The following is a 41,040-nucleotide window of genomic DNA, read 5'->3' on the forward strand; positions in this document are numbered from 1 at the left end:
CAAGGTACAGCAGAAGCCGATGTTATCAGATTAAAAGGTTTAGCGGAAGCAGAAGCGAAACAAAAAATTGCAGAGGCATTTGAGTTATATGGCCAAGCGGCAATTATGGATATGGTTCTTAAGATGCTTCCAAGTTATGCGAAGGAAGTTGCTAGTCCACTTAGCAACATTGATAAAATTACAGTTGTCGATACAGGCGGCGGTGGTAAAAATAGCGGCGCCGGAAAAGTTGCAGGTTATGCGACTGATTTAATGGCAACGATGCAAGAAACATTAAAAGCTTCTTCTGGCATTGATTTAAAAGAGTTATTAGAAGGATTTGCTGGAAAAGGAGCGGTTCAACAATTATCAAACGATAAACCTATTGTATCTGTAGTAGAAGATGAGAAAAAAGAAGTAGAAAAAGATAAAGAATAGTATAGTGGGTGGAACCTCTAGTAAGTGAGATACTAGAGGTTCTTCTGTGAATGATAATATTTCGAATAATGTACATTTTTATATATTGTTTTAATTATTTAATTTATATAGAATGAAAAAGGTATGTATTAATTCTTTAATAGAAAAAGAGATAAAGAGTTGATACGTTTTAATCGTATAATTTATATAAAGAAATTAAATGTAAGGTAATTACATTTAAAACGGTATGGAGGGGTAGAAATATGTTTCAAAGGAAATTAAGGAGAAGTAGTTTAAAAGCAAAGTTACTTGTATCATTTGTTATCATTTTAGTTCTTCCAAGTATTGTAATTGGTTGGACGTCTTATCAGCAAGCGAAGACAAACTTTAATGAAACAATTTTACAATCAGCGGAAGATAACGTAAAGATTTTAAATAATGTTATTAACAAAGAGATAGACAGTAAAAAGGTAGACGCAGTATATTTTACAAAGTTATTTAACGGAGTAAGTTACGGGACTGATCAGCTCCAAAATGTGCAAAATAAATTAGAAGAATATAATAAATTACATCCGGAAATAGAAGCAATTTATACGGGATCTAGTACGGGACAATTTATTCAATCACCGTCTATTCAAATGCCAGATGGATACAATCCTACCGAAAGAGATTGGTATAAAGAAGCAGCGAAAAAAAGCGGAGAAGTGGTTATCACAGCCCCATATAAGTCAAGTACAACAGGGAATATTGTTATTACAATAGCAAAACAAAATGAGGATAAGAGCGGTGTTCTCGGTATTGATTTAATTATTAATGACATTGTAAATACTTCAAAAATGGTCAATATCGGCAAAAAAGGATATGTAGCAATCTTCGACCAATCTAAACATGTAATAGCGCATCCGACGATGAAGCCAGGTGACAAAATAGAAGAAAAACTTGAGAAGGAATTTTACAAACAGGAAACAGGTGATTTTAAATTCAAACTTGATGGTGATGATCGCAATATTACCTTTATAACAAATAAGCAGACTGGATGGAAAATAGCAGGAATTATGCCTTCAAAAGAAATTATTGAAGCAGCTAATCCTATTTTCTATAAAACGCTAACTGTTATTGGTATTTCATTAATAATTGGTGGGATTTTAATTTACTTCATAATTGCCTCTATTATTAGTCCGTTAAAACAACTTGTTATATCATCGAAAAAGATTAGTGAAGGCGATTTAACAGAATCCATTACAGTTCATACTAAAGATGAAATTGGACAGCTAGGAGAAAGCTTTAATGAGATGGCAGCATCATTACAGAATGTCATTTCCAATATAAACACTTCAGCAAGTCATGTAGCGGCATCTTCAGAAGAATTAACAGCTAGTATGAAGCAGACAAGTGAAGCAACGGAACAAATTACACAAGCAATAGAGCAAGTGTCGAGCGGGGCTGAAATACAAACGAAAGAAGTTGAAGAAGGCGCAACATTATTAGAGGAAGTTACAGAAGGAATTCAGCGTGTTGCAGATAGTTCTTCATTAGTATCCACAGCATCTATGTATACGAAGAAAAAGGCTGAAGATGGTGGAAAGTTAGTTGAAAAAACTGTGAATCAAATGCAATTAATCCATGAGTCTGTTTCACAATCAGATAAAGTTATTGTTTTGTTAGATGATAAATCAAAACAAATTGGAGCAATTCTTGAGGTGATTCAACATATTGCAGAGCAGACAAATTTGTTAGCGTTAAATGCGGCAATTGAGGCTGCGAGAGCTGGTGAGCAAGGAAGAGGATTTGCAATTGTAGCAGATGAAGTACGAAAATTAGCTGAGCAATCAGGACAGTCTTCTACGGAAATTGGAAAACTAGTGAAAGAGATCCAATTTGATATAAAAGAAACGGTAAGTTCTATGAAGCAAGTTGGGACAGAAGTACAATCAGGACTTGTAGTTGCAAATGAAACGAAGCAAAGCTTTGCTGAAATATTGAAATCTACGGATGATACAGTTGTACAAATTGATAACATGGTAGATGTAGCGAAGCAAATGACGGTAGATGCAAGACAAGTAAGTGCATCTATTAATGAAATTGCAGCTACGATTGAAGAAAATGCAGCAAGCGTTCAAAATATTGCTGGTTCATCTGAGGAACAATTAGCTTCAGTAGATGAAATAAATGCAGCAGCAGTCCATTTATCACAAATGGCAGAAGAGTTACAAGAGATGATTGGTAAGTTTAAAGTGTAATAACGAATGTTAAGAAACGAGGTAATAATTTTACTTCGTTTCTTTTTTTATGAATAGAAAAAGAAATATAGAGTAACCATGTTATGATTAAGTATAATTAAAGAGACTGTATATTCTTTAAATTCTATCTTTAATCATGTTAGGGGAATGGTTTTGAAATTAAAAAAATTAAAACTACAACCGAGAATTACATTAACTATTAGTACACTAATTTTAGTTGTACTTCTGTTAACGAGTTATTTATTTTATTACATATTATCTGAAACGGTAGAAGAACAAATTGGGAAACGGGCTTTGCATGTTGCGAAAACAGTTGCTGCTATACCAGAAATAAAGGAAGCTTTTCAAAAAGAAAATCCAGCTTCTATCATTCAGCCGATTGCAGAAAAAATTCGAATTGATACAGATGCTGATTTTATTGTAGTTGGAAATAAAGAGGGGATTCGATATGCACACCCTAAGCGAGATAAAATAGGAGAAGCAATGGTTGGTGGAGATAACGAAGGGGTTCTATTAGAAGGGAAATCTTATGTTTCGAGAGCAACTGGATCATTAGGCCCTTCATTACGCGGAAAAGTTCCAATCCGTAATCAGGAAAATGAAATTATTGGCGTGGTGTCTGTTGGATTTTCAATGGACGATATTCATGGTGCAGTAGAAGTGTATGGAAAGCGTGTATTTTGGATTACAATAGCAGGTCTTTTAATTGGGATAATTGGTTCTATATATTTAGCAGGCAGTATAAAAAGAATGATGTTTGGTATGGAGCCAGAAGAAATTTCATCTTTATATGAAGAGCATAGTACAGTGATTCAATCTGTACGTGAAGGGATTATTGTTATTGATCAAAATGGGATGATTAGATTAGTCAATCAAGCAGCTTATGACATTCTTTCATTAGATGAACAACGAAATATTATTGGAGAATTTATTTTAGATGTAATTCCTAATTCAACGATACTAGATGTACTTCAAACTGGGGAAGAACAGTTTGATCGTCAATTAAATATAAAAGGGCAGGCTGTTATTGCGAATCGTCTACCTATTAAAGTAAAGAATAAAGTAACTGGTGTTGTATCGAGCTTACGTTTGAAATCTGAAATGGATCAGTTAACAGCAGAATTATCTCAGACGAAGCAATATACAGAGGCATTACGAGCGCAAACGCATGAATATAATAACTTATTGTATACGCTCTCAGGACTTATCCAGTTAGAATCATATGAAGATGCTTTAGAGCTTATTCATAAGGAAACGGCGGTCTATCAAGATTTTGTTCAATTTATTATGAAGCGAATTCAAAATCCATGGTTAGGTGGGATTTTAATTGGATTCTATAATAGAGCAAGAGAGTTGAAGATTGATTTTATGCTAGACAGAGAGAGTAGCTTAGACAAATTAAGCCCGCATATTGAGAGTAATTATGTCGTTTCTATTTTAGGAAATTTAATTACGAATGCATTTGAAGCGATTGAAAGAAATGAAGAACATAATAAGAAAGTAAGAATGTTTGTAACTGATATCGGAGAAGAAATAGTAATTGAAGTGGAAGACTCAGGACAAGGGATTCATGATGAGGTCATTACTAGCATATTCTATAAAGGCTTCTCGACGAAAGAAGGCGAGAAGCGAGGGTATGGATTAGCAAAAGTGAAAGAGTTAGTAGAAGATTTAAATGGAAGTATCGCAATCGAAAAAGGGGATTTAGGCGGTGCATTGTTTATTATTGCATTACCAAAAGAGAGAGGCGAGTTGTAATGGGTGAGGAGATTGAAGTATTGATTGTAGAAGATGATATTCGAATTGCAGATATTCATCGGCGTTTTACTGGAAAGATTGAGGGATTTAAAGTAATTGGAACAGCGACGACTGGGGAACAAGCGAAAGAATGGTTAGATCTTGTGAAGCCACAGCTTGTTTTATTAGACGTGTACTTACCTGATATGCAAGGAACCGAACTTGTCACATATATTAGGCATAATTTACATGATACAGATATTATTATGATTACAGCTGCATCGGAAACAGATGTAGTGAGGCACGCCCTGCGAGGCGGAGTAACAGATTATATCGTAAAACCACTTATGTTTGATCGATTTAAGACAAGTTTGGAAAATTATAAAAAAAAGCTTGTACAGTTAAAGAAAAATAATCAGTTATCTATAGAACAAATTGAACATTTATGGTCTCAAAGGGGTGTAAAGGGAAATGAAATAGAATATGCGCCGAAAGGTATAGACCCCTTAACTTTAGCAAAAATAAAAAAGCATATGTTAACAGTAAAGGAAGAAGGTATTACTGCGGAAGTGCTAAGCTCAATGGTCGGAGTAAGTAGGTCAACAGCAAGGCGCTATTTAGAGTATTTAATATCTGGGAAAAAAGTTCATGCAGAGCTTATATATGGAAGTGTGGGGAGACCAGAGAGAAGATATTTTCTTGTTTCTTCATAATAAAAAACAGTAGCGGATATATGTCCGCTACTGTTTTTTATTTTATATCGGAATAATCCCAATTACAATTCCAGTAATCAACATGACCATTGTCGTTCCAACTGCCCACAATAAAGTGAAGCGTTGATGTTCACCAAAATCAACTTTAGCCATTCCGACTAATAAATAAGTGGATGCAACAAGAGGGCTTAATAAGTGAACAGGTTGCCCGAGTAAGGAAGCGCGTCCCATTTCAGCTGCACTAATTCCGTAAGTGGCAGCAGCTTTCGTTAAAATAGGTAGTACACCGAAATAAAATGCATCATTGGACATGAAAAATGTGAATGGCATACTAAGAAGAGCTGTAATAATTGGTAGTTGTGGTCCAAGAGCGTCTGGTATAAGAGTTACTACACTTTTAGCCATTGCATCTACCATTTTTGTTCCTGATAAAATCCCAGTGAAAATCCCAGCGGCAAATACGAGAGAAACAACCGCTAATACGTTTCCTGCGTGAGAAGCAATACGCTCTTTCTGTTGCTCTAAGTTCGGATAGTTAATCATAACAGCAATAGCGAAAGCGATTGTAAATAAAACAGGTAACGGCATAACTTCTAGTATGAGACAGACAAGTAAGGTAGCAGTTAATAAAAAGTTAATCCATAGAAGTTTAGGGCGCTTATGAACAGCAGCTTCTACTGTTGCAGCTTGCTCATCCATCGTTTGCATTTGTTTTAAATATTGTACATCCATAATTCCTAAACGCTTTCTTTCTTTTTTTCCAAGATAGTAAGCAACGAAAACTACCCAAAGTGCACCAACAATCATTCCTGGTATAAGTGGTGTAAAGAGCTCTGATGCGTCTAGTCCAAGTGCACTCATAACACGAGCTGTCGGTCCACCCCACGGTGTAAGATTTGTCACGCCTGCACCTAACATAACAACCCCAGCTAATATAAGTGGATTCATTCCAAGGCGTTTATATAGTGGGTACATTGCGGAAACAGTAATCATATACGTTGTCGTTCCATCCCCATCTAATGAAACGATAATTGTAAGAATTGCTGTGCCAACAACAATTTTTAAAGGATCTCCTTTCACAAATTTCAAAATCCTACTAATGACAGGATCGAATAAACCGCTATCAATCATAATTCCAAAATATAAAATGGCAAACATAAGCATAATACCAGTAGGTGCTAGTTTTTGAATTCCTTCTAACATCATAGGTCCCATGTTTGCATAAAAGCCTCCAATTAATGCGAACGTAATTGGAATTAATATTAATGCTACTAGTGCTGACATACGTTTCGTCATAATTAAAAACATAAAGACAAATACCATCGCAAATCCAAGTAGTGCTAACATGTAATCTCCCCCTCAAAATGATTACGCTTTCAAAATAAAATAAAAATTCAGAAAAAGGTTTTTTTGTTTATCATAAAAGTATCTATTTGAATGGTAAATAATTTGAAAAATAACATCATTAGAAGCATAATTTTTATTTTGGTCATTTTGTTCACGGTAGTTAATTTGAATTTTTTAAAAATAAGCTGCTCTCCATAAGAATGGTAGAATAAGATGAAAATATTGAAGTGTGAAATAGGGAGTAGATTTTATATGAAAACAAGAATGGAAGAGATTTGTAGTTCTTATGAAGGAAAAGTAGAAGAGATTTTTGTTAATGAATCTTCTTACGTATATGAGTGGGAAAAATTAATGATGATCCGAAAAAATAACGGTGAACTTGAAAAGGTTGCAGTCGGCATCAGTGGAAATATAAGATTAGTAAATGTAGTTGTTGGGCAGCAAATTCATACAGGTACATTATTAGTTAGGTTGGAAGATGATTTATTAATTACAGGTTGTGAATGATGAGAGGTGTGTAGAGAGGACTACACATCTTTTTTGTTCCATATATTACAAAAGACACATCGTTTTTTCACAAATCGCACACAAGTTTTTGATATGCTCCTTGTAGAAGATACGGTTAGGGAGGAAATATAATGAGAACAAAGTATGTGATGCTTGCTATATGCTTATTCTTTGTCTTTACAATTGTAGGATGTGGTAAGAAACAAGCAGAGGCTGTGGCAATTGATGAGAAACATGATAAGTGTGATATTTGCCAAATTGGGGTAATGGATAATCAATTTGCAACAGAAATCATTTTAGAAAATGGAAAAGCATTAAAGTTTGATGATATCGGTTGTATGTATAAATGGATGGAGATTAATCCAGGTGAAAAGACGAAAGAAAAATTTGTTCGAGATTATGATTCGAAAGATTGGGTTTCGTTAGAAGACGCTACTTATGTATATGATAAAACAATTACAACACCAATGGCTTATAATGTCATTTCATTTAAAAACAAAAAAGATGCAGAGAGCTTTGTATCTAACTATAAGGGGAAAATTCTTTCGTATAAAGAGCTAGCAGAGCATAAATGGGAAATGAATAAAGAAATGATGGGGAACCCGAAAAAGGGAAATCACGGTGCACATCATTAATACTAGAAAAAGACAACTATATAGTTGTCTTTTTCTAGTATTATTCAGGTGCAAATATAGAAAAGGTGTAAAATTTTTAGAAGAACGGTTACAATGGAATATAGTAACCTAAAGCAATCATTTATCCCGCTTTAATGGGCAGTAAGACCCCACCTCAAAATGCAGCGAAAGCAAAGAAGTTAGGTGGGGGTCGGGCTGCCCATAAAAGCCCGATTGGTTCAACTAATAATCAGTGGGGGATGAAGAAAACCCCCACTGATTAAAGTTTCACTTTATGTACTTTTTAGAAATGTATACAAATGCGGTAAAATCGTGCTAAACTAATTGCTTCGCTAATATAAGTTTAGATAATCCGATTAAAGAAGGAATATAAAGGGCTTATGGATAAATGTACTCAAGAAGAGTTATTGTATGTGATGGAGGAATGGTTAAGAAAACATTATCTTTCATAGGAGCTGTAGTTGTGAGAAAACAAAAAATTTTATTATGTATGTTATTAGGACTTTTAATGACGGTAGTGGCTTGCGATAAGCAAGAAGAGCCAGAATCGAAACCGGTTCATGTGAAAAACGAAAAGAAAAAAGAGAAGCATAAAGAACAGGAAGAATCTAAAGAAGAAAAAAGTATAAATTTAATGGACAAACAGTTGCTACTTTCTGCAACTCTTGGAGACACAGAAACAGCTATGAAGTTGATCCAAGATGGAGCGAATATAAATGTAGAAGGTGACAACGGAGAAACACCTGTCCTTGCAGCAACGTACCAAAATCATGTAGAGACAGTGAAAGCATTAATTGGTGCAGGGGCTAATATTGAAATTAAAGATGAGAAACAAAGCAATCCACTTCTTTATGCAAGTAGAGAAGGCTATACGGATATTGTAAAAGTATTAATTAATGCAGGAGTTAATACGAAAGAAACGACTAAGTCAGGTGGAACAGCACTTATTTCTGCATCTGAGCGTGGCCATGTAGAGGTCGTAAAAGAATTGTTAGAGCATACAGATATTGATGTGAATTATAAAAATGCTCGTGGTGGAACAGCTTTAGTAGAAGCAATCGTATTAGGAAATGGTAGTGAAAACCATAAGAAAGTAATTCAAATGCTTATTGACCACGGGGCAGATGTAAATATGGCCAATAAGGAAAATATTACGCCACTGCAATATGCTGAAAAAAGAGGTTTTAAAGATATTGCAAATATGTTGAGGGCAGCTGGAGCGAATGAAGTAGTACAGCCACAACAACCAGTAGAATAAAAAACGAAAAATAATCCCATTTAGATAGACAGAATGAAGAAATCAGTTAGCATGATGGATTCAGTAATGTGTATGTAAATGGGATTTTTATTTTGAGCATGAAAAATAGATTGTAAATGGTATATGAAGTAACTAAGGAGGATATAAATGAGGCTCTCAGAACTTGATTTAATAGCAATTCAAGTAGAGGTTTTATTTGTTCATAATCAAGTAGGGAAAATGAAATATGTAAATGAACAAGGAAATCCGAAAGCACCACGCTTTTTTCTTGGCAGAACTCGTGAAGGGAGTATAACGAGATATCATTGTGATTTGGATGATGAAACGGTAGGTAACATTGAGAAATTAATTCGAGAACCTTCAAATCATATAGAGATAGCACAGATTATCCATGTATTAAATGAAGAAAGAACAGTAAAAAATATTTGGATGGGCCCTGCTTTTATGTTCTCTAATAATTTACATAAGCCAACTAGAACAATACAGATAACAGAGAAGAATAAAGAGCTTTTGCGAGGAAATTTTCCTAATCTAATAGAACAGATGGAGTGGAGGCAACCTTACTTTGCAATTGTAAAAAATGAAAAGGTAGTTTCTATATGTTGCAGTGCTAGGAGTACACCTGTAGCTGCTGAGGCGAGTGTGGAAACTTTAGCGGAGTTTCAAGGGAATGGATATGGTACTGATGTTGTTACAGCCTGGGCGATATCAATACAAGAAGAAAACCGCATTCCACTTTATAGTACTTCTTGGGATAACTTTGCTTCACAAGCAGTTGCAAAAAAACTAAAACTAATTAATTATGGAATGAATTTGCATATCACTTAAATTTTAAAAATAGTTGTTTGCGGTTGGGATTCATCCATATATTTAGATTATTGTTAAAAATATGGTGAATATTAACATTCGATTAACACCTAATTAACAATTTATCAAAACTGACTTAATAAATACGTAATATAGTAAAGGTAACAAAATAACTAGGGTAGAGAACATTTGAGAACACCCGCTTACATATAACGTGCCACTTTCTTAGGTCTGCTCTATTCCCTAGAGTTCAAATAAGGAGAAAGGTGTTCTATGTAAGTAGGTGTTTTTAGTTTGGATAAAAACAGAAAAGTTAGGTGGAATATATGTTTAAAGAACCTTATATTGCGATGATAAAGGATTGGAAAGGATACAACACATACAAAAAATTACCGAAAACAGTTTTTCTTATGACGGGTTCAATGCTGGAATTACCAGAGCGTGTATATGAATTACAGAAACATGGACATGATGTCTTTCTTCATTGTGATTTTATACAAGGTTTAAATACGAATACAGAGGAAGCACTTTTGTATATTCAAGACGTTATCGGAGCACAAGGCATTATTTCAACAAAAGGATCGACAATTCGAAATGCCAATAAAATTGGATTAAAAACGATCCAACGTATTTTTATTGTCGATACTTTATCTCTTACAAAATCAATTGAAAATTGTAAAACGACTAAACCGAATGCAGTAGAGATTATGCCTGGTATTATGCCTTCCATTATTAAGCAGTTAGCAGAGGAAATAGAATTTCCTATCATTGCAGGCGGATTGATTCAAACGCGAGAAGATGCAGAAGTTGCCATTCGTGCAGGAGCGAGTGCGATTTCGACGAGTCACTATGAAGTATGGATACAAGAAGAAAAAAGGAGTGCAATCTTGTGATTGAATTGAAAAATGTTTCAAAGGTATATAAAAATGCAGAAGAGACAGCGGTTAAGGGTGTATCGGTTCACATTAAGAAGGGCGAGTTTTTTGTTTTAGTTGGGCCTTCAGGATGTGGGAAAAGTACATTATTACGAATGATCGCTGGCCTAGAAGAAATTTCTTCGGGGGATTTAATTATTAATGAACGTGTTGCAAATGATTTAGAGCCGAAAGATCGTAATCTATCAATGGTATTTCAAAATTACGCACTATACCCACACTTATCTGTAGAAGAAAATATTTTATTTGGACTTAAGGTAAGGAAAGTACAAAAAGAAGAGCGGCAAAAGAGATTAATGGAAGCTATTGAAATGGTAGGGCTGAAAGAGTATGTGAAAATGAAACCAGGTCAATTATCAGGTGGACAAAGACAGCGTGTTGCGCTTGCTAGAGCAATCGTGAGCCAAGCACCGATTTGTTTAATGGATGAACCACTTTCGAATTTAGACGCGAAATTACGTGCGCAAATGAGAATTGAAATTAGAGAAATTCAGCAGCGTTTAGGAATTACAATGATTTACGTTACTCATGATCAAATAGAGGCGATGACTATGGGGGACCGTATCATGGTTTTAAATAAAGGAAGTATACAGCAAGTTGGAACACCGCTTGACATCTATAACGAACCAGCAAATGAATTTGTTGCAAGTTTTATAGGGTCTCCTTCGATGAATATAAATGATGGAGAAGTAGACAAAGGAAAAGGTGTATTACATATAGGGCAATTGCAAATTCCGTTATCTATTGGACAGTTAAAGCAATTACCAGAAGGAATAATTCGCATAGGCATGCGTCCTGAGCATATTGCCCTGTCTGAGGAAGGACAAGAAGTTACGCTACAATCTGTAGAAGTATTAGGCAACGAATCTATATTAAACTTCGCAATAAATGGAACAACTTGGAGTGCAAAAGTCATTGGACAGCTACTCCTGAACAAAGGTGACAAAGTAAAATTATTATTCTCACAAGATAAGTTATGCTTCTTTCATCAAAATACGAATGAACGATTAAAAGTGGTAGCTGAAGAAGAGTTGAAAGTGGTGGCGAAATAATGATTGAAGTAGGCAAGTTACCAGCCCAAGCAAAGGTGGTAAAAAAGAAGAATTTATGGAGCAGAACGAAAGATTTAAGAATAGGATTATTATTTTTAGCGCCATCTATTTTATTGTTCTCGATTTTTCTTTTTTATCCATTATTTAGGACGATTTACTATAGCTTTTATTTAACAGATATACACGGAGAAGCTAATCTTTTCGTTGGATTAGAAAATTATCAATACTTATTTTCTGATCCTGCTTTCTACAAAAGCATAAAGTCAACTTTATTATTTGTTGTATATACAGTGCCTACGAGTATTATACTCGCTTTATTTCTTGCATTGATTGCAAATGGAAAAGTAAGAGGTATTGGGGTATTCCGTGTGTTATTTTCTTCCACTATGGGAATATCAGTAGCTGCTAGTGCGGTGATTTGGCTATTTTTATTTCATCCAAGTGTCGGATTATTTAATAATATATTAGCCTCTATGAATCTACCTGCAATCGCATGGTTAACGAGTCCAGATTGGGCATTGTTCTCTGTATCAGTTACAACGGTTTGGGTGAATACAGGATTTGCATTTTTAGTTATATTAGGTGGTTTACAAAACATTGATACGTCTTTATATGAAAGTGCATCTATAGATGGTGCTAGCTATTTATATAAGCTTCGTCGTGTTACATTACCGATGCTATCACCAACTTTATTCTTTATCGTGACAGTAACGTTAATTAGTGCGTTCCAAAGCTTCGGACAAATTGATATTTTAACGCATGGTGGACCAAATGATGCAACGAATTTAATTGTATATTCGATTTATAAAGAGGCATTTGTGAATCATCAATTTGGAACAGCAAGTGCACAAGCGATGGTATTATTTATTTTCATTTTCATTGCTACATTACTTCAATTCAAGTTTGCTGAGAGAAAGGTGCATTATAAATGATCGTTAAACAGTGGAAACAAAATTTCCTATTATACATGCTGCTCATTATTAGTGCAGTAATGGTGTTTTTTCCTGTACTCTATGCATTTTTAATAAGCTTTATGACACCAGACGATATTCAAATGAGAAGGTTATTTCCGACTCAATTTACTTTTGATAATTTTATTAATATTTTTCAAAAAGTACCGCTTTTTACATACTTATATAACAGTTTAGTTGTATCGACAGTTGTTATGATTGGACAACTTATCGTATCAAGCTTAGCAGCGTATGCTTTCGTCTTTCTTCAGTTTAAAGGAAGAAATCTTATTTTCTTCCTGTTTATTTCAACGATGCTTATTCCGTGGGAAGCGACGATGGTACCTAACTTTTTAACGATTCAAAACTTTGGTTGGATCAATAGCTTCGCTGGAATGACAGTGCCGTTTTTTGCAACAGCTTTCGGTATTTTCTTACTACGTCAACACTTTATGACGCTTCCGAATGAACTGAAAGAAGCTGCTTTTATTGAAGGGATTGGAAATGTAAAGTTTTTATTTAGCGTTGTAATTCCGTATTGTAAAACGAGTTTTATTACGCTTGGAGTATATAGTTTTTTAACAACATGGAATATGTACTTATGGCCACTTTTAGTGACCACTGATGAAAAGGTAAGAACAGTCCAAATTGGTGTGAAGCAGCTTCAGTCTCAAGAAGTTGCAACTGATTGGGGAAGCGTAATGGCCGGTGTTACGGTTATCGTAATTCCGACATTGATTCTACTATTTTTAGGGCAAAAGCAATTACAACAAGGATTAACAAAAGGTGCAATTAAATAACTAAGAGAAGGTGAGATTAAAATGAGTCTAGTTAAAAAAGGTGCTGCTCTATTAATGATAGCAACAATGGCATTATCTAGTGCAGCTTGTTCAAATAGTAAAACAGAAGGAAAACCTGAAGCACAGGCAAAAGTAGCACCAGTTGAAAAAAATGGTGCTAAAACTGTAATTCGTTTTTGGCATGCGATGGGTGGAAAAACACAAGGCGTGCTAGATGGGCTTGTTGCAGACTATAATAAGTCGCAAAATAAATACGAGATAAAGGCGGAGTTCCAAGGGACATATGAAGAGTCTTTAACGAAATTTAGAACGATGTCTGCTACGAAAGAAGCGCCAGCTCTTGTTCAGTCGAGTGAAATTACAACGAAATATATGATTGATAGTAAAAAGATTACGCCAATTGATAGTTGGATAAAAAAAGATAAGTACGATACTTCAAAGTTGGAAAAAGCAATTACAAATTATTATTCAGTTGATGGAAAAATGTATTCTATGCCATTTAATTCATCTACACCAGTATTAATTTATAATAAAGATGCTTTCGCAAAGGCGGGCTTAGATCCAGAGAAAGCTCCAAAAACATATGCGGAATTACAAGAAGCAGCGAAAAAGTTAACGATTAAAGAAGGCGGAAATGTAAAACAATATGGATTCTCCATGCTTAACTACGGTTGGTTCTTTGAAGAATTGTTAGCGACACAAGGCGCTTTATATGTAGATAATGAAAATGGTCGTAAAGAAGCTGCAAAGAAAGCTGTATTTAACGGTAAAGAAGGACAGAAAGTATTTGGGATGCTAGATGAGTTAAATAAAGCTGGTGCACTAGGAAAGTATGGAGCAAGTTGGGATGATATTCGTGCGGCGTTCCAGTCTGGACAAGTTGCTATGTATTTAGATTCTTCAGCAGGTGTTCGTGATTTAATTGATGCATCTAAGTTTAATGTAGGCGTTTCATATATTCCATACCCAGAAGATTCAAAACAAAATGGTGTTATTATTGGTGGAGCATCATTATGGATGACGAATATGGTTTCAGAAGAAACACAACAAGGTGCTTGGGACTTTATGAAATATTTAACGAAGCCAGACGTACAAGCAAAATGGCATACTGCAACAGGCTACTTCTCTATTAATCCAGATGCATATAATGAACCATTAGTAAAAGAGCAATATGAAAAATATCCACAGTTAAAAGTAACAGTAGATCAATTGCAAGCGACGAAACAATCTCCAGCAACACAAGGTGCTTTAATTAGTGTATTCCCAGAATCACGAGATGCAGTTGTAAAAGCATTAGAAGCAATGTATGACGGAAAGAATAGTAAAGAAGCGTTAGATGAAGCTGCAAAAGCTACAGATAGAGCAATTAGTATTTCAGCTCGTACGAGTCAAAAATAAGAGAAAGCCGTATCCGAAAAAGGATACGGCTTTTTTTAGGAGATAAGGGATCAAAAAAATGAAGAAGTCTTATCTCTTTTATATGAGTAAAGGGTCTAGAATGAATCTTGTCCTTTTCATTATTTGTTTAACTCCATTGCAACTTGTTTGCCATTTACGAAAACCTCTGCCACGGCTACCATAACTTCCATCACTTTTTTCATATCTCATCTCTCCTTGTTTTTTGTTTCATTTCTTACTTTTAGTATAAGGAAATATAGCAATCGCAACTATCGAATTGGATGACAAGAGACTTACATTGTTGTAAGGATAATCGTTGTATCTGTAATAAATACGGTTTTAAATTACAATTCTGAAGTTTCTGTCGTTTTGAACTATAATTAGAAAGAGGGGTGATAATAGGAAAAGAATTCTTGTTATTAGTGATATTCATGGAGAAATAGAAAAGTTCGAACAGTTACTGGAAGAAGCTCAATACGATGCAAAACAGGATCAATTAATTTTACTGGGAGATTATGTGGATCGTGGTCCAAATGCGCGTGCAGTAATTGAAAAAGTAAAAGAGTTAAAAGAAGATGGAGCCTTCGTTCTAAAGGGCAATCATGAAGATATGATGATTAAGGCGTTAACGACTGATGAGGAACGTTCATGGAACCATTGGGTAAAAAGGAATGGTGGAGACAAGACGTTATACAGCTATGGATTTGTAGAAGAAGATATTGTGGTTAATGAGGAGAATTTCCAAAAAAAGATTTTACAATCTCGTGTATTAGATGAACATGTAAAGTTTATTCAGGAATTAGATCATTACATTGAAACAGAAAAGTATATATTTGTACATGCTGGTGTTGAGCCATTGAAACGAGTTTCTGAATGTGAACCATATACGTTAATGTGGATTCGTAATGAGTTTCATAGTGGGTATAGTGGTGAAAAGGTTGTTGTATTTGGTCATACGGAAACAAAAACGCTTCACGGTAGTGAGAATTGTGGCGTATATTTTGGGAGCAATCGTATTATAGGAATTGATGGCGGTGCTGTATATGGCGGCCAGCTAAATTGTTTAGAATTGCCGAGCAAAAGGGTATATGTAGTAAAAAATTGAAAGAGATAAGGGAAATCTTATTTCTTTCAATTTTTTATTAAGGTAAATTTAAGGAAGAGTCTTTATAATTAATCTTTAAAATTCTGTATCAAGAAAAAGTGTAGAAAGAACGAATTAAAAATGAAGTTACAAAATATGATTATATTCTTTTGTTAGGAAAAGCAGGAATGTGATTATAAATAGAATCGAACGATATGGTGGAAGGTGAGAATATGCGCTTACTTGTAGTAGAAGATAATGCTTCTTTATTAGAATCTATTGTCCAAATATTACACGACGAATTTGAAGTAGATACAGCATTGAATGGAGAAGATGGATTATTTCTAGCATTACAAAATATATATGACGCTATTTTACTTGATGTGATGATGCCAGAAATGGACGGTTTTGAAGTAATTCAAAAAATACGTGATGAAAAGATTGAAACACCAGTCCTGTTTTTAACAGCGAGAGATTCTTTAGAAGATCGCGTAAAAGGGTTGGATTTTGGCGGGGATGACTATATCGTTAAGCCGTTTCAGGCCCCAGAATTAAAGGCGAGAATTCGTGCTTTATTGCGACGAAGCGGTAGTTTAACAACAAAGCAGACTATTCGCTATAAAGGGATTGAACTGTTTGGAAAAGATAAAGATGTTCAAGTAGATGGACAAAGTATGAAGTTAACATTAAAACAATATGAGCTTCTAGAGTACCTCGTTCAAAATAGCGGAAAGATTTTAATGCGTGAACAAATTTTTGATCGTGTTTGGGGATTTGATTCAGATACGACAGTGGCAATTGTAGAAGTGTATGTACATCATTTACGTAAAAAATTAGAGCCATTCGGTTATCAGAAAGATATTCAAACCGTTCGAGGTATTGGATATATATTAAAAGAACAATGAAAAAGGGAAGTATGTTTCAGAAGACGCGTATTCGATTGACTATATTGAATTCATTAGTATTTATCATTTTGATAGGCGTATTAGGTAGTATCATTTATTCTTACACATATAAGCGTATTTATAGTGGAGTAAATGAATCGATAGAAAAAGCCGTTCAACATAGAAAGAATGCAGATGATAAAAAACTACCTAAAAAAATTAGGGGATATCCTCCAATTGGGGATCCAAGGATAATGGAGTTAACTTGGATGGGAAACACGGTGGAGATAGATATTGAAAACGGCAAACGTCGTTTTATCTTTGAAGACAATTTGGAAAAGTTTTCTCCAAAGAAATTAGGAACTTTGCAAGATATAGAAGTACAAGGGCAATATTTTAGAATATTTGCATTTCAGAAAGATGCAAAAATAGTTCAAATTGCAAGGGATATAACAGCTGAAAAAGAAATGTTACATACTTTATTTTTAATTCTTGTGATAGGTTGTAGCGTAGGAAGTTTATGTGCAATAGGAATTGGCTTTTTCTTAGCTGGCAGGGCACTTGTACCCATTCAAAATTCATGGGAAAAACAGCAGCAATTCGTTTCTGATGCATCACATGAACTAAGGACACCCCTTGCAGTTATTCAATCAAAAACAGATGTTTTATTCCAGTCACCATCCGCTACGATAGAAGAAAAAGCGATGGATATTTCTACAATTTCAAAAGAATGTAGGCGGTTATCGAAACTTGTTAGTAATTTATTATTGCTAGCACGTTCTGATTCTAATCAAATTGAGATGGATAAGAAAACATTTGAACTCGATAAATTGTTAGAAGAAATAGTAGCTCCATATAAGGAGATTGCTTCTTATCAAGAAAAAGAAATGATATTAAAAGTAGAACGTGGCGTATCTTTTATGGGTGATAGAGAGCGGATTCATCAAATGATGGTCATATTGTTAGATAATGCGATGAAGTATACGAATGAAGGTGGTCATATTCAAATCGATTGTACGCAAATGAACAGTTCAATTCGTATACGAGTGAAAGATGATGGGATAGGAGTGAAAGATGAGGATATCCCAAAACTATTTAATCGTTTTTATCAAGGGGATAAAGCGAGAAGTGCGTCAGAAGGAGCGGGATTAGGCCTTTCAATCGCGAACTGGATTGTAGAAAAGCATTATGGGAAAATATTAGTAGAGAGCAGATGGGGAGAGGGTACTTGTTTTGAAGTGATTCTTCCGAAAAACCAAAGGATATAAGTGAGAAGACGATCTTGTTTTTACAAGGTCGTCTTTTTTTAAGGGAAAGTTAAGAAACTATTTTTAACATGTATTATATACGTAAAGTTCGCCCTATAAAGAAGCGATTATAAAAAGGTATTTGAGTAGATTACATCGATCATAATATAGTATTAAAATTTTATGGGAATGATGGAAAAGAAAGTGTAAGAGGGAGGAATTAATTTTGAAAAAGAAAATGATGATGGTATTCACTATTGGAGTAATGAGTTTAAGTATATTAGGGGGTGCCTCTCCTTCTGAAACATCAAAAGGAAAGACAGATTACAAGCAGCGCAGTAAAGAACAATTAAACAATGGAAAGATACATGCTGTGCATACAGAAGAAAAGGCGGAGAATTTAGGGATTGAAACGGCAGGGAAAGAACAAATTACGCTAGAAAAAGAAATTCATGAGACGGAAGTAGGAAGAGAAGCAGAACAGTTAGGAATTTCAATTGAAGGAAAAGATGTTGGAACTCTTTCAGAAGAAATCTATGAAACAAAAGTGAAGCAAGAAGCGTTAAAGCTAGGCATATCAATAGAAAATACATCAATTGTAAATTTGATTACTCAAATTAATACGATTAAAATTAGCGATGAAGCGGATAAATTAGGTATTTCAACAAATGGAAAAAAATAGAGGAAATTGCGGAAGAAATCTATGGAACGAAAGTAAGAGAGGAAGCAGGGAAGTTAGGGATTTCAAAAAAAGGAAAAGAGATAGAAGAGTTAGCACAAGAAGTGTACGAACAAAAAGTGCAAGAAGAGGCAAAAAAATATCATATTGATTTGTATGGGAAAGATATATATCAAGTATTAAGTGAAATTAATGAACAAAAGGTGTTACAAATGGCAGATGAGCTTAATATGGATAAAACGAATATGAACACTCAAGAACTAGCAGAAAAAATAAAAAAAGATCATCCTGAAAAAGGAAAAGAACTAAATTTTGTACCCGTAATTCGCACGGATGCTGACGCGTTTTATTCTTATTTAACGAACTAAAAAGGGCGTGAGAGTGATACGGAAATGGAAGTGGTATATATGTATGGCCTTACTGGGTATAGCAGCATGGAGCGTATACACAAATGGAATTACAAAGTATGTGGAGAAGTTAACATTCTTCAATATACAAAGTGGAAAAGAAGCGAAGTTTAGTAATAATGGTGAAAAGGTCATCTTATCAAATGTACCTTTCATTCAGCAATTACCAGAGTTAGATAGAGGTTGTGAAGTGACGAGCTTAGCGATGATGTTACAATACGCAGGTATTACAGTGGATAAGATGAAATTAGCAAACGAAATAAAGAAAGTTGATTTTATGAACGATGGTGTACGTGGGAATCCGAATGAAGGATTTGTAGGAAATATTTATACCTTTTCTGAATCAGGATATGGTGTATATCATGGACCACTTTTTCAATTAGCGAAAAAGTATTTACCTAATAAAGCTGTGGACTTAACAGGGAAGAGTATAGAAGAACTTTATAAGAGTGTAAAATCAGGACAACCGGTAGTCATGATTACGAATGTAACATTTGAGCCATTAGATGAAGAGGAGTTTACTACATGGGAAACAAATAGTGGAGATGTTTCTATTACGTATAATGAACATTGTGTAGTACTTATTGGATATGATAAGGAGTTTGTATATATTCGAGATCCTCTAAGTGATAGTTTAGATGTAAAAGTACCGAGAGAAAGTTTTGAAAAGGCATGGGTGCAAATGGGTAGTCAGGCGATTAGCTATGTGAAAAGCTCTAAATGAATTAGTAAGGAATTATAAGAGGAGTTTTGGTGGTTTTTTTGTTAAGAAATAAGAGGATTTTAGCCTATTATATAAGCTAAAGTTCTCTTGTTTTTTTATGATTAAATATTTAGAAGTAGTGAATATGTAAAAATGCATAATTGACGAAAGTATTACAAGTTATCATTATATATTGTTTTGTTTATATTGATTGTATAAAATTACACAAGTATCCACATTCCATAAAGGAGGCTTATTATGCAAAAAATATTTAACTGGGTTAAATGTATGAGCATCAAGAAAAAATTAATCATTTCATTTTTTCTTATTTTAACTATACCAGGACTTATTATCGGTGGTGTTTCATATCAAACCGCCAAAACAAATTTTGAACAACAAATCAATGGAAGAAATTAGTTCAGCTTCGCAAAATTTAGCTGAGATGGCCGAAGAACTACAAGCGATGACTAGTAAATTTAAAGTATAATAACAGCAGATAAGTAAGGTGAAAATAATATCATCTTACTTATTTTTCTATTCAGCAATTAGGGGAGTCATTAACGGGATGAAAAAAAGAAAAAGACTATGGAATTTATGGAAAACGATTACATTGTTAGTTTGTACAGTTGTAATTTTTTCTTTACTTGTGACAGATATATTAATTAGTCATAATGTAGAACGGACAACGGAGGATAGCCAGGCAGAGAAAGCAAAAACAATTGCACACATTGTGGCGAATGATTCAATTGTAATCGACGGTTTAATTGGGAAGACGGATACTGCTGCAATTCAAACGTATACAAATAGAATATTAAAAAACACAGGTGTTCAATTTATTGTAGTTATGGACATGAATGGAATAAGAAAATCACATCCAAATCCTCAAAAAATAGGTCATCATTTTATTGGGGGAGATGAAGGGCCTGCATTGAAAGGAAAGGAACATGTATCGCTGGCAGAAGGAACTTTAGGTATTTCAATGCGAGTATTTGTACCTGTATTTTCTGAAACAGGTGAACAACTTGGAGCGGTGGCCGTTGGTATTTCAGCAGATAATGTAAAAGAGAGAGTTAAGGAAAGTAGACATATCATTTATATTGGTGTCGGAGTTGGAGTACTAGTCGGAATTATAGGAGCAATATTGCTAGCTAGACATATAAAGAAAAGTTTATTCGGTCTTGAACCTCATAGGATAGCGAAAATTCTTGAAGAAAGAAATACGATGCTACAATCTGTAAAGGAAGGTATTATTGCTGTAGATAAAGAGGCCAATGTAACTTTGATAAATAATGAGGCAAAACGATTGTTTAAGAAAAGTGGATTAGAAGAGGATTTTATCGGTAAAGATGTTGAGTTATATATGCCTAATTCACGTATAAAAGAAGTATTAAAAACGGGAGAAGTACAATTAAACGAAGAACAAAATATTTATGGAATTACAATTGTGACGAATCGTGTTCCTTTATATGTAAAAGGAGAAATAGTTGGCGCAATTGCAACATTTCGTGATAAAACAGAGATTAGAAAATTAGCAGAAGAATTAACTGGTATTAGATTATATGCGGAAGCATTACGGGCACAATCGCATGAATTTATGAATAAAATGCATGTCGTATTAGGGCTTACACATATGAAGCAGTATGAAGAATTACAGAAATATATAAGCGGTATGGTATCAGAGCATCAATATGAAATTGGTGGGATTATGAAAAGAATAAAAAGTCCAGTATTTGCTGGTTTTTTACTCGGGAAACTTAGCTATGCTAGAGAGAAAAATATAAAATTAATTATAAGTGAAGATTCTTACATGCCAGAAATAGAGGATGAAAGTATTACTCATGAATTGATTACGATTGTCGGAAATTTAATTGATAATGCATTAGAGGCAGTGACGAATTGTGAAAAGAAGCAAGTTGAAGTTGAGATACAATATGGGGATACACTAACCATTACAGTACAAGATACGGGAAAAGGTATACAAGAAGAAGAAATAGGGGCATTATTTACGAAAGGTTATTCCACAAAGGGGGATAACCGTGGTTATGGTTTGTATCTTGTAAAAGAAAGTATACAGCGAATAAATGGGAAAATTCATGTGTATTCATTAGTAGGAAAGGGAACAACGATAACAATTGAAATACCTAAAGGTAGGGATGAGAGGCAAATATGATTAAAGTTTTAATTGTAGAAGATGACCCGATGGTAGCAATGTTAAATACGCATTATTTAGAGCAAGCAGGAGGGTTTGAACTTGTTCAAGCAGTGAATTCGGTAAAATCGGCGATAGAAGTATTAGAGGCATCACGAGTAGATTTAGTATTACTTGATATTTTTATGCCTGAAGAGACTGGATTTGAGCTTTTAATGTATATTCGGAACCAAGAAAAAGAAATCGATATTATGATGATTTCAGCTGTACATGATATGGGGAGTATTAAAAAAGCATTACAATATGGCGTAGTAGATTATTTAATTAAACCATTTACATTTGAACGATTTAAAGAAGCATTAACTATATATCGAGAAAAACTTACTTTCATGAAAGAACAACAAAAAATTAGTCAATCGGAATTAGATTCGTTAATTTTGCAAAAAGAAAAAAGAGAACCTACTGTCATGAAAGAGCTTCCGAAAGGATTAACGAAGCAAACGATGCAATTAATTTGGAAGAAGATCGAGTCGCTGAATGGAAGAGCGTTTACAACAGATGAAATGGCACAATTAGTTGGTGTTTCAAGAGTTTCTATTCGAAAGTATGTAATGTTTTTAACAGAAATTGGAGTATTAGAAAACGAAATGGTGTATCAACATGTAGGGAGGCCGGTGAGTAAATTAAGATGTATTGACCAAAATAAAATAGCGTTTTACGTATAAGCGACTTATTATAAGTCGCTTATACTTTTTTTAATTACAAAATCAATTACAAAACTTACAAAAACTATTTTTACTATTGAAAGCGTTTTAATATTGTTATTAAGAAAACAAGGGGGTGCCATATGGGAATTCAAAAGGATGTGGAAGCGGTATCATTTTCTGGAGGAAATGAAGTACAAAGAGAATCTTTCGCCTCTAAAATTATGAATGTGAAAATCGGTGTTATACCTTTACCGTTATATGTAGTATTGGCTGCTATTATTTATGGGGCATCTGTATATAATAAATTGCCAGCAGATATGATTGGTGGATTTGCAGTTATTATGATCATGGGTATTTTCTTAGGAGACATTGGGATGAGAATTCCAATTTTAAAAAATATCGGTGGTCCAGCAATACTTTCGTTATTTATTCCATCATTACTTGTATTTTTTAACTGGATGAATCCAGCTTCAATGGAAGCTGCGACTATGTTAATGAAAAAATCGAACTTTTTATATTTATATATTTCTTGTTTAGTAGTCGGAAGTATTTTAGGAATGAATCGTAAAGTATTAGTGCAAGGTTTCGTTCGTATGTTTATACCTTTAGTAGTAGGGACGTTAGCTTCTGTAGCAGTAGGATTATTGGTTGGTTCACTATTTGGATTTGAAATGAAGCAAACATTCTTCTTTATCATCGTACCAATTGTGAGTGGTGGTATCGGGGAAGGGATTTTACCATTGTCGCTAGCTTATAGTGATATTTTAAATGAATCATCAGCAACATTTGTATCACAGCTTATTCCAGCGGCTATTATTGGAAATATGTTCGCTATTGTGAGTGCAGGGTATATGAAGCGTTTAGGTGAGAAGAAACCGGAGCTTAGTGGTAACGGTGTATTAGTAAAAACAGATAATCAAGCCGAGTTATTAAAAGAACAAAATACAGAGAAGCCAATTGACTTCTCATTAATGGGAGCAGGTTTATTAATTGCGTGTACGTTCTTCATCTTCGGAGGATTTGCTTCTAAGTTCATCGGTATTCCTGGGGCAATCATTATGATCTTCTCAGCAGCACTTGTGAAATACTTTAAATTAATGCCAGCAAAAATGGAGCAAGGAGCATTCCATCTATATAAATTCATTTCGAAGAATTTAACTTGGCCTTTAATGGTTGGACTAGGATTACTATATATTCCGCTAAAAGACGTAGCAGCAGTTCTTTCAGTAGGATATGTTGTCGTGTGCGCATCAGTTGTTCTTACAATGGTAGCATCAGGTTTCCTTGTAGGGAAAGTGATGAAAATGTATCCAGTTGAATCAGCGATTGTAACTGGATGTCATAGTGGTTTAGGTGGAACTGGAGATGTTGCTATTTTATCAGCTTCAAATCGAATGGAATTAATGCCATTCGCGCAAATTTCGACTCGTTTAGGCGGGGCAGCAATGGTTGTAACAGCGACAATTTTATTAAAAATGTTTTCATGATCAAACAAGCTAGCTATATTCATATAGCTAGCTTGTCAAATTAAGGGGAGATTATAAGTATGTTAGAAAATCAAATTAATGAAAGATCATTGTTATTGCATAAAGAATTAGTAGGGAAAATTGAAATTACAAGTAAGGTAGAAGTAAATTCAGCAGATGATTTAAGTCTGACATATACACCAGGTGTAGCGGAGTCTTGCAAAGCAATTGCAGCAGATGAAGAAACAGTGTATGACTATACAGCACGTGGTAATATGGTGGCAGTTATCTCAGATGGAACAGCGGTACTCGGTTTAGGGAATATTGGCCCGAAAGCAGCTATGCCTGTTATGGAAGGGAAGAGTATTTTATTTAAAAAATTTGCGAATGTAGATGCTTTCCCGTTATGTTTAGGTACGACTGATGTGGATGAAATCGTTACCCTTGTAAAAAATTTAGAGCCTACATTTGCAGGGATCAATTTAGAAGATATTGCAGCACCACGTTGTTTTGAAATTGAAAAACGATTAAAAGAAGAAACGAATATTCCTGTATTTCATGATGATCAACATGGAACAGCTATTGTCGTTTTAGCAGCTGTTATTAATGCATTAAAGGTTGTTAGAAAACAAATGGATCATGTGAAGATTGTTATTAACGGTGCGGGTTCGGCAGGAATTGCAATTGGAAAATTATTATTAAAGGCTGGTGCACAGCACATTACGTTAGTTAGCTTAGAAGGTATTGTTTGTGAAGGTGAAACATGGATGAACGAAGCGCAAATTGAGGTTTCAAAAAAGACAAATCGAGAACATGTGCGTGGAACGTTGAAAGAAGCAATTCACCAAGCTGATATTTTTATTGGCGTATCTGCTCCTAACGTATTAACGAAAGAATTTGTACAGACGATGAATGAGAAAGCAATTGTGTTTGCAATGGCGAATCCAATTCCAGAAATCTTCCCTGAGGATGCATTAGAGGCTGGAGCAGCTGTAGTAGGAACTGGGCGCTCGGATTATGCGAATCAAGTAAATAATGTATTGGCGTTCCCTGGAATATTCCGCGGTGCGTTAGATGTGCGTGCGACTGATATTACAGAAGAAATGAAATTAGCGGCAGCATATGGGATCGCTAACATCATTACGGACGAAGAACGTAATGCGAATTATGTAATCCCCAATCCATTAGATAAAAGAGTTGTTCCAAGTGTTGCTGAAGCAGTAGCGAAAGCAGCGATTGATTCAGGTGTGGCACGAATTACGAGAATACCAAGTTATTAATAGCTAAAAGCAGTGCCTAAAAAGGCACTGCTTTTTTGAGATAAGAAATCAAAATAATGAAGAAGTGTAAAATTATTTATTTATGTTTCCTCATTATTTATTTAATTCCATTGCAACTTGTTTACCATTTACTAAAACTTCAGTTACTGCTACGATCACTTCTATCATTTTTTCATCTCTCATCTCTCCTCGTGTCATTTCTTACTTTAAGTATAAGAGAAGAGAGATACTTCAACTATCGAAGTATATGACGTAGAAATTACATTGTTGTAAGAAAGTAGTTTATTTTTGTAACTTTACTCAGCAGTGATTACAAACTGATCATAATATTTTTCATTCACATATATATTTAATAACCATAATCCAGATGAAGGTAGTGACATAGTGAGAGGGAGTTCGTTTGTAGTGGAATCAATTGTATTTGAAGTAGTCCAAGTTGGTTTGGAAGTTTCTTGTTGAAAGAGTACGGGTGTTGGAGTTACTGATCCTTGCTTTAGTGCAATAATAGATAATTCTCCAGTTGGCATTTCAGGATCTAAAAAGTACCACATCATTTCGCTTTTTTCATTTGCGATAATAGGGCTATCAGCCATTGCGATTTTGTCTTCGATACCTCTTAAAGGTATTTTTTCTTGTATGAAGGAGGGTGTTTCTTCCCAATTTACATCTTTTAAAACGCTAAGGTGAAAGAAGGAAGGTGCATTAACTTGAGTGGATGACGTTGCGATAGCTTCTTTTTTAGGTAATTCTGAATCAGGTTGCAATTGCGAGCATCCAGTGATGAGAAAGAAGAACAGTAGCATAGTTCCGATTTTTTTCATGGTGCCACACTCCTAATTTTGATTGTTAGTGTAATTGTATTTGCTAGAAAGCGGGACAATTCCTTTAAAGTATAAAAAGAGGTCGTAAGTTTTGTACGACCTTTTTTGACATTTTCTATATTTGTTCAGATGTAAAGGCTGGCTCATTTTCTTTTTGCGGCATTGTTAAGAAAATAACAGAAAGAACGATACATACGCCGCCTAATAATTGATATGCTCCAAAAGATTCATTCAGCCAAGCGATTGAAACGATGGCAGCTACAAGTGGTTCAATACTAGATAAAATGCTTGTTTCTGTTGCTGCTAAATATTTCAGACTACCGATATAAAGAAGAAAAGAAAGAGTTCCACTTATGATGATAAGAATAAGCATTGAAAAAGTTTTTGTTGTAAAAGTTTGCGAAAGCTCATGCCATCCAAACGAGCGATTACAAATAAGCAGGGCAATGCCGCCAATTAACATCCCCCATCCAATTACTAGGGTTGTTCCGCATTCTTTAATAAGGGAAGCTGGATGGAGGGTATAAAATGCAAATCCAATTGCTGTTAATAGACCAAAAATAATGGCTTCTTTCGATAAAACAATATTTTCAATTGAACCGTTTGTAATAATAAAGTATGTCCCTGTTAGCGCAGTTATAATTGCGAGTAGTTGCATAGAAGCAGGGAATTTTCGTTGTTCAAATGCGACATAAATGGTAATAAAAACAGGGCCTAGAAATTGAAATAGCGTTGCTGTGACCGCATTACTAATATGAACTGTTTCGATAAAGGCGTATTGTGCACCAAGCATGCCGAGAATAGAGAAAATAATAAGTTGTATAGAATGTCTAGGGTGTTTCCAAATTTGAAAAATGTTTTGTTTCTTTATCAGTAAAAAAGATAAAATAAATATTCCCGCAAGCAGCAATCGAATTGTTAAAAAATCAATTGAGGATACATTAGTATGCTGAAATAGCCACTGAATCATTGGACCAGATAATCCCCATAATGTAGCTCCTGTAATAATCATAATGAGTCCGATACGTCTACCATTGTTCATTATCATGTTTCTCCTCTCTGGTATTTGATTTTTTATGTGTGACATGATAAAAGGAATTATATATAACTTCTGGTACTGTAAAAAGTATCAGATTGTAGTTTTATTAAGGGGTCAGATATTATGTTAGAATTAACGCCTAATTTAAATATGAATAGTAAAAAGGCATTGTACGTGCAATTGTATGAGTATATAAAAAAAGAGATTAAAGATGGAACGATTGTCCCTTTTACGAAATTACCGGCTAAGCGAAAGTTAGCGATACATTTACAAGTAAGTAAAAATACAGTAGAGGCAGCGTACGAACAATTACTTGCAGAAGGTTATATTGAGTCGATATCGAGAAAAGGTTATTTTGTATGCAAGATTGAGCAAATGGTTCATGTAGAGGATAGCGAAGAGAGAATAGAAGAAGTACTGTTTCAGGAGAAGAGTTATAAATTTGACTTTACACAAACAGGCATTGATACAAATGCTTTTCCATTCAATATGTATCGGAAAATTGTAAATGAAGTATGGCAGCCGTATAATAACGAACTTCTCTTTCTAGGACACCCTCAAGGGGAAGCGAGCTTAAGAGAAGAGATTACGAATTATTTGTATGAATCTAGAGGTGTACGTTGTTCAGCTAGTCAAATTGTATTAGGTGCGGGAACACAAATATTAGTGAAACTATTGTTTCAATTGTTAAAGGGAAGCAATTATGCAGTGGAAAACCCAGGTTATCATAGGAAAATGGTCGTTTTTGAACAGGGAGAAGAGAAGGTTCAAATGTTGTCTTTAGATAGGGACGGCATTTGTATGGCAGATTTAGAAAATAGCGATGCAAATGTTGTATTTGTAACTCCCTCTCATCAATTCCCATATGGAATGATTATGCCTATTACGAGAAGGACGCAGCTTTTACAATGGGCGAAGAAAGCGAAAGACAGGTATATTATTGAAGATGATTACGATAGTGAATTTCGCTATTCAGGAAGGCCAATTCCGGCACTGCAAGGATTAGATACAGAGGGGAAAGTTATTTATATGGGGACGCTATCAAAAGCTTTATTGCCCTCGTTACGGATGAGCTATATAGTATTACCGAAGAATTTAATTATAAAGTATCAAAAAGAATATTTGTTTTATACACAAAGCGTTTCAAGAATGGATCAAGAAGTGATTAGAAAGTTTTTAAATGAAGGCTATTGGGAAAAACATATTCATAAAATGCGTGTCGTCTACCGAAAAAAGAGGGATCGACTTGTCTTTGAAATAGAAAAGTATTTCTCTAATCGTGTTGAAGTGATAGGAGAAGATTCAGGATTGCACATTTTATTACAAGTGCATAATGGAATGCGAGAAGAAGAATTAATTCAAGAAGCTGCGAAATATAGTATTAAAGTATATCCTGTGTCTACGTACTATAAAGACGGTACTGCGCCTGAAAATGTAGTTTTACTTGGGTTTGCGATATTATCAGAGGAAGAAATTGCAAAAGCGATTCAATTATTAAATATAGCGTGGTTTAGAAAAAAGTAAAAAAACATCCTCATACGAGAGGATGTTTTTTTATTATTTATTTTCGTCTAAGAATAAGACCATATGCTCTTCGTCCCAATATTGTCCGTTATATTTTAATGAACGTTCTTGCACACCGAATGTTTTAAATCCTAATGATTCATAAAGTTTTTTTGCTCCATCGTTGCCAACAACAACATCAAGCATAACTTGTTCTACTTCTAAAGATTTAGCAAGTTCAAGACATTCTTTAATAAGTGCTTTTCCTGCTCCAAGTCCGCGTGCTTTTGGAGACACATATACAGAACCGATTTTAGCTTTATGTTCTTGTTTTACATATGGTTTCGTTTCCAGTGTTGCAACCCCGATTAATTTTCCATCTTTGAATGCGCCTAGCGTATAGTTTTCATCTTGTGCTAATTTTTGTGCTTTATATTCAATCGCACACTCTTTATTAATAATATCTTCATAAGAAGAGCTAAAAGCTTCAGGGTTTTGCTTTAATCCTTCTACACGAAGTTCTAAGTAAATTTCCGCTTCGTCTTTTGTTAATACATGGATATCCAATTATATCACCCTCCAAATCTTTGACAAATGTATCTTTACTCCGCTATTTGTGGGCAGTAGACTCCAACTTTAAAATCCAGCGAATGCGCGGAAGTTAGATTGGAGATAACTGCCCGTAAATGCCCGATTGGTTCAACTAATAATCCATGGGGTGAACCATTCCATGGATTAAAGTTTCACTTTATTTTATATTGAAATAAGAATAATTTCAAAAGCTTAGCTTAAATGAGCTGATTTTATGAACAAAATAACACCAGTAGTGTTTACTACTACTGGTGTTTTCACACACATATTATTCAAAAGGTAGCTCAATTATAAAGGTTGTTCCTACGCCTAATTTGCTTGTTACTAGAATGGAACCGTTATGCAATTCCACAATTTCTTTCGCAACAGCTAGCCCGATACCCTTTCCTCCAGTAGCTCTCGTTCTAGATTTATCAACACGATAAAAACGATCGAAAATATGCGGAATATCTTCCTCAGGAATACCTTCACCTTCATCTTGTACACTTATTGTAAAAGAATTTGTTTCTGTGAGTACGCGTATTGTAATAGTGGTGTTTTCTAGCGAATGTTGATAAGCATTGTGTAATAAATTTAACATAACTTGTTCCATACGTCTTTCGTCTATGCAAACTTCTAAATCGTCTTTGCAATATACATGGAGTTGCATTTGTTTGTTAGTTAATGTTGTTTTTGTCTTTTCAACCATTCGTTCTAAAAATGGTTGAAGGGTCACTTTTTGTTTTTTTATAACAAATTGGTGTTGTTCTAATTGTACGAGCATAAATAAATCTTGAACGAGATCAGTTACACTATCTGTTTCATCCTCAATGATTTGTAAGTATTCTTCTCGCTCTTCTTTCGTTAAAGTGTCTCTCTTTGCTACTTTCGCATAACCTTTCATATAGGTCAATGGAGTTAATAGTTCATGGGCGACACTAGCAAGAAATTCATTGCGTTCTTTTTTCATATAAGTTAGTTCACTGGACAAATCTTCAATCGTTTTTGCTAAGCTTCCAAGTTCATCATTCCGTTTAATACCTAATTGAATTGGCTTATTTAATTTTGGCATTTTTTCTGTTGCCCTCTTCATTTTTATAAGCGGTTCTGTAATAACACGAGAAAAAACAAAGACAGAAATAGTTGTTAAAATAACCGTCAATATACTAATAATAAGGAATTGATTCATGAGTTTAAGTAACATTCTTTCTAAGAAAGATGTTTTTAATAACATATATAAATTACCTTGAAATCCTTGAATTTCAATTGGGCTTACTGTTGAGATGAATTTTGATTTTTTCCAATTTCTCTCAATAATTAATCCGTCTTTTGGAATAGGTTCTGTTTTACAAGTAAGTTGTTTTTGCATTTCCTTTGTTACGGGTTCTGAGTTAGAGATAATTTTTCCGTCATTGTCAGTGATAATGATAGTTATATCCGAATTAGCAATTAACTCGGATTCAATTAATCCTTCAGCCGCATGTTCGATAGTGAACTCCTGATACCCATAACGTTTTGGACGTTCAGTGTATTGCTGGTGTTTAGTACGTTCATTCCACTCTGCACGTTTTTTTAGCATTTTACTATAGCGATTCCCTTTTTCTAAAAGAGCAAGTGTTTCTTCCTCAATCCGCATTGTTGAAATGCTTTTGTAAAAAGATACGAAAGCAATTGTTTCAATACATAAAGCTAATATTAAAAAGTATGTCCCAATTTTAAGTGAAAGTTTACTCATTTTCTCACCATACCTTATTTCATATAAAGGGTCAGTGGTATGGTATTTTCCACTGACCGAAGTAATTATTCACTTTTCCATTTATATCCGACCTTATAAACAGTTTCTAAGTAATTTTCAACTGGAAATCCTTTTTTACGTAATTTATCACGGATATTGCGAATATGTGAATCGATTGTTCTATATTCAATGTCTGTTTCATAACCCCAAATTTTTTCGATTAAATCATCTCGGCTATAAGCACGGTTTGTATTTTGTAAAAATAGTCCAAGTAACGAAAATTCGATAGGAGTCAGTGAGATTTTTTCATCATACACTGTGACAGTATGTTTCGTTTTATCCCACTCAATACCATTGAAGCTAACAAATCCATCTTTCTTTGTACGGCGTAATATAGCCTCAATTCGTGCAACTAATACATGCTCATCAAATGGTTTTGTAATATAGTCATCTGCGCCGATCGTAAGGCCTTTTACCATATCGTAATTTTGATTACGAGCTGTTAGCATAATGATTGGAACGTTGGAAATTTGACGGATTTGATAGCAAGTATCCCATCCATCCATATTCGGCATCATTACATCTAACAAAACAATATCGAAGTCTTTTTGTTCTATTAACTTTAGTGCTTCAAGGCCAGAGGTAGCTTTCATACAAAAATAGCCACGAGGACTTAAGAACAGATCTAATAATCGTAACATACGTTCTTCATCGTCTACTAATAAAATTTTTACCATAATCTTGTGCACCCCAAACTGTTCATTCTACTTGTATAGTTTACATGAAAATGATAAAAAACTCTTTTTATGTGATTGAGTGGAAGAGTGATTTCTCGCTCAGAGTAATTGACATAAAAAATGCACTAGTTTTGCACAACTATTTTTTATAATAGAAAACGTAGCGACACAAAATACCCTATGTTGCGACATAACGTCATGTCATTTTATTTATAAAATGACAATTCCATTCTATTGTGTATGTGAGATAGAGAGGGTTTTCGTATTCACCTCGCATCGGATAAGAAAAATTTCCTATCTCACACTTTTTTTAAAAGGAGATCATACACATGAATCCAAAAGAAGAAATTTCAAAAAAAGAAAAGCAAGATCGTAATACGGTTGTCATGTGCGTTGCCGTATCTATGGTTATTATTATAAGTTGTGTAAATAAAATTTTGGGGATTTTATAATATAAAAAAAGCTTATTGCTTCTTAAGAAGCAATAAGCTTTTTTCGTTGTTAGGGGGAGTATTTTTATCCGACTTTAATGGGCAGTAAGACCCCCACTTCAAAATGCAGCGAAAGCAAAGAAGTTAGGTGGGGGGCGGGCTTCCCATAAAAGTCCGATTGGTGAGGGCTGATTAAAGTTTCACTTTATATAATAAACCAAGGTAAAATTGCTAATCCAGAAGTTACAATTGCTGTAGTAAATATTAAAACCATAGCTCGTTTGTTTTGTTTCATGTCACATTCTCCTCTACATATCAAGTACATGCGATCAGCGTGGGATGTAGTTCCCCACTGAGTAAAGTTTCACTTTACACTTTTAGTATAATGAATGGAAAGGTTTGGTACGATCGATAAAGGTGACATGAAGATTACATTGTTGTAATGAAAAAAGCACCTTTCTTAATAAGAAGATGCTTTTAAAAACTATATTGAATTATTAATCATTTAAGAATAGAACCATATGTTCCTCGTCCCAATATTGACCGTTATGTTTTAATGAACGCTCTTGTACGCCGTAAGTTTGGAAACCTAATGATTCATATAATTTTTTTGCTGCATCGTTACCAACTACAACATCGAGCATAAGTTGTTCTACATGTAATTTATCGGCATTCTCAATAATTGCTTTAATGAGAGCCCGTCCTGCTCCAAGGCCACGTGCTTTAGGGGAAACAAAAACGGAACCGATTTTTGCCTTATGTTCTTGTTTAATGAAAGGCTTTGTTTCTAAAGTAGCAATGCCGATTAAATCGTTATCTTTGAAGACCCCTAGAGTATACTTATCCGGATTGCTTAATCGTTTTGCCATAGCAGCTACAGGATCCTCATGTTTCAGAACATCTTCATAAGAAGAGCTAAAAGCTTCCGGGTTCTTCGTTAAACCTTCCATACAAACTTTTAAATATATTTCTGCGTCCTCTGTTGTTAATAAGCGAATTTCCATCGTTGTAACCTCCTTGGTCGATTTTAAATCAAATAAATCCATTACATATATAAGAATGTGTATGCGTTTTGTTAGCAGTCTCTTTTAATTTGTAAAAGAATGAAAAGATATATGCTACAATATTTTGTTTTTAATTATGTAATGAAATTATATATTAACTTTATTAACTATTCAAGTGTTTAATATATTACATTTTCATAACTAAAATAACTCCTCGATTGAGGAGTTATTTTAGTTATTCAATCGATAACCATCAATTCGATGTGGATGTGTGTAAATATTACAAGATTCATTTCTAATAAATCCTACGACGGTAATGCCTAAATCGTGAGCGAGTTGCAATGCTAATTTTGTTGGTGCGGATTTAGATAGAACAATTTCACATCCGATTTTTGAAACTTTGAGTAAAATTTCGGATGAAATGCGTCCGCTAAATGCAATGATTTTTCCTTTAACAGATATATTGTTGCGTAAACAATGTCCATATATTTTATCTAATGCATTATGTCTTCCAATATCCATTCTTGATAGGAGGATATTGTTTCGATCACATAGTGCGGTATTGTGAACACCGCCAGTTTGGCGAAAGGTAGTGGAAGATTGTTGTAAAGTATTCATTAAGTAAAAGCATTCTTCAGGAGTAATTTTTACATGTATATCATGTAAATCTTTTGCTTTTGCTGCATCGTTAACGAAAATAAAACCTTGTCTACCTTTTCCGCAGCAGGAAGTGATGTATCGTTTATTATATAAATTTTGATAGAGCGGATTTATTTTTGATGATGTTACATGGACAATTCCGTTATCTTTTTGCACCCATAGTTCTTCAACATCTTTATAAGAAGAAATAATCCCCTCAGAAATTAAAAACCCAATTACCATATCTTCAATATAATTTGGTGTACATACGACTGTTACATATTCTTCACCATTCAATTTAATCGTAATAGGAGATTCTGTAACAATCTCATCAAGTTGTTTTGAAAATGTACCAGATTGATAACGTACAATTGTATACGTTTCTTGCGTAGGCTCCATATTAAATTCCCCTTTTTTATGTATTTCTCTCCCATATTTATCATAAAACAATGGGAAAAATAAAAACACCTATTAGGAAGAAGATCACAGATTATTTTGGTTATTATTGTATATGTACGATATAATAGAAATGTAGAATAGTGAAATTTTCAAGCTTTCGTAGTGATGCCTTATAAACATCTAGAATCGACTTCAAAAGAAAAGTATTTGGGCAGGGCGTTTCAAAAATATGTACAATCCACTTATGAAAACGGATTCATAAGTGGATTGTACAGTTGGTTGTAAGGAGAGGGGAAACTATGGCAGAACAGACAGTCCGTGTAACCGTGGATGGTAAAGAATGTTCCACATCGGGTGAAAAGACGATACTACAATTATTTAACGAGAGTAATTTGGAACATCCTCAAATTTGTCATGTACCAGAAGTAGATCCAATTCAAACTTGTGATACGTGTATTGTAGAAGTAGATGGGAAGTTAATGCGTGCTTGTTCAACGAAATTAGAGAACGGTATGCATATCGAAAGACAGTCCCAGCGTGCCAAAGAGGCGCAGACTGAGGCGATGGATCGAATATTAGAGAATCATTTATTGTATTGTACCGTGTGTGATAACAATAATGGTAATTGTAAAGTCCATAACACCGTACATATGATGGGAATTGAAGAACAGAAATATCCGTATGAGCCGAAAGTAAGTGCTTGTGAAGTGGATATGTCACATCCGTTTTATCGGTATGATCCAAATCAATGTATTGCTTGTGGACAGTGTGTAGAAGTATGTCAAAACCTACAGGTTAATGAAACTATATCGATAGACTGGAGCTTAGATCGTCCGCGTGTTATATGGGATAATGGTGTAAGTATAAACGATTCATCTTGTGTAAGTTGTGGGCAGTGTGTAACAGTATGTCCATGTAATGCGTTAATGGAAAAATCAATGTTAGGTGAAGCTGGATTCATGACAGGATTAAAACCAGACGTGTTAAATCCGATGATTGATTTTGTAAAGGATGTAGAGCCTGGATATAGTAGTATTTTAGCGGTTTCAGAAGTAGAGGCTGCGATGCGTAAGACGAAAGTTAATAAAACAAAAACAGTTTGTACATTTTGTGGTGTCGGTTGTTCATTCGAAGTATGGACGAAAGATCGCCATATATTAAAAGTGCAACCTGTTTCAGATGCACCGGTTAATGGTATTTCCACATGTGTAAAAGGTAAATTTGGATGGGACTTTGTAAATAGTGAAGATCGAATTACGAAGCCATTAATTCGCCAAGGAGATATGTTTGTTGAAGCTTCATGGGAAGAAGCGTTAGAAGTTGTTGCTTCTAACATGCAGCATATTAAATCTGAATACGGCAGCGATGCATTTGGATTCATTTCTTCATCGAAAGTAACGAATGAAGAAAATTACCTTATGCAAAAACTAGCTCGACAAATATATGGAACGAATAATGTAGACAATTGTTCTCGTTATTGTCAATCTCCAGCAACAGATGGTTTATTTAAAACTGTCGGTATGGGCGGCGATGCAGGAACAGTGAAAGATATAGCTGAAGCAGGACTTGTCATTATCGTTGGTGCGAATCCAACAGAAGGACACCCTGTACTTGCGACGCGTGTAAAACGTGCTCATAAATTACACGAGCAAAAACTGATTGTAGCAGACCTTCGTAAACATGAAATGGCAGAGCGTGCGGATTTATTTATTCATCCGCGCCAAGGTACGGATTACGTATGGCTTGCTGGTATTACGAAATATATTATTGATCAAGATTGGCATGATAAAAAGTTCATAGCTGAAAATGTGAAGAACTTTGATGAATATAGCACAATGCTAGAAAAGTATACGCTTGATTATACAGAAGAAATTACGGGGATTTCGAAAGAAAACCTGAAAGAAATGGCTCGTATGGTATGTGAAGCAGATGGAACTTGTATACTTTGGGGAATGGGGGTAACGCAAAATACAGGAGGAAGTACAACATCTGCTGCCATTTCAAATTTACTGCTTGTTACGGGGAACTATCGTCGTCCTGGTGCAGGCGCATATCCATTACGAGGTCATAATAATGTACAAGGTGCTTGTGATATGGCGACATTACCAAACTGGCTTCCAGGTTATCAAGCAGTATCGGATGATACGCTTCGTGCTAAGTTTGAAAAAGCATACGGCACAACGATTCCGAAAGCACCAGGATTAAATAATATTGCAATGTTACTTGCGGCAGAAGAAGGAAAACTACGTGGTATGTATGTCATGGGAGAAGAAATGGCTTTAGTCGATTCCAATGCAAACCATGTGCAACATATTTTAGCGAATTTAGACTTCCTTGTTGTTCAAGATATGTTCTTATCAAAAACAGCTCGTTTTGCTGATGTTATTTTACCAGCGGCACCAAGCTTAGAAAAAGAAGGAACGTTTACGAATACAGAGCGACGTATTCAAAGATTATATGAAGTATTAAAACCACTGGGCGATTCAAAACCAGATTGGTGGATTTTACAAAAAGTTGCTCGTGCACTCGGCGGGGATTGGAATTACGAAAGTCCAAGTGAAATTATGGACGAAATTGCATCGCTTGCACCGTTATACTCTCAAGCAACGTACGATCGTCTAGAAGGATGGAATAGTTTATGTTGGGGTAGCCATGATGGTAGTGATACACCGCTATTATATGTAGACGGATTTAACTTCCCAGATAAACTAGCTCGTTTATCATTAGATGAATGGATACCACCGGTTGTAGCGCCAGATGAGTATGATTTACTTTTAAATAATGGACGTATGCTAGAACATTTCCATGAAGGGAATATGACGAATAAGTCGGCTGGTATTTTATCTAAAGTATCTGAAGTGTTCGTTGAAATTTCACCTGAACTTGCTATAGAACGCAATGTGAAAGATGGTGGTCTTGTAGAATTAGCATCACCATTTGGCAAAATTAAAGTACAAGCGCTTATTACTGATCGTGTAACGGGGAAAGAGCTATACTTACCGATGCATGCAACGATAAATGAAGAAGCGATCAATATTTTAACTGGGACGGCAACAGACCTTTATACGTGTACACCGGCGTACAAACAAACGATGGTGAAAATGCGTGTATTACGTGAAAAAGGAAATCGTCCGTTACCATCTTCAAACCCGCGAGATAAAAAGCGTAATCCGCAAAATGGTGTTGAAATCGAGCAAAAATGGCAAAGAAAACAATACGTATCACTCGTGGACTAGGGGGCGAAGATAGTGGCGAAAGAAATTACTTTAATTAAAAAGAAAGTTGTAACAGAGGAAGAACAGAAACAGCAAGTAGCAGATGAACTTCTAAATGAGCTATCTAATAATCGTGAAGCAGTAGAAGAAACGATGCAACTGTTAGCGCAGTTGCAGAAGGCTGGAATATTAGATGCGGCGATTAGTTTACTTGCTGCGAAGGAAGATGTTTCAAAAATCGCTGTGGAGCAATTAAATCGTGAACCAGTTAAAAATGCACTTAACAATATGATGGGTGCGGGGGAAGCACTATCCTCAGTTGACCCAGAAGTAACGAAGCAAATTACCTCGAGCTTAGTCACTGGATTGCAATTTGCAACAGATGAATTAAAAAGTGGTAAAAAAACAAAAGTGATGGATTTCTTTAAAGTGTTAAAAGATCCAGATATCAATAGAGCCATTACATTCGGTTTTAGCTTCTTGAAAGCATTTGGACAAGGGTTAGAGAAAAAATAGAGTAAGTGAAAAAGTGATGGGAAGTAGCCATCACTTTTTTCATTGCATGTATAAGAGTGTTCATGTTAAGCGGAATATATTATTATTAAAGGGATGGGTTAGAAATGGAAATGTGGAATCCATCTCAAATATCGTTTTAGAATGTGGAGGAATATATGCAACACCGTAAAAGACTATCTATACCAGGAGTAATGAGACATTCCTTTCAAACTGTTAGATTTGCTTTTTGGAATGTGTTAACATTCCAACTTGCTTATAAATTATTAGCAGCGATTGTGTTTATCCCACTTTTCGGTATTATTTTCAATAAGTTGTTGTACTTTGGTGGGTATGCAAACGCAACAAATGATGAGTTATTAGCATTTTTGAAAACACCATACGGGATTTTAGCGATTGTAATTTTATCTATATTGGCATTGTTTCTGATCTTTACAGAGTTTGCAGTACTTATTATCATTTCGTACTTCGCTCATAAAAGGCAAAAGGTGAGATTACGTCCGATTTTATATAAAACAGTAACGTATTTACCTTCTCTGTTTACATATTGCTTACCTGGCTTTGTTTTGTATGCAGTTGTACTATTACCACTATTAAGTATGGGATATAAATCTGCATTGATTCCTGAAATTCAAATTCCTAATTTTATTACAGGTGAACTATTTAAGACAACAATGGGGCAAGTTGGATATTATACTTTCTTTGCTGTAGTTGCCTATTTGAACCTTCGTTGGATTTTTGTTTTACCTATTATTGTTTTAGAGGAGAAGCCGTTCCGTACGGCAGCACGAAAAAGTGCAACCTTAGTAAAAGAAAGCTTCTTTAAAGTGTTGTTCTTTTTAGTAGGTTTTTTCATATCTGTAGGAATTGTTTTTCTTTTATGTGTAGGAATTTATTTACTTTGTCTGTGGGGAGTATATGAATTTACAAACCCAGAAGGGACATTTGCACTACTAGCAGAGTCAACTATTTCAGTTTTCCTAACAAGTACATTGTATCTATTTAGCTTTATTATGACGCCGTTCTATATTATGGCGTTAACAAGATTGTATTTACAAAAGGTTCCAGTCGAAGATGTTTTATTAGAAGAAGGATTAGATTATTCAAAGACGAAGGCAGATAAATGTTTCTTCCAAAAACATCGTTGGAAATTTATTGGTGTATATATTGTAGGAATTATTACGGCGGGAATGGTTGTTGCTTTCATTGTGACCTTTATTACAAACACATATAAAGAACCGATTATTATGGCTCATCGCGGTTATATTTCAAAAGGTGTAGAAAATACGAAAGAAGCTGTGCAGGGAGCTATTGATGCGAAAGCAGACTACGCTGAAATTGATGTACTACAAACGAAAGACGGTGAACTAGCAGTTATACATGATTTGAAGTTGAAACGTCTTGCTAATGCTAATGTTCATGTTTCGGATTTAACGATGGACGAGTTAAGGCAGCTTACCCTTAGTCAAGATGGGTTTTCAGGACAAATCAGTACACTTGATGAAATCATTAAGTTGGCTAAGGGTAAAATCAAACTTAATATTGAAGTGAAGCTTCATGGTGGTGAAAAAGATTTTGTAAATAAAGTATTAAAAACGATTAAAGATAATGAATTTGAGAAGCAATGTGTTATTCAAACGTTACATTACCCACTTATAAAAGAGTTTAAGCGTGCAAATTCAGATATAAAAGTCGGATATATACTGTATGCAAGTAGAGCCAACTTAAAGAATGTGAAAGCTGATTTTTATGTAGCAGAAGAATACATGTTAAATAAGAAATTAGTAAAAGAAGCAAGGAAGTTAAACAAACCAATTTACGTATGGACGGTAAATGATATGGAAAGTTTAAAGGGATATTATAAATTGAACGTAGATGGTATCATTACCGACTATCCTGAAGATGCACGTGAAACAATTAAGATGCTAAAAGAGCAAGAAGAGGAAGAAAGTGATCTGTTTGATAAAATTACGGAAACAACAGATGATTTATTTTCTAAGTTATTTATAAGTTATCCGGCTGCTAGCTAAATGCTAGCAGCTGTTTTTTTATCCCGCATTAACGGGCGGTAAGACCCCCACCTCAAAATTCAGGGGAAGCAAAGAAGTTAGGTGGGGGATCAACTGCTCGTAAAAGCCCGATTGATGAGGGCTGATAATCAGTGGGGATGAACAAAACCCCCACTGATTAAAGTTGCACTTTATAAAAAGAATATATCTCTAAAGTATTGTGTAAATTAATAACTGTATATGTATACGGCATCATTGAGATTTCTTACATCGTTACATTATTGTCAAATAATAAATGATTACTACTTATTTTGAAGGAGTATAATAAAAATAGAGTGATAGATAATGAGATGGAACAAAGAGGCTAATAGAATCAATGTTCCATATATTTACACTATTCTAAATATATAAACTTTAAAAATATAGTATGTTAGCGTTTTCATAACTTTTAAGTTATGCTAGAATAAGGACATAAGTTATTAATTATTACAAAAAGAAAAAAGACTTTCTTTTTTCTGTTAATTATAAGGGGGCATTTCATTATGCGTATTGGGGTACCAGCAGAAATTAAAAACAACGAAAACCGTGTGGCAATGACACCAGCAGGTGTTGTGCATTTAATTCGTAACAATCACGAAGTATTCATTCAAAAGGGTGCAGGTTTAGGATCTGGTTTCACAGATGCTCAGTATGTTGAAGCAGGAGCAAAAATTGTTGATACAGCTGAAGAAGCTTGGAACATGGAAATGGTTATGAAAGTTAAGGAACCAATTGAAAGCGAATACAAACACTTCAGCGAAGGTTTAATTTTATTCACATACTTACACTTAGCTCCAGAACCAGAATTAACAAAAGCATTAATCGAAAAGAAAGTTGTTTCTATTGCATATGAAACAGTACAATTAGAAAACCGTTCTCTACCATTACTTGCACCTATGAGTGAAGTAGCTGGTCGTATGGCTGCACAAATTGGTGCACAATTCCTTGAGAAGAACAAAGGCGGTAAAGGTATCTTACTTGCAGGTGTTCCAGGGGTTAAACGTG

The 41,040-nt window shown here is 34.7% G+C and carries 35 protein-coding genes and 3 pseudogenes; 30 read left to right on the forward strand and 8 right to left on the reverse strand.

All coding sequences use genetic code 11. The annotated features are described in order from the left end of the window. The 5 genes and pseudogenes from MR083_RS16715 to MR083_RS16730 form a co-directional block, all read left to right on the forward strand. Window positions 1-417 (forward strand): flotillin domain-containing protein (locus tag MR083_RS16715; protein WP_277931459.1); only part of this gene is annotated, 417 nt, incomplete at its 5' end. Window positions 418-659: 242 nt separating this feature from the next. Beyond that, window positions 660-1,694, forward strand: a pseudogene (locus MR083_RS28180) (HAMP domain-containing protein); the annotation flags it as partial. Between the two features lie 81 nt (window positions 1,695-1,775). Next, a complete protein-coding gene (locus MR083_RS28185) occupies window positions 1,776-2,636 on the forward strand; it encodes a methyl-accepting chemotaxis protein (protein WP_372460108.1) in 861 nt (286 codons plus the stop codon). A 147-nt stretch (window positions 2,637-2,783) separates the two neighbouring features. Beyond that, window positions 2,784-4,394: an ATP-binding protein gene (locus MR083_RS16725; RefSeq protein ID WP_011039983.1), complete on the forward strand. Its 1,611-nt coding sequence runs from the start codon at window positions 2,784-2,786 to the stop codon at window positions 4,392-4,394. Beyond that, window positions 4,394-5,086: a response regulator gene (locus tag MR083_RS16730; RefSeq protein ID WP_000503478.1), complete on the forward strand. Its 693-nt coding sequence runs from the start codon at window positions 4,394-4,396 to the stop codon at window positions 5,084-5,086. Before MR083_RS16725 ends, MR083_RS16730 begins: the two co-directional genes overlap by 1 nt. A 42-nt stretch (window positions 5,087-5,128) precedes the next feature. On the opposite strand, the gene MR083_RS16735 is transcribed toward MR083_RS16730, so the two are convergent. Further along, the gene (locus MR083_RS16735) at window positions 5,129-6,433 is read right to left on the reverse strand and encodes a CitMHS family transporter (protein WP_242269614.1); all 1,305 of its coding nucleotides are present in this window, start codon (window positions 6,431-6,433) and stop codon (window positions 5,129-5,131) included. Between the two features lie 252 nt (window positions 6,434-6,685). Here MR083_RS16735 and MR083_RS16740 point away from each other — a divergent pair, with 252 nt between their 5' ends. The 19 genes and pseudogenes from MR083_RS16740 (at window position 6,686) to MR083_RS16830 (ending at window position 25,381) form a co-directional block, all read left to right on the forward strand. Beyond that, window positions 6,686-6,940, forward strand: a complete 255-nt coding sequence (locus MR083_RS16740) for a biotin/lipoyl-binding protein (RefSeq protein WP_000857646.1) — start codon at window positions 6,686-6,688, stop codon at window positions 6,938-6,940. A 131-nt stretch (window positions 6,941-7,071) separates the two neighbouring features. Then, window positions 7,072-7,575: a nitrous oxide reductase accessory protein NosL gene (locus MR083_RS16745; RefSeq protein ID WP_001259402.1), complete on the forward strand. Its 504-nt coding sequence runs from the start codon at window positions 7,072-7,074 to the stop codon at window positions 7,573-7,575. Between the two features lie 388 nt (window positions 7,576-7,963). Then, entirely contained in the window at window positions 7,964-8,833 is an 870-nt protein-coding gene (locus MR083_RS16750) for an ankyrin repeat domain-containing protein (RefSeq protein ID WP_000287347.1), read from the forward strand. Between the two features lie 147 nt (window positions 8,834-8,980). After that, complete coding sequence (locus MR083_RS16755; RefSeq protein WP_001239732.1) at window positions 8,981-9,661, forward strand: GNAT family N-acetyltransferase; 681 nt, start codon at window positions 8,981-8,983, stop codon at window positions 9,659-9,661. A 305-nt stretch (window positions 9,662-9,966) separates the two neighbouring features. Beyond that, entirely contained in the window at window positions 9,967-10,533 is a 567-nt protein-coding gene (locus tag MR083_RS16760; RefSeq protein ID WP_000472010.1) for a glycerol-3-phosphate responsive antiterminator, read from the forward strand. Next, window positions 10,530-11,627, forward strand: a complete 1,098-nt coding sequence (locus tag MR083_RS16765; protein WP_000571385.1) for an ABC transporter ATP-binding protein — start codon at window positions 10,530-10,532, stop codon at window positions 11,625-11,627. Before MR083_RS16760 ends, MR083_RS16765 begins: the two co-directional genes overlap by 4 nt. Then, window positions 11,627-12,559 (forward strand): carbohydrate ABC transporter permease, encoded by a 933-nt coding sequence (locus tag MR083_RS16770; protein ID WP_000573569.1) that lies wholly within the window; start codon window positions 11,627-11,629, stop codon window positions 12,557-12,559. Before MR083_RS16765 ends, MR083_RS16770 begins: the two co-directional genes overlap by 1 nt. Next, entirely contained in the window at window positions 12,556-13,377 is an 822-nt protein-coding gene (locus MR083_RS16775) for a carbohydrate ABC transporter permease (protein ID WP_000635951.1), read from the forward strand. The genes MR083_RS16770 and MR083_RS16775 overlap by 4 nt, the downstream gene beginning before the upstream one ends. Window positions 13,378-13,398: 21 nt before the next feature. Continuing rightward, window positions 13,399-14,775: an ABC transporter substrate-binding protein gene (locus tag MR083_RS16780; RefSeq protein WP_242269615.1), complete on the forward strand. Its 1,377-nt coding sequence runs from the start codon at window positions 13,399-13,401 to the stop codon at window positions 14,773-14,775. Window positions 14,776-15,154: 379 nt separating this feature from the next. Continuing rightward, on the forward strand, window positions 15,155-15,880 hold the full coding sequence (locus tag MR083_RS16785; protein ID WP_242269617.1) for a metallophosphoesterase family protein: 726 nt from the start codon (window positions 15,155-15,157) through the stop codon (window positions 15,878-15,880). Window positions 15,881-16,092: 212 nt separating this feature from the next. Then, complete coding sequence (locus MR083_RS16790; RefSeq protein ID WP_138322501.1) at window positions 16,093-16,764, forward strand: response regulator transcription factor; 672 nt, start codon at window positions 16,093-16,095, stop codon at window positions 16,762-16,764. Continuing rightward, window positions 16,761-18,011, forward strand: a complete 1,251-nt coding sequence (locus MR083_RS16795) for a sensor histidine kinase (RefSeq protein WP_011039988.1) — start codon at window positions 16,761-16,763, stop codon at window positions 18,009-18,011. The genes MR083_RS16790 and MR083_RS16795 overlap by 4 nt, the downstream gene beginning before the upstream one ends. A 205-nt stretch (window positions 18,012-18,216) precedes the next feature. Beyond that, window positions 18,217-19,037: pseudogene (locus MR083_RS16800) on the forward strand (transporter). Window positions 19,038-19,050: 13 nt separating this feature from the next. Further along, window positions 19,051-19,800 (forward strand): C39 family peptidase, encoded by a 750-nt coding sequence (locus MR083_RS16805; protein WP_041184641.1) that lies wholly within the window; start codon window positions 19,051-19,053, stop codon window positions 19,798-19,800. Window positions 19,801-20,037: 237 nt separating this feature from the next. Continuing rightward, window positions 20,038-20,196, forward strand: a complete 159-nt coding sequence (locus tag MR083_RS16810) for a hypothetical protein (RefSeq protein ID WP_154304924.1) — start codon at window positions 20,038-20,040, stop codon at window positions 20,194-20,196. A 148-nt stretch (window positions 20,197-20,344) separates the two neighbouring features. After that, window positions 20,345-21,949, forward strand: coding sequence for a sensor histidine kinase (locus tag MR083_RS16815; RefSeq protein WP_000746417.1), 1,605 nt, complete (start codon window positions 20,345-20,347; stop codon window positions 21,947-21,949). Further along, complete coding sequence (locus MR083_RS16820; RefSeq protein ID WP_000598648.1) at window positions 21,946-22,653, forward strand: response regulator; 708 nt, start codon at window positions 21,946-21,948, stop codon at window positions 22,651-22,653. Before MR083_RS16815 ends, MR083_RS16820 begins: the two co-directional genes overlap by 4 nt. Before the next feature lie 122 nt (window positions 22,654-22,775). Continuing rightward, a complete protein-coding gene (locus tag MR083_RS16825) occupies window positions 22,776-24,122 on the forward strand; it encodes a 2-hydroxycarboxylate transporter family protein (protein ID WP_000512693.1) in 1,347 nt (448 codons plus the stop codon). A gap of 59 nt (window positions 24,123-24,181) precedes the next feature. Then, a complete protein-coding gene (locus MR083_RS16830; protein ID WP_000892413.1) occupies window positions 24,182-25,381 on the forward strand; it encodes an NAD(P)-dependent malic enzyme in 1,200 nt (399 codons plus the stop codon). A gap of 296 nt (window positions 25,382-25,677) precedes the next feature. On the opposite strand, the gene MR083_RS16835 is transcribed toward MR083_RS16830, so the two are convergent. Both MR083_RS16835 and MR083_RS16840 read right to left on the reverse strand, forming a co-directional pair. Then, the gene (locus MR083_RS16835) at window positions 25,678-26,202 is read right to left on the reverse strand and encodes a DUF4871 domain-containing protein (RefSeq protein WP_000719650.1); all 525 of its coding nucleotides are present in this window, start codon (window positions 26,200-26,202) and stop codon (window positions 25,678-25,680) included. A gap of 115 nt (window positions 26,203-26,317) precedes the next feature. After that, window positions 26,318-27,244 (reverse strand): DMT family transporter, encoded by a 927-nt coding sequence (locus MR083_RS16840; RefSeq protein ID WP_001059048.1) that lies wholly within the window; start codon window positions 27,242-27,244, stop codon window positions 26,318-26,320. Between the two features lie 120 nt (window positions 27,245-27,364). On the opposite strand from MR083_RS16840, the gene pdxR reads away from it, so the two are divergent. Continuing rightward, window positions 27,365-28,765, forward strand: a complete 1,401-nt coding sequence (gene pdxR, locus MR083_RS16845) for a MocR-like pyridoxine biosynthesis transcription factor PdxR (protein WP_242269616.1) — start codon at window positions 27,365-27,367, stop codon at window positions 28,763-28,765. Window positions 28,766-28,798: 33 nt separating this feature from the next. Here pdxR and MR083_RS16850 read toward each other — a convergent pair whose 3' ends face one another. From MR083_RS16850 to MR083_RS16860, 3 genes are all read right to left on the reverse strand, one after another. After that, the gene (locus MR083_RS16850) at window positions 28,799-29,311 is read right to left on the reverse strand and encodes a GNAT family N-acetyltransferase (protein WP_000351212.1); all 513 of its coding nucleotides are present in this window, start codon (window positions 29,309-29,311) and stop codon (window positions 28,799-28,801) included. A 292-nt stretch (window positions 29,312-29,603) separates the two neighbouring features. Next, window positions 29,604-31,049, reverse strand: a complete 1,446-nt coding sequence (locus MR083_RS16855) for a HAMP domain-containing sensor histidine kinase (RefSeq protein ID WP_000041015.1) — start codon at window positions 31,047-31,049, stop codon at window positions 29,604-29,606. A 65-nt stretch (window positions 31,050-31,114) separates the two neighbouring features. After that, window positions 31,115-31,786, reverse strand: a complete 672-nt coding sequence (locus tag MR083_RS16860) for a response regulator transcription factor (RefSeq protein WP_000238954.1) — start codon at window positions 31,784-31,786, stop codon at window positions 31,115-31,117. 329 nt (window positions 31,787-32,115) lie between these two features. On the opposite strand from MR083_RS16860, the gene MR083_RS27845 reads away from it, so the two are divergent. Next, complete coding sequence (locus MR083_RS27845) at window positions 32,116-32,238, forward strand: hypothetical protein (RefSeq protein ID WP_001068392.1); 123 nt, start codon at window positions 32,116-32,118, stop codon at window positions 32,236-32,238. Between the two features lie 476 nt (window positions 32,239-32,714). Here MR083_RS27845 and MR083_RS16865 read toward each other — a convergent pair whose 3' ends face one another. Both MR083_RS16865 and fdhD read right to left on the reverse strand, forming a co-directional pair. Next, complete coding sequence (locus tag MR083_RS16865; RefSeq protein ID WP_000405875.1) at window positions 32,715-33,221, reverse strand: GNAT family N-acetyltransferase; 507 nt, start codon at window positions 33,219-33,221, stop codon at window positions 32,715-32,717. Between the two features lie 231 nt (window positions 33,222-33,452). Further along, window positions 33,453-34,259, reverse strand: a complete 807-nt coding sequence (fdhD, locus tag MR083_RS16870) for a formate dehydrogenase accessory sulfurtransferase FdhD (RefSeq protein WP_000433849.1) — start codon at window positions 34,257-34,259, stop codon at window positions 33,453-33,455. Between the two features lie 299 nt (window positions 34,260-34,558). Between fdhD and fdhF the strand changes: the two genes are divergently transcribed. The 4 genes and pseudogenes from fdhF to MR083_RS16890 form a co-directional block, all read left to right on the forward strand. Next, window positions 34,559-37,495 carry a formate dehydrogenase subunit alpha gene (fdhF, locus tag MR083_RS16875; RefSeq protein WP_000840630.1) on the forward strand — a complete coding sequence of 979 codons (2,937 nt, stop codon included), beginning with the start codon at window positions 34,559-34,561 and terminating at the stop codon, window positions 37,493-37,495. A gap of 12 nt (window positions 37,496-37,507) precedes the next feature. Next, window positions 37,508-37,990 carry a helical membrane plugin domain-containing protein gene (locus MR083_RS16880; RefSeq protein WP_001040528.1) on the forward strand — a complete coding sequence of 161 codons (483 nt, stop codon included), beginning with the start codon at window positions 37,508-37,510 and terminating at the stop codon, window positions 37,988-37,990. A gap of 155 nt (window positions 37,991-38,145) precedes the next feature. Then, window positions 38,146-40,017, forward strand: coding sequence for a glycerophosphoryl diester phosphodiesterase membrane domain-containing protein (locus tag MR083_RS16885; RefSeq protein ID WP_001164744.1), 1,872 nt, complete (start codon window positions 38,146-38,148; stop codon window positions 40,015-40,017). 521 nt (window positions 40,018-40,538) lie between these two features. After that, window positions 40,539-41,040: pseudogene (locus tag MR083_RS16890) on the forward strand (alanine dehydrogenase); the annotation flags it as partial.

The organism is Bacillus cereus group sp. BfR-BA-01408, from assembly GCF_022663305.1.
Lineage (GTDB): Bacteria > Bacillota > Bacilli > Bacillales > Bacillaceae_G > Bacillus_A > Bacillus_A pacificus.

What these genes read in the sequence shown, in the direction of transcription:
- pdxR (WP_242269616.1), top strand. Translation starts at nt 27,365, where the DNA reads ATGTTAGAATTAACGCCTAATTTAAATATGAATAGTAAAAAGGCATTG.
- MR083_RS16825 (WP_000512693.1), top strand. Translation starts at nt 22,776, where the DNA reads ATGGGAATTCAAAAGGATGTGGAAGCGGTATCATTTTCTGGAGGAAAT.
- MR083_RS16735 (WP_242269614.1), bottom strand. Translation starts at nt 6,433, where the DNA reads ATGTTAGCACTACTTGGATTTGCGATGGTATTTGTCTTTATGTTTTTA.
- MR083_RS16740 (WP_000857646.1), top strand. Translation starts at nt 6,686, where the DNA reads ATGAAAACAAGAATGGAAGAGATTTGTAGTTCTTATGAAGGAAAAGTA.
- MR083_RS16730 (WP_000503478.1), top strand. Translation starts at nt 4,394, where the DNA reads ATGGGTGAGGAGATTGAAGTATTGATTGTAGAAGATGATATTCGAATT.
- MR083_RS16835 (WP_000719650.1), bottom strand. Translation starts at nt 26,202, where the DNA reads ATGAAAAAAATCGGAACTATGCTACTGTTCTTCTTTCTCATCACTGGA.
- MR083_RS16820 (WP_000598648.1), top strand. Translation starts at nt 21,946, where the DNA reads ATGATTAAAGTTTTAATTGTAGAAGATGACCCGATGGTAGCAATGTTA.
- MR083_RS16780 (WP_242269615.1), top strand. Translation starts at nt 13,399, where the DNA reads ATGAGTCTAGTTAAAAAAGGTGCTGCTCTATTAATGATAGCAACAATG.
- MR083_RS16865 (WP_000405875.1), bottom strand. Translation starts at nt 33,221, where the DNA reads ATGGAAATTCGCTTATTAACAACAGAGGACGCAGAAATATATTTAAAA.
- MR083_RS28185 (WP_372460108.1), top strand. Translation starts at nt 1,776, where the DNA reads ATGAAGCAGACAAGTGAAGCAACGGAACAAATTACACAAGCAATAGAG.
- MR083_RS16830 (WP_000892413.1), top strand. Translation starts at nt 24,182, where the DNA reads ATGTTAGAAAATCAAATTAATGAAAGATCATTGTTATTGCATAAAGAA.
- MR083_RS16860 (WP_000238954.1), bottom strand. Translation starts at nt 31,786, where the DNA reads ATGGTAAAAATTTTATTAGTAGACGATGAAGAACGTATGTTACGATTA.
- MR083_RS16790 (WP_138322501.1), top strand. Translation starts at nt 16,093, where the DNA reads ATGCGCTTACTTGTAGTAGAAGATAATGCTTCTTTATTAGAATCTATT.
- MR083_RS16795 (WP_011039988.1), top strand. Translation starts at nt 16,761, where the DNA reads ATGAAAAAGGGAAGTATGTTTCAGAAGACGCGTATTCGATTGACTATA.
- MR083_RS16725 (WP_011039983.1), top strand. Translation starts at nt 2,784, where the DNA reads ATGGTTTTGAAATTAAAAAAATTAAAACTACAACCGAGAATTACATTA.
- MR083_RS16755 (WP_001239732.1), top strand. Translation starts at nt 8,981, where the DNA reads ATGAGGCTCTCAGAACTTGATTTAATAGCAATTCAAGTAGAGGTTTTA.
- MR083_RS16840 (WP_001059048.1), bottom strand. Translation starts at nt 27,244, where the DNA reads ATGAACAATGGTAGACGTATCGGACTCATTATGATTATTACAGGAGCT.
- MR083_RS16810 (WP_154304924.1), top strand. Translation starts at nt 20,038, where the DNA reads ATGCAAAAAATATTTAACTGGGTTAAATGTATGAGCATCAAGAAAAAA.
- fdhF (WP_000840630.1), top strand. Translation starts at nt 34,559, where the DNA reads ATGGCAGAACAGACAGTCCGTGTAACCGTGGATGGTAAAGAATGTTCC.
- MR083_RS16815 (WP_000746417.1), top strand. Translation starts at nt 20,345, where the DNA reads ATGAAAAAAAGAAAAAGACTATGGAATTTATGGAAAACGATTACATTG.
- MR083_RS16770 (WP_000573569.1), top strand. Translation starts at nt 11,627, where the DNA reads ATGATTGAAGTAGGCAAGTTACCAGCCCAAGCAAAGGTGGTAAAAAAG.
- MR083_RS16750 (WP_000287347.1), top strand. Translation starts at nt 7,964, where the DNA reads ATGTACTCAAGAAGAGTTATTGTATGTGATGGAGGAATGGTTAAGAAA.
- MR083_RS16775 (WP_000635951.1), top strand. Translation starts at nt 12,556, where the DNA reads ATGATCGTTAAACAGTGGAAACAAAATTTCCTATTATACATGCTGCTC.
- MR083_RS16760 (WP_000472010.1), top strand. Translation starts at nt 9,967, where the DNA reads ATGTTTAAAGAACCTTATATTGCGATGATAAAGGATTGGAAAGGATAC.
- fdhD (WP_000433849.1), bottom strand. Translation starts at nt 34,259, where the DNA reads ATGGAGCCTACGCAAGAAACGTATACAATTGTACGTTATCAATCTGGT.
- MR083_RS16885 (WP_001164744.1), top strand. Translation starts at nt 38,146, where the DNA reads ATGCAACACCGTAAAAGACTATCTATACCAGGAGTAATGAGACATTCC.
- MR083_RS27845 (WP_001068392.1), top strand. Translation starts at nt 32,116, where the DNA reads ATGAATCCAAAAGAAGAAATTTCAAAAAAAGAAAAGCAAGATCGTAAT.
- MR083_RS16855 (WP_000041015.1), bottom strand. Translation starts at nt 31,049, where the DNA reads ATGAGTAAACTTTCACTTAAAATTGGGACATACTTTTTAATATTAGCT.
- MR083_RS16745 (WP_001259402.1), top strand. Translation starts at nt 7,072, where the DNA reads ATGAGAACAAAGTATGTGATGCTTGCTATATGCTTATTCTTTGTCTTT.